Source organism: Paraburkholderia kirstenboschensis (genome assembly GCF_032806925.1).
Classification (GTDB): Bacteria; Pseudomonadota; Gammaproteobacteria; order Burkholderiales; family Burkholderiaceae; genus Paraburkholderia; species Paraburkholderia kirstenboschensis.
On record NZ_CP136513.1, the window covers coordinates 2643114 to 2700784 of the forward strand.

Annotated in this window: 38 protein-coding genes, 1 tRNA gene, 3 pseudogenes and 2 riboswitches (1 of these 44 only partly in view); of the genes and pseudogenes, 25 read left to right on the plus strand and 17 right to left on the minus strand. The window is 62.7% G+C overall.

Annotation, left to right across the window (positions count from 1 at the left end; all coding sequences use genetic code 11):
* Window positions 1-485: 485 nt before the first annotated feature.
* Window positions 486-797 (plus strand): PXPV repeat protein, encoded by a 312-nt coding sequence (locus RW095_RS34600; protein WP_317020296.1) that lies wholly within the window; start codon window positions 486-488, stop codon window positions 795-797.
* Window positions 798-900: 103 nt separating this feature from the next.
* Here RW095_RS34600 and RW095_RS34605 read toward each other — a convergent pair whose 3' ends face one another.
* Together RW095_RS34605 and RW095_RS34610 are read right to left on the minus strand one after the other, a co-directional pair.
* Entirely contained in the window at window positions 901-1722 is an 822-nt protein-coding gene (locus tag RW095_RS34605; protein WP_317020297.1) for a Cof-type HAD-IIB family hydrolase, read from the minus strand.
* Window positions 1723-1848: 126 nt separating this feature from the next.
* Window positions 1849-2739, minus strand: coding sequence for a BadF/BadG/BcrA/BcrD ATPase family protein (locus tag RW095_RS34610; RefSeq protein WP_317020298.1), 891 nt, complete (start codon window positions 2737-2739; stop codon window positions 1849-1851).
* Between the two features lie 136 nt (window positions 2740-2875).
* Here RW095_RS34610 and RW095_RS34615 point away from each other — a divergent pair, with 136 nt between their 5' ends.
* Both RW095_RS34615 and RW095_RS34620 read left to right on the plus strand, forming a co-directional pair.
* Entirely contained in the window at window positions 2876-3472 is a 597-nt protein-coding gene (locus tag RW095_RS34615; protein ID WP_317020299.1) for a DNA-3-methyladenine glycosylase I, read from the plus strand.
* Between the two features lie 344 nt (window positions 3473-3816).
* On the plus strand, window positions 3817-4242 hold the full coding sequence (locus RW095_RS34620; RefSeq protein WP_317020300.1) for a hypothetical protein: 426 nt from the start codon (window positions 3817-3819) through the stop codon (window positions 4240-4242).
* A 150-nt stretch (window positions 4243-4392) separates the two neighbouring features.
* Here the strand turns inward: RW095_RS34620 and rpsU are convergent, their stop codons facing one another.
* On the minus strand, window positions 4393-4605 hold the full coding sequence (gene rpsU / locus RW095_RS34625) for a 30S ribosomal protein S21 (protein ID WP_006050883.1): 213 nt from the start codon (window positions 4603-4605) through the stop codon (window positions 4393-4395).
* A gap of 357 nt (window positions 4606-4962) precedes the next feature.
* Window positions 4963-5904: an aldo/keto reductase gene (locus tag RW095_RS34630; RefSeq protein ID WP_317020301.1), complete on the minus strand. Its 942-nt coding sequence runs from the start codon at window positions 5902-5904 to the stop codon at window positions 4963-4965.
* 267 nt (window positions 5905-6171) lie between these two features.
* Between RW095_RS34630 and RW095_RS34635 the strand changes: the two genes are divergently transcribed.
* The 5 genes from RW095_RS34635 (at window position 6172) to RW095_RS34655 (ending at window position 13501) form a co-directional block, all read left to right on the plus strand.
* Window positions 6172-7590: a flagellin N-terminal helical domain-containing protein gene (locus RW095_RS34635; protein ID WP_317020302.1), complete on the plus strand. Its 1419-nt coding sequence runs from the start codon at window positions 6172-6174 to the stop codon at window positions 7588-7590.
* Window positions 7591-7734: 144 nt separating this feature from the next.
* Window positions 7735-9255: a flagellar filament capping protein FliD gene (gene fliD, locus RW095_RS34640; RefSeq protein WP_317020303.1), complete on the plus strand. Its 1521-nt coding sequence runs from the start codon at window positions 7735-7737 to the stop codon at window positions 9253-9255.
* Window positions 9256-9275: 20 nt separating this feature from the next.
* Complete coding sequence (locus tag RW095_RS34645) at window positions 9276-9575, plus strand: flagellar protein FliT (protein ID WP_317020304.1); 300 nt, start codon at window positions 9276-9278, stop codon at window positions 9573-9575.
* 392 nt (window positions 9576-9967) lie between these two features.
* The gene (locus RW095_RS34650; protein WP_317020305.1) at window positions 9968-12292 is read left to right on the plus strand and encodes an O-linked N-acetylglucosamine transferase family protein; all 2325 of its coding nucleotides are present in this window, start codon (window positions 9968-9970) and stop codon (window positions 12290-12292) included.
* Window positions 12293-12319: 27 nt separating this feature from the next.
* A complete protein-coding gene (locus RW095_RS34655; protein ID WP_317020306.1) occupies window positions 12320-13501 on the plus strand; it encodes a DegT/DnrJ/EryC1/StrS family aminotransferase in 1182 nt (393 codons plus the stop codon).
* Window positions 13502-13506: 5 nt separating this feature from the next.
* Here RW095_RS34655 and RW095_RS34660 read toward each other — a convergent pair whose 3' ends face one another.
* A complete protein-coding gene (locus tag RW095_RS34660) occupies window positions 13507-14169 on the minus strand; it encodes an acetyltransferase (RefSeq protein ID WP_317020307.1) in 663 nt (220 codons plus the stop codon).
* 550 nt (window positions 14170-14719) lie between these two features.
* Between RW095_RS34660 and RW095_RS34665 the strand changes: the two genes are divergently transcribed.
* The 6 genes and pseudogenes from RW095_RS34665 to RW095_RS34685 all read left to right on the plus strand — a co-directional run.
* Window positions 14720-19651, plus strand: coding sequence for a beta strand repeat-containing protein (locus tag RW095_RS34665; RefSeq protein WP_317020308.1), 4932 nt, complete (start codon window positions 14720-14722; stop codon window positions 19649-19651).
* Window positions 19652-20004: 353 nt separating this feature from the next.
* A pseudogene (locus tag RW095_RS41595) lies at window positions 20005-20187 on the plus strand (tetratricopeptide repeat protein); the annotation flags it as partial.
* Between the two features lie 294 nt (window positions 20188-20481).
* A complete protein-coding gene (locus tag RW095_RS34670; RefSeq protein WP_317020309.1) occupies window positions 20482-21900 on the plus strand; it encodes an O-linked N-acetylglucosamine transferase, SPINDLY family protein in 1419 nt (472 codons plus the stop codon).
* Between the two features lie 98 nt (window positions 21901-21998).
* Window positions 21999-23714 carry a glycosyltransferase family 9 protein gene (locus RW095_RS34675; protein WP_317020310.1) on the plus strand — a complete coding sequence of 572 codons (1716 nt, stop codon included), beginning with the start codon at window positions 21999-22001 and terminating at the stop codon, window positions 23712-23714.
* A gap of 181 nt (window positions 23715-23895) precedes the next feature.
* Window positions 23896-24279 (plus strand): annotated as a pseudogene (locus RW095_RS34680) (hypothetical protein); the annotation flags it as partial.
* Window positions 24237-24404: pseudogene (locus RW095_RS34685) on the plus strand (tyrosine-type recombinase/integrase); the annotation flags it as partial. The pseudogenes RW095_RS34680 and RW095_RS34685, both read left to right, overlap by 43 nt.
* Window positions 24405-24479: 75 nt before the next feature.
* Here the strand turns inward: RW095_RS34685 and RW095_RS34690 are convergent.
* Window positions 24480-24555, minus strand: a tRNA-Arg gene (locus RW095_RS34690).
* Window positions 24556-24846: 291 nt separating this feature from the next.
* On the opposite strand from RW095_RS34690, the gene RW095_RS34695 reads away from it, so the two are divergent.
* Complete coding sequence (locus RW095_RS34695) at window positions 24847-25764, plus strand: c-type cytochrome (RefSeq protein ID WP_317020311.1); 918 nt, start codon at window positions 24847-24849, stop codon at window positions 25762-25764.
* Window positions 25765-25888: 124 nt separating this feature from the next.
* On the opposite strand, the gene RW095_RS34700 is transcribed toward RW095_RS34695, so the two are convergent.
* Window positions 25889-26458, minus strand: coding sequence for a hypothetical protein (locus RW095_RS34700; RefSeq protein WP_317020312.1), 570 nt, complete (start codon window positions 26456-26458; stop codon window positions 25889-25891).
* A gap of 153 nt (window positions 26459-26611) precedes the next feature.
* Window positions 26612-28720 carry a UvrD-helicase domain-containing protein gene (locus tag RW095_RS34705; protein WP_317020313.1) on the minus strand — a complete coding sequence of 703 codons (2109 nt, stop codon included), beginning with the start codon at window positions 28718-28720 and terminating at the stop codon, window positions 26612-26614.
* 408 nt (window positions 28721-29128) lie between these two features.
* Between RW095_RS34705 and RW095_RS34710 the strand changes: the two genes are divergently transcribed.
* From RW095_RS34710 to RW095_RS34745, 8 genes are all read left to right on the plus strand, one after another.
* Entirely contained in the window at window positions 29129-30178 is a 1050-nt protein-coding gene (locus RW095_RS34710; RefSeq protein ID WP_317020314.1) for an oxidoreductase, read from the plus strand.
* Window positions 30179-30358: 180 nt separating this feature from the next.
* Complete coding sequence (locus tag RW095_RS34715; protein ID WP_317020315.1) at window positions 30359-30709, plus strand: hypothetical protein; 351 nt, start codon at window positions 30359-30361, stop codon at window positions 30707-30709.
* A gap of 71 nt (window positions 30710-30780) precedes the next feature.
* Window positions 30781-30879: riboswitch (glycine riboswitch) on the plus strand.
* 33 nt (window positions 30880-30912) lie between these two features.
* Window positions 30913-31066, plus strand: a riboswitch (glycine riboswitch).
* An 80-nt stretch (window positions 31067-31146) separates the two neighbouring features.
* Window positions 31147-32265, plus strand: coding sequence for a glycine cleavage system aminomethyltransferase GcvT (gene gcvT, locus RW095_RS34720; RefSeq protein ID WP_317020316.1), 1119 nt, complete (start codon window positions 31147-31149; stop codon window positions 32263-32265).
* Between the two features lie 77 nt (window positions 32266-32342).
* A complete protein-coding gene (gene gcvH / locus RW095_RS34725) occupies window positions 32343-32723 on the plus strand; it encodes a glycine cleavage system protein GcvH (protein WP_317020317.1) in 381 nt (126 codons plus the stop codon).
* A 162-nt stretch (window positions 32724-32885) separates the two neighbouring features.
* Window positions 32886-35822, plus strand: a complete 2937-nt coding sequence (gcvP, locus tag RW095_RS34730) for an aminomethyl-transferring glycine dehydrogenase (protein WP_317020318.1) — start codon at window positions 32886-32888, stop codon at window positions 35820-35822.
* 111 nt (window positions 35823-35933) lie between these two features.
* Window positions 35934-37064 (plus strand): alginate lyase family protein, encoded by a 1131-nt coding sequence (locus tag RW095_RS34735; RefSeq protein WP_317020319.1) that lies wholly within the window; start codon window positions 35934-35936, stop codon window positions 37062-37064.
* 27 nt (window positions 37065-37091) lie between these two features.
* Window positions 37092-38480, plus strand: coding sequence for an L-serine ammonia-lyase (locus RW095_RS34740; RefSeq protein ID WP_317020320.1), 1389 nt, complete (start codon window positions 37092-37094; stop codon window positions 38478-38480).
* A gap of 255 nt (window positions 38481-38735) precedes the next feature.
* On the plus strand, window positions 38736-40454 hold the full coding sequence (locus RW095_RS34745; protein WP_317020321.1) for a thiamine pyrophosphate-binding protein: 1719 nt from the start codon (window positions 38736-38738) through the stop codon (window positions 40452-40454).
* Window positions 40455-40552: 98 nt separating this feature from the next.
* On the opposite strand, the gene RW095_RS34750 is transcribed toward RW095_RS34745, so the two are convergent.
* Together RW095_RS34750 and putA are read right to left on the minus strand one after the other, a co-directional pair.
* Window positions 40553-41701: a branched-chain amino acid ABC transporter substrate-binding protein gene (locus RW095_RS34750; protein WP_027776926.1), complete on the minus strand. Its 1149-nt coding sequence runs from the start codon at window positions 41699-41701 to the stop codon at window positions 40553-40555.
* A gap of 170 nt (window positions 41702-41871) precedes the next feature.
* On the minus strand, window positions 41872-45810 hold the full coding sequence (putA, locus tag RW095_RS34755) for a trifunctional transcriptional regulator/proline dehydrogenase/L-glutamate gamma-semialdehyde dehydrogenase (RefSeq protein ID WP_317020322.1): 3939 nt from the start codon (window positions 45808-45810) through the stop codon (window positions 41872-41874).
* Between the two features lie 302 nt (window positions 45811-46112).
* Between putA and RW095_RS34760 the strand changes: the two genes are divergently transcribed.
* Window positions 46113-46283, plus strand: coding sequence for a hypothetical protein (locus tag RW095_RS34760; RefSeq protein ID WP_317020323.1), 171 nt, complete (start codon window positions 46113-46115; stop codon window positions 46281-46283).
* Window positions 46284-46663: 380 nt separating this feature from the next.
* Here the strand turns inward: RW095_RS34760 and RW095_RS34765 are convergent, their stop codons facing one another.
* Together RW095_RS34765 and hemE are read right to left on the minus strand one after the other, a co-directional pair.
* Window positions 46664-48910 (minus strand): primosomal protein N', encoded by a 2247-nt coding sequence (locus tag RW095_RS34765; RefSeq protein WP_317020324.1) that lies wholly within the window; start codon window positions 48908-48910, stop codon window positions 46664-46666.
* A 475-nt stretch (window positions 48911-49385) separates the two neighbouring features.
* Window positions 49386-50486, minus strand: a complete 1101-nt coding sequence (gene hemE / locus RW095_RS34770) for a uroporphyrinogen decarboxylase (RefSeq protein ID WP_317020325.1) — start codon at window positions 50484-50486, stop codon at window positions 49386-49388.
* A gap of 217 nt (window positions 50487-50703) precedes the next feature.
* On the opposite strand from hemE, the gene RW095_RS34775 reads away from it, so the two are divergent.
* Window positions 50704-51501: a transporter substrate-binding domain-containing protein gene (locus tag RW095_RS34775; RefSeq protein WP_317020326.1), complete on the plus strand. Its 798-nt coding sequence runs from the start codon at window positions 50704-50706 to the stop codon at window positions 51499-51501.
* A gap of 889 nt (window positions 51502-52390) precedes the next feature.
* Here RW095_RS34775 and RW095_RS34780 read toward each other — a convergent pair.
* From RW095_RS34780 to atpA, 5 genes are all read right to left on the minus strand, one after another.
* Window positions 52391-54121, minus strand: a complete 1731-nt coding sequence (locus tag RW095_RS34780) for an AMP-binding protein (RefSeq protein ID WP_317020327.1) — start codon at window positions 54119-54121, stop codon at window positions 52391-52393.
* Between the two features lie 235 nt (window positions 54122-54356).
* Window positions 54357-54782: a F0F1 ATP synthase subunit epsilon gene (locus tag RW095_RS34785; protein WP_027799204.1), complete on the minus strand. Its 426-nt coding sequence runs from the start codon at window positions 54780-54782 to the stop codon at window positions 54357-54359.
* Window positions 54783-54942: 160 nt separating this feature from the next.
* A complete protein-coding gene (gene atpD / locus RW095_RS34790; protein ID WP_128584478.1) occupies window positions 54943-56337 on the minus strand; it encodes a F0F1 ATP synthase subunit beta in 1395 nt (464 codons plus the stop codon).
* 127 nt (window positions 56338-56464) lie between these two features.
* A complete protein-coding gene (gene atpG, locus RW095_RS34795; protein ID WP_317020328.1) occupies window positions 56465-57349 on the minus strand; it encodes a F0F1 ATP synthase subunit gamma in 885 nt (294 codons plus the stop codon).
* A 139-nt stretch (window positions 57350-57488) separates the two neighbouring features.
* Window positions 57489-57671 carry the final stretch of a F0F1 ATP synthase subunit alpha gene (atpA, locus tag RW095_RS34800; protein WP_317020329.1) on the minus strand. It continues 1359 nt past the right edge of the window, so only the last 183 of its 1542 coding nucleotides appear in the window; its start codon lies beyond the right edge, outside the window; its stop codon occupies window positions 57489-57491.

Sequence of the window (57671 nt, forward strand, 5' to 3'; positions counted from 1 at the left end):
TTGGCTGCGGTCAGAGCGGGCGCTACGGCGCCCGTTTTTTATGAGGACCGCGTGCCCGGGAGATCGAGCAGCCGCTTAAGCAGCATCTATATTGCTGGTCCTCGCGGCCGTTTGACACTTAAGTCAGCCAGCGCTGCCGATGCGCCGAGCGCCGCATCAGCGGATTCGTCGAGTGAACCAGATTAATTCCGTTATACAGATGTAAGCCGCGATTACGCGCCACACCTGCTAACGCTCCTATTGGTTGCCGCCAATACGATGCGCGCGCCGCTTGCCCGCCCCAACGCCCCGCTGCGACAGGCTTTCCCCTCAACTAGCTGCACCGATCCGACGCAAGGCAGGCAGGAGTGCGTGCTTTCTAGCCCTTCGACGATGCTTGCAGTCCGTAACATCTGGTCGCAGTACTCGCGAGCTGGAATGCGTAGATTGGACCTGTGCGACAAACATCCGTCGCTTCACAGCAAGCCTCTTGCATGGAGAACAACATGAAACGCATCGTCACTCAATTGCTGGTTGCCGCAGGTCTAGCAGCAGGCGCATGCGGTGTAGCGCAAGCGCACACGGATCTGAACATCGGGCTGTCGCTCGGCACGCCGGTCTACACCCGCCCCGCGCCGGTCTACGCAGCACCGCAACCGGTGTACTACGGCAATAGCGGCTGGGGCCGTCGCTATGATCGCGGCGACTACTATCGCGGCGACCACCGCTACGAGCACGGTTGGAATCGGAACGACCGCCGTTGGGGCCACGACGACCGTAGCGATCGCGGCGACCGCCGTGGCGGATGGCGCGACTAGTCATCACGTCCGCTAAAAGAGCCGGAGAAAGCCCGGCTTGGTGTCAACCGGCCCGCATCTGCAAACGCGCGATGCGGGCCGGTTGCATTCGAGACTTCGGCTGTCAGGCCGTCAGTTCGTCGTCGAGTGAAAAGAGCTTGCGCAAGTGATGCGCGACGCCCGCTTCGAAATTGTTGCCGATGCGCGGCACATTTGGCAGCCTTGTCATCAGATCGGGATTCGCGTTGTTCATCATGAACGGATGGCCGGCCGTTTCGAGCAGGTCGATATCGTTCATGTTGTCGCCGAAAGCCACGCAATGCGCTGCGTCCACGCCCACACGCTCGAGCACGATCTGCAACGCGCGTCCCTTCGACACGTTCGACGTCATTACCTCCAGGCAGTCCGGCAGCGAATACGTCACATAGAGCGCGTGGCCGAACTCGCGTGCGAGATTCGCCGCCACCTTCGCCAGATCCGCCGGATCGCCAATGTAAAGAACCTTGGCGATGTCGACGCCGTCGTGCGTGAGCAGTTCGGCGACTTCATAGGTGAAGCCGGAATCCTGATGAAACTTCAGCAGCTCCGGCGCGTCCCGGTCGATCAGCCACGCCTGGTCGGCGAACAGATTCACGATCACGCGGCCGTGCTCGCCGACAATTCGGGGCTGCACGAGATGTTGCACGATGGCGGGCGGCAGGTCGTCGGCGTGGAGCACGGTGTTGTCGGGCGCATGAATGCGCGCGCCGTTCGACGTGATCAGGTACGGCTTGATGCCGAGAATGTCGCGAATACCCGCGACGTCGCAGAAATGGCGGCCCGTTGCAATCACGAACTGCACGCCGTCACTTTCCAGCTTGCGCACGGTGGCGACCGTGAACGGGTCGACCTGATGGTCGGCGTTGAGCAGCGTTCCGTCCAGATCCGTGGCGATGACTTTATACATAGTGGGAAGGCGAGCAGCGTGGAAGGCGCTATTTTACCGTCGATGACGAGATGGGCCCGAGCGCTTTGCGCCCGGCGTTGAACCCGCGATGCCCGCGCACGCTCCGGACGCCGGTCAGACATTCGCTCACGCGTTGCCCACAAGCCGCGCGGCTTCGCGCTGCGCCAGTTGCAAGCCACCGTGCGCGGAGTCCGACAACGGTTCGCGCAGCCGTGGCTGATAGATCTGCGGCACATACTCGCGCAACGGCGCGCCGAGGCCGCCGCACAATGCAATGGGCAATGCCGCCGATGGATCGAGTGCCGCGATCATCTTGCCGATCTGAAGGCCCGCTTCGCCGAGCAGCCGCGCGGCGAATGGATGCGCACGGTGCGCAATCACGATTCGCGCGAGGCTCGCATACGCGGTCTGATTCGCTTCGCAAAGCCACACGACTAGCCCGTCGCGATCGTGTGCGCCGACGTGCGCGAGAAGCGCCTGCGCGAGGTCGTCGTTCGGGCCCCGTCCGTCGAGCGCGTGCTGTGCGTGAACAATGGCTCGCACTCCGAGCCAGGCGCCACTCGCTTCATCACCCGACGGAAAACCATAGCCGCTGACGGTCCGGTATTCGCCGTCGTCCCGTTCGGCCGCCGCCGCGACGCTGCCCGTGCCGAGCGCGACAATCACGCCATACGCGCCGCCGTGCGCGCCGAGCAATGTCGTGTACGCATCGCTTTCGACGGCGAGCCCGGCCAGAGCTGGCGCCTGCGCGAGAAACGCCGCCAGCCAGTCGCGATTGTTCACGCCCGCGAGACCGCAACCGAGCACACAGCGTGACCAGTCGAGCGCGCCGCCCGCGTGTGCGAACGCATCGGCACAGCCCGCCGCGATCGCTTGCCACGCACGTTCGACGCCCAGCCCAAGACCCGACGGCCCACTTGCCGCCTGCGCCAACTCGCGCCCGTGCGCGTCGGCCAGCACGATGCGCGTGCCGGTGCCGCCGCCGTCGACGCCGATCAGAAATAGGTCTTCGTTCATTGGCAAAGGTGCGTTTCCTGGGAAATGTGCATAGCGTGGCAGGTCTATTTCGATCCGGCAATTAGCCGAACGGCTAGCTTGCGGCGCCGAGGCGTTCCGCTATGCTGGCGAGCGACATGACTACGGGGAGCGCCAAATGACACAGCGATGCAACTGGGTATCGAGCGAAGCGCTCGCACATTACCACGACACCGAATGGGGCGTGCCGTCCCGCGAGGACCAGCATCTCTTCGAAATGCTCGTGCTGGAAGGCGCGCAAGCGGGGCTGTCGTGGTCGACGATTCTTAACAAGCGAGCGGGCTACCGGCGCGCGTTTGCCGACTTCGATATCGACAAGGTCGCGCGCTTCACTCCGCAGCACGTCGAGACGCTCGTGGCGGACGAAGGCATCGTGCGCCATCGCGGCAAGATCGAGGCCGCCATCACCAATGCGCGCGCCGTGCAGCAGATCCAGGCGGAACACGGATCGCTCGCCAACTTCATCTGGTCTTTCGTCGACAACACGCCGATTCAGAACGAATGGGCATCGTACAAGCAGGCGCCGGCATCGACGGAAATTTCCGATGCACTCAGCAAAGCGTTGAAGCGCTATGGCTGTAAGTTCGTCGGCTCCACCATCTGTTATGCGTTCATGCAGGCGGTCGGCATGGTGAACGATCACGAGGTAACCTGCATGTGCCGCGCACGCTGCGCCGCCCTCGGCAAGAAGGGACGAGTTCGCAAAGCGGGTTGACCGCGAGGGTTATCCGGTGACCGGTCTCGGTCGCGCAAGAGGCAGACGTTTCTCAGTCTGCACGGTCCTCGCGCACCGGTCGAAACCGCTATCCGGTAAAGCCCTGCTGCGCTTTTCGCGGATGCCGGTCGTTATACGGTTATGAGCGCCGCTGCGTTTGCCGCTGCGAGCCCCGCTTGGACCCCGCGTGCGCCCGCCCGAGTCACGCAGAAAAGCCGCGGGCAAAGCCTGGAATTGAAGGCTTTTCGCCATGCTAGTCGGCGCTTGGCCAACGAACGCAGGCTGGATACTGGTATCAGGCGCTCAACAACGAGTAACCACCGCGCAGCATTGCGAGACCAACCATGAAAACCCTTACCTTTCTCACGCATCAGGACATTTTTGACCAGGCCGTGAGCCACCTTTTCAGCCAGAGGCGCGCCGCGCTTCTGCCACGGGGGGGCGGCGCCTATCGCGGCTATTGTGGCGGCTGCCCTGTCGGCAACTTCATCAAGCGGCGCGACTATATGACGGCTATGGAAGGCGTGCCCGTGCGCTATATCGGCAAGACGCGCGTCGCGGCGCCTGCTTATATGGACGTGGGTGTGGCCGCGCTGAGGAAAGCGCTGCTGCGCTCGCGCATCAACGTGTACGATCAGGCCACCGTCGATCTGCTCAGTTGCCTGCAAAACGTGCACGACGTGTTCGGCACGTGGGAGTGGGACGAGCGCCTGAACTCGATCGCGCGTCAATTCGGGCTCTCTGTGCACAAGCTGAAGAGCGCGGCGTAACCACGCCGGGAGCGTCGCTTGGCGACGCCCTGTGTGCGGCGCCGCGCTCGCCCGATCAAAGACCGCAAAACATGCGACCACAACGCAAAACGGCGGTGTGGCTTCTTTCGAAGCTCACACCGCCGTTTTGACGTGTGCTGAGAAGCTTGCTTAGTGCAGCTTCTTCGGCAGCATCTGGCTGCGCAGGCGCTTGTGCAGGCGCTTCACAGCAGCAGCCTTCTTGCGCTTACGTGCCGTAGTCGGCTTTTCGTACGATTGGCGCTCACGCAGTTCCGCGATCAGGCCGTTCTTTTCGATTGCGCGACGAAAGCGGCGAATCGCCACTTCGAACGGCTCGTTTTCCTTCAGAAGAATCGTCGTCATGTAATTCCTAACTCAATCACTTGATATGGGTTGATTGCGTGGCGGAGACCGCTCACGCGCCGGCCCTCCGGTCGTTTCGATTCATGGCCAGTAACAGGCAAACGCGGGTAGAACCCGGCCAAACCACGAATGAAACGAGAGGCAATGCGGCCACGGAGGCCGGAAAAGAGAGGTGTGGAGCTCACCGCGGAACGCGGACAGACGACTGCAAAGCCGCGCCTGCTGCCGTTTCGCCAACCTTTCACCAACGGAAAACCGATGACGAAACAGGCAAAGATCTCAATTCACTCCCGATGATATCAGGAAACTCTCCATGCTACCAGGGGTTTAGGGATTACGCCAGGCCATCCCGGCCGTTCATGCGCTCGCATCGTCCAGTTCGCGGATGTCGGTGCTCGTCAGCGTCAGATGAACCGCGGCGACAAGACTTTCCAGCTGCTGCAGAGACGTCGCGCTCGCAATCGGCGCCGTCACGCTCGGGCGCGCAATCAGCCATGCCAGCGCGACGCTGGCCGGCGTGCTGCCGTGCCGCGCCGCGACGCGGTCGAGCGCCGTGAGAATTTGCAAACCGCGTTCGTTCAGATACTTTTCGACGCGGCTGCCCCGCGGCTTGTTGGCCAGATCCTGCCGCGAACGATACTTTCCCGAGAGGAATCCGCTCGCAAGACTCCAATAGACGACCACGCTCAATTGATGGGCTACCGCGACCGGCTCAATGTCGGTCTCATATTCGGCCCGGTCATATAGATTGTATTCCGGCTGCAACAACTGATACTCGGGCAGCCCGTGCTGGCGGGAAACGGCGAGCGCCTCCTCGACGCGCGCACCGCTGTAGTTAGACGCGCCGATGACCCGCACCTTGCCCGCTTCGATCAGCCTCTGGTAAGCACCGAGCGTCTCGGCAAGCGGCGTTTCGGTGTCGTCTTCGTGGGAAAAATAGACGTCGATGTAATCGGTCTGCAAGCGGCGCAGCGAGTCTTCGACCGCCGCCTGAATGTTCGCAGCCGACAGTCCCTTGCGCCGCGGATGCTTCGCCACTTTGGTCGCAAGCACGATCCTGTCGCGCTTGCCGCTCTGCCGGAACCACTTTCCGAGGATGGTTTCGGACTCGCCTCCCTGATTGCCGGGCGCCCAGGCGGAATACACGTCGGCGGTATCGATAAAGTCCAGTCCGGCGTCGACGAAGGCATCCAGAATTGAAAACGACGTCGCTTCATCGGCGGTCCAGCCGAATACATTGCCGCCGAACATAAGCGGTGCCACGTGCAATTCCGAGCGTCCAATGCGGCGTCTTTGCATGATTTCTCCCGGCTTCATTCTCAAGAGAAAAAGAGAATACGCCGCCTTTTCAAATCCTGCAGCGCACCCGTGAATCGCGCCGCAAACCCTTGTCGGGCGGGGCGCGCACGCCTTGCCCCTAGTGGCGATTGGATCGCGACAACAGAAAGTCCCTCAAGTTTTTTTTAGGAGGGCCGTCAACCTTCACTGAGGCGGCCAGCAATGAACGAGTGCTTCCGCCGATGCCAACGTGGCGTATTGGGCTCAGGCTTATTTAGGAGATTTTCCATGCTCGGAATCAATAGCAATATCAACTCGCTGGTTGCACAGCAAAACCTCAGCGGCTCGCAAAGCGCCCTGTCGCAAGCTATCACCCGCCTGTCGTCGGGCAAGCGCATCAACAGCGCGGCTGACGATGCAGCAGGTCTGGCCATCGCGACCGGCATGCAAACGCAGATCAACGGCCTGAACCAGGGCGTGTCGAACGCGAATGACGGCGTGTCGATGGTGCAAACGGCATCGAGCGGTCTCGCGCAGATCACATCGAGCCTGCAACGTATCCGCACACTGGCGGTGCAAGCATCGAGCGGTTCGCTGACGTCGGCCAACCAGGCTTCACTGCAACAGGAAGTCTCGCAGCAAATCGCTGAAGTGAACCGTATCGCGTCACAAACGACGTACAACGGCAAGAGCATCCTCGACGGCTCGGCCGGCGTCGTCAACTTCCAGGTCGGCGCAAACGTCGGCCAGTCGATGAGCCTGAACCTGACGCAAAGTCTGTCGGCAGCGTCGCTGGGCGGCGGCTTCGCGCAATCGGGCAACGTGCTCGGCACGTTCACCGGCCTGAGCCTGACAGCTGCCGGCGCGGCAACCGCGGCCGGCGCAACGCCAGCGATCACGCAGATCAACGTTCTGGCCGACGGCAAAGGTGGCTTCGCGTACACCGACCAGAACAATCAGTCCATTTCGTCGACCGCAACAACCGCGCTCTTTCAGACCGCGGCAGGTGCAGGTGGCGCAATGACGCTGTCCGCAGTCGCGGCCAGCGCGCTCGACCCAGCGACGCAACTCTCGTCGATTTCGACCGCCAACGCGGCAACCCCGCCGACCGCTTCGGGGGTCGTGCTCGGCACGATTCAGGGCATCAACGTCAGCGGCACGACGGGTCTTGACGTTACGCCGGGCACGGCTGGCGCGATCACGTCGGTGACGATCAAATCCGACGGCGCTGGTGGCTTCACGTTCGCGGACCAGAATGGCGCCACGCTGGCGTCGGGTGCAGCGACCGGCCTGTTCAACGTCACCGCCGGCACCTCACCGGCCGGCTCGACGATCGCTTTCGCAACGGCACCGACCAGCCAGTTCGCCAACGTCGACAACAACAACCAGCTCTCCACGGTTGCGAACGTCAATGTCAGCTCGGCCACCAGCGCGAACCAGGCGATCGAATCGATCGACAACGCGCTGAGCACTGTGAACAACATTCAGGCGCAACTGGGTGCTGTGCAGAACCGCTTCACGGCAATCGCCACCGGCCAGCAAGCTCAGTCGACCGACCTGTCGCAAGCACAATCGCAAATCCAGGACGCCAACTTCGCCCAAGAAACCGCCAACCTGAGCAAGGCGCAAGTGCTGCAACAAGCTGGCATTTCGGTTCTGGCGCAGGCAAACTCGCTGCCGCAGCAAGTCCTGAAGCTCCTGCAATAAGGGCTTCGCACTGTAACCGCGTACGCACTGCGCGCCATGCGCGGTGCGTACGCGGTAGTTTCGATTCAACGGGAGGCTTGCCTCCCGCAGTGCACTTGAAAGCGACGCAAGCCCTACAGATTCACCGACGCACGGAGCAACCGCATGTCAACGATCTCGTCCGCCACCTCGTCTACCGCGAGTACGACCGCGAGCACCAACGCTGCGCTTCAGCAGGCCGCACAGTCCATCATCAGCGGCTCGACCGGTAATTCGTCGCTGGATGTGTCGTCGCTCGCGACGGCGCTCGTCAACGCAAAGACAGCCGGCCAGTCCACGGCCCTCACCACGCAGAAAACCTCGGACAACACGCAACTGTCGGCAATCGGCACGCTGAAAGCGGCGCTGACCGCGTTGCAAGCCGGTCTGACGTCGTTGTCGGACGGTACGATGCTCTCCAAGTTCAGTGCGACGGCAAGCGGCACCGGAATCACCGCAACGGCCGGCACAGGCGCGGTGGCGGGCACCTATTCGGTTAACGTGACACAAATCGCGACGGCGCAATCGCTGACGTCCGGCGCGTTTGCCGCAACGCAGACGCTCGGCACCGGCACGCTGACGGTGTCGGTCGGCGGCAAGTCGATGAGCGTCGATGTCAATTCGACCAATAACACGCTCAGCGGCATTGCCGCCGCGATCAATTCCGCGAGCGGTAACCCAGGAGTGACGGCGACAATCGTTACCGGCACCGGCGGCGCACACCTTGTATTGAACTCGGCGACGACGGGCGCCGCGAACACAATCGGCGTGTCGGTCAGCAACCTGAATAACAACAACGGACTCTCAAGCCTCGGCGTGACATCGACCGCCGGCACGGGCAGCGCCGCCTCGACCATCACGTCCTCCGGCAGCATCGCCTGGACGCAAAGCACGGCCGCCCAAGATGCGGAGTTCACTATTGGTAGCGTCGCCGCGAGCAGCTCGAGCAATACGGTCACGGGCGCGATCGCCGGCGTGACGCTCAATCTGACGTCCGCGGCGGTCGGCGCCGCGCAGACCCAGACGCTGACCGTGGCGCAGGACACCACCTCGCAAGCGACCACGATCACGAACTTCGTCAGCCTCTACAACACGCTCGTGACGACGATGGGCACGCTGACTTCGTTTGACAGCACTCAGTCGTCGAGCGCGCAAGGTCCGCTGCTGGGCGACCCTACGTTGAACACGATCAAGAACACCCTCAGCACGATCGTCAGCGGCGGCGTCGGCACCGGAACGTCGAGCACCAACCTCGCCTCGATCGGCATCACGCTGCAAGCGGACGGCACGCTGCAAACGGACACGACAACGCTGAACAGCGCCCTGCAGAACAACGCCACGACGGTTGCATCACTGTTTAATTCCACGAACGGCATCGCGGCGCAGCTGAACAACCGCATCACATCGTTCGTCCAGACGGGTGGCGTCATCGATACGCGCACGACCGCGCTCAACAACGACCTGAAGAGCATTGCCACCCAGCAGACCACGCTGGCCGACTACACCATGCAATTGACGAACCAGTATCAGGCTCAGTTCACCGCTTTGAACACCCTGATGGCGACGATGAACAACAACTCCCAGTATCTGACGCAGTTGTTCGGCGGCACGAACAGCCAGGGTTCGCTGTCCGCCAACAAGGCCTGATCGACGAGGAATGACCAGACGTGAACCAGACCACACTGATTGAACACCTGCTGTCGCTCACGCACGCGATCGAAGACGCGGCGGCGCTGGCCGACTGGCCCGAGGCCGCGCGCCTGACCGAGGAACGCTCGCCGCTGCTCGTATCGCTGAGCGCGGATCAGGATCCGGCCGCGCTCGAAATGATCCGCCTGATTCAGGCGATCGATGCGACCGTTCTCGCCAATGCGCAAACAACCCAGGTCGAATTGCAAGCCGAGTACCGCGCGGCAATGATTCGCGCAAAAGCGACCGGCCAGTATCAGCAGGTCGCGCAATTCTGAATGCAACGCGGTCCGCACGATGCCCCGTCAGAAACGGATAACCAGAACAACGCGCTGAAGTCAGGGCGCGCTCACCTCAGGCCCGCCTCTTGCGGGTCTTTTTTCCGCACCGAACCAGCCGCCCTCACGGCTGATACACCTTCTGTGACCTGCCGCAAAGACGGCCTAGCCTACTCGTACGCGCTGCGCCACAGCGCCCACGTGTTAACCCCGATCTTGCAAACAGGCACGGCTTTACAGCTCATCTCACCGGTTCAGGCACGCTTGACGCCGCCCATAATTCTGCTCAGATCGCCAATCATGATTCGACGCCCATGACTCCTCCGCCAGTAGTGCCCGTAGACGCCGCTTCGTCCGATGAGCTCCAGTTTGAGCAGGACTTGGAGATGGTCATGCAGGCCGCGATCGCGGAGCATCAAAATGGCGCGCTCGATAGCGCGGAAATGCTCTATCGGACCATTCTGGAGGCTCGCCCGCACTATGGCGACGCCAACTACAATCTTGGGTTAGTCGCGGTACAAAGGGGGCAATTCGAGGCCGCTTTACCGCATCTGGAAGCGGCAGTTGGGGGCAATCCGGATCAGGGGCAATACTGGGCAAGCTATATCGACGCGTTGCGGCGAGCCGGGCAAACAAGCGCCGGGTGGCTGATGCTGGAGGTAGCCCAGCAGCGCGGCCTGCGAGGATCGGCGGTGGATGCGCTAGTCCATCTGCTTGCTCAGACCGAGGCGCACGCGCCGGCATCGCCGCCCGTTATCAGTGTCGCTTCCAACGTTGCGCATGCCGAGCCCGACAATGTCGGCGCCGTACCTCAATCCGGATCGACGCCGACTTCCTCGAAGCAACGGACGACGGCGACCCGCGGCGCCAAAAATAGCGCGCCAAGCCCACGACAGATGGAAGAAGTCGTGATGCTGTTCAACAGTGGACGCATTGCCGAGGCGGCCGCCGCAGCGCAATCGCTCACGAAACACTTTCCTACGCACCCGATCGGCTGGCGGGTACTCGGCGTCGCAATGCACGCGTTGGGGCGCCATGACGACGCCGTCGAGCCGCTGAGACAGGCAGTCGAACTCGACGCCAATGACATCCAGGCGGGAGGCGTGCTCGCCGATATTCTGAGAATGAATGGAGCGTTCGACGAAGCCGAAGGTCTTTCAAGGCGGCTTCTCGCACTGAATCCGGTTTACGTTGAAGCGCACCGGGTACTCGGTATGATCCTGCACGCACAAGGCCGGCTCGGTGAAGCCGAAGCCAGTTGCCGCCGCGCGATCGAACTGTGGCCCGACGCCAGCGAGACGCACAACACGCTAGGCACGGTGCATCTCGATCAGGGGCGCACCCTGGATGCGGAAGCCTGCTTTCGACGTGCGTTGGAAATCCAGCCAGACAATGCGTTTGCACACCACAACATATTGTTTTGCCTGAGTCATAATCGCGAGATCGACGCGGCGGCGCTGTTCGCTCAGCATTGCCATTTCGCGCAACAGTTTGAAGCACCGCTGCGCCCGGCCTGGCCTCGGCACACCAACCCGCGCGATCCGGCGCGCCAGTTGCGGATCGGTCTCGTCTCCGCCGACCTGTTCCATCATGCCGTCTCGACATTCGTCGAACCCGTGCTCGCTCACCTTGCGGGCAACGAGCATTTGTCGCTGCACGTCTATTACAACTTCACGCGTGAAGATCAGATCACGCAACGTCTGCACGGATACGTTTCGACATGGCAATCGGTATGGGGGATGAGTGACGCGGCATTGGCGGAAAAAATTCGCGCGGATGGCATCGATATTCTGATTGATCTTTCCGGGCATACTGCGCGCAACCGCCTGCTGACGTTTGCCCGCAAGCCCGCGCCCATTCAGGCAAGCTGGATTGGCTATCCCGGCACCACAGGCCTTGCGGCAGTCGACTACTACCTGGCGGACCGATTCCTGGTGCCCGCCGGATTCGAAGATCAGTTCACCGAGAAGATCGCCCGTTTGCCCGCCGTCGCGCCTTTCCAGCCACCAGCCGTGTCGCCGCCGATCAACCTGCTTCCGGCGCTCCGTAACGGCTATGTGACCTTCGGCAGCTTCAACCGTTTGAACAAGCTTCATCCTGACGTGATTGCCCTGTGGGCAAAACTGCTGCGGGCGCTGCCTGATGCCCGAATGGTGGTCGGCGGCATGCCCGAAGACGGCAGCGACGGGGGACTCGGCGAGTGGTTCGCCGCCGAGGGCATTGCGCGGGAACGGCTCGATTTCCGTCCCCGCGCCGCGCTGGCCGCGTATATGCAGCAGCACCATCACGTGGACATCTGCCTGGATACGTTCCCCTATGCAGGCGGTACGACCACCCTTCACGCGTTGTGGATGGGTTTGCCCACGATTACGCTGCCTGGCTCGACCGCAGCCAGCCGCGGCGGCCCCATGTCGCTAGCCCAAGTCGGACTCGACGCCTTCATCGCGCAGGACAAGGAGGATTTCGTTCAGAAAGGCTTGTACTGGGCGTCCAACCTCTCCGAACTCGCGGAACTCCGGACAGGCTTGCGCGAGCGTTGCGCGCAGTCGGCCATGTTCCAGCCGGCGACTATCGCCGCCGGGCTGGCGGGTGCACTGCGGGTGATGTGGCAACGCTGGTGCGCAGGGGAGCCTCCCGTTTCTTTCGACGCGCCCCTTCCCGGCCACCCGGCCGATACCCGCCAAGCACAGCCGGTCGCTGCAACGGACGACGCCTGAAAGGCATATCAAGACATCGAGGCAAGCATGAGTGCCAGCGCCACTGTCCGCGTGGTCCAGCCACAAGCGGATGAAAGGATTTACGTCACCCAGCCGCATCTCGCGCCGCTGCGCGAATTTATCCCCTATCTGGAAAAAATCTGGGACAGCAAGGTATTGACCAACGGCGGCCCGTTTCACCATCAGCTCGAAAAAGCGTTGTGTGAATATCTGGGTGTGCAGCATCTCGCACTGTTCGCCAACGGCACGCTTGCTCTGGTCACTGCGCTGCAGGCGCTGCGCATCACGGGCGAGGTCATCACCACGCCGTATTCCTTTGTTGCGACCGCCCATTCATTGCTCTGGAACGGCATCAAACCGGTCTTTGTGGACGTCGACCCGGACACGCTCAATCTCGATCCCGCGAAAATCGAAGCAGCGATCACGCCCCAGACCACGGCCATCATGCCGGTTCACTGCTATGGCCATCCGTGCGATGTCGACGCCATTCAGAAGATTGCCGATAACTATAACCTGAGGGTGATCTACGACGCGGCTCACGCATTCGGCGTGCAATCCGAGGCCGGCAGCGTGCTGCAGCATGGCGATCTGTCCGTACTCAGCTTCCACGCGACTAAGGTCTTCAACACCTTTGAAGGAGGCGCGATCATTTGTCCCGACGCGAAAACCAAGCAGCGGATTGATCACCTTAAAAACTTCGGTTTTGTCGATGAAGTCACCGTCGTCGCGTCCGGGATCAACGGCAAGATGAGTGAGATTAACGCGGCGTTCGGAATGCTGCAGCTACAGCACATAGACGCAGCGCTGGCCCGCCGCAAGGAAATCGACGCAATGTACCGCGAACTGCTGCGCGACGTGCCCGGCATCCGCTGCCTGCCGGGTGTCGGCGAGAAGACGTCGAACCATGCCTACTTCCCTATCCTGGTGGAGGCCGACTATCCGATTGGCCGCGACGCGCTCTATCAGAAGTTCCGCGACAACGAGATCCATGCGCGGCGCTATTTTTACCCGCTGATTTCGGATTTCCCGATGTACCGTGGGCTGCCTTCGGCGCACCGTGACAACCTGCCAGTCGCTGCCGACGCCGCACTCAAAGTACTGTGTCTGCCGATTTACCCGGCCTTGTCGAACGAAAACATTGAGCGAATCGCGGATATCGTGGCCGGTGAAGTGCGGATCTCCGCGCCACTCGAAGCCTGCATGCGGTAATCTACTTAGAAATAGCGCTCTCCTGCCATCCTGTCACGCACCTTTTTAGCAGGGCTGCCATAGGCGACCGAGTAAGGATCGACGTCCGTCAGGACTGTAGCTCCTGCGCCAACGACACTGTGCTCGCCCACCGTTATTCCGTGACGAAGAACCGCGCCGATGCTGATGGCGGCATATCGGCCGATCCGGCAATTCCCACCCGTCACGGCCCCCGGCGCCAGACTCGAAAAATCGTCCATCATGGAGTCGTGATCCAGCGACGAATTCGTGTTCAAAATACAGAACCGGCCGACCCGGCAGCAAGGATTCACCACCGCTCCGGCCATTAACACAGTGCCGGCGTCAACGGTCGCGCCTCGGCCTACCGTTGCGCGAGGATGAATGGCGCTCACGAACGGCAGTTGCGGGGAATACTCTGCGACCTTTGCCGCGATATTCGACCGCGCCAGGTTGTCGCCGATCGCAATGAGCGCCCCCTTGATATCGTGCTCGGCGACAAGACGTGGAAGATCTGCTTCCGTGCCGAGAATGCGATAGTCTAACGTCTGTTCACCTATCTGCCGGAACGCGTCGATTAACCCGGCAATGCTGTACTTTCCTTCCCGTTCGACAATGTCAATGACCACTTTTGCATGGCCGGACGACCCCACGAGGACGATGTTGTTCATTACGCCTCCTCCATCGGACGTGCTCGACTGACTGGCTGCCCGTTCCCTCATAGGAGCAGGCGCGAATATCCGTCGCCCCCGAAGTATGCCCGTCCCAATTGCATGGGAAAAGGAGAGCGTGCGCGGATGCAGCACGACTCTGCGGCGGCGTAAAGCCAAACCGAATCATATTGTCGACCTGTGCGAGGCGTGTGATCGATCGTTGCCGTGATGCAACTGACACTCCTTTTCCTTTCTCGCACTCTTCCGTTTTCACGTCACAAAATCGAAGCTTTGGACGGCGATCCCGCTTCGCTGGGTGGAGTTGCAAATCCGCTATTTGCGTGGCGCCCGACAACGGTGTCTTCGCCCTTGAGGCCCGCATCGAGCAGAGCCAAACGGCTTGAGAAATGATATAGGCTTCCGGGAAGTTTTGGTAATCGTCCTAAAGTTTTGGTAATCACTCGCCGATAACATGACAGAACTAGGCGTCGATTCGAGGATCGAGGTTCAAAGACAACGAGGGCGGTAAGAACGCCGCTCAGAAAAGACCATAGCTACGGGATGATTCATGACTTCAATCATATCGGCATTGTCGCCGGCGCAAATTTCCGCACTGACGACCACACAAATCGGGGCGCTTTCGACGTCCGACATCGCGGCGTTGTCTACGAACCAAGCCCCCGCGTTGACGACCGCACAAATCGCGGTGATGTCGACCTCCGACATCGTTAGCCTTAGTACGGCCGCGCTGGCGATCTTGTCCTCGTCGCAGCTCGGTGCTCTTTCGAGCGCAGATATTGCTGCGCTCAAGACCAGTCAAGTGAGCGCGTTGTCAACTGCGCAGATCCAAGGCCTGGCGACCAGCCAGGTCGCCGCGTTGACCTACGTGCAAATGGCAGCACTGACGGCTTCGCAGGTAGGCGCGCTGACATCGGTGCAGGTAGGTGCACTATCGACCGGCCAGATCGCCGCGCTGACGGCGACCGACGTAGCTGCGCTGAGTTCGACGCAGCTGGGCGCCTTGTCGACGGGCGACATCGCGGCGCTGAAGACGAGCCAGGTCGCGGCATTGACGTCGGCGCAGGTGGGTGCGCTGTCGACAGCGCAGGTGGGTGCGCTGACGGCGGCCCAGGTCGCTGTACTGTCGACCACGCAAGTAGGCGCATTGACAACGACGCAGGTAGGCGTGTTGTCGACGGGGCAGGTGTCTGCCTTGACAAATCCAGTAGTAGCGGCGCTGAGCTCGACGCAGCTGGGTGCCTTGTCGACGGGCGACATCGCGGCACTGAAGACGACCCAGGTCGCGGCACTGACGGTGGCGCAGGTGGGTGCGCTGTCGACAGCGCAGGTGGGTGCGCTGACGACCACGCAGGTGGGCGCGCTGACGACCACGCAGGTGGCCTCGCTCAGCACGAGCCAGGTAGGCGCGCTGTCGACGGGCGACATCGCGGCACTGAAGACGACCCAGGTCGCGGCACTGACGACCACACAGGTAGGCGCGCTGACGACGCAGCAGGTGGGCGCGCTGACGACCACGCAGGTAGGTGCACTGACGACCACGCAGGTGGGCGCACTGACAACGGCCCAGGTGGCCGGGTTGTCGACCGGCCAGGTCGCCGCGCTGACTAACGCCGACGTAACGGCGTTGAGTACGAGCGAACTGGGTGCATTGTCGACGGGAGACATCGCCGCGTTGAGGACAAGCCAGATCGCCGCGCTGACGACCACGCAGGTAGGCGCACTGTCGACCGCGCAGGTGGGTGCGCTGACGGCGGCTCAGGTCGGTGCACTGACGACCACGCAGGTAGGCGCGCTGACAACGGCGCAGGTAGGCGCGCTGTCGACCGGCCAGATCTCGGCGCTGACGACGACTGACGTGGCGGCGCTGAGCTCGACGCAACTGGGTGCCTTGTCGACGGGCGACATCGCGGCACTGAAGACGACCCAGGTCGCGGCACTGACGGTGGCGCAGGTGGGTGCGCTGTCGACGGCGCAGGTGGGTGCGCTGACGACCACGCAGGTGGGCGCACTGACGACCACGCAGGTGGCCTCGCTCAGCACGAGTCAGGTGGGCGCGCTGACGACGGGCGACATCGCGGCACTGAAGACGAGCCAGGTCGCGGCACTGACGGTGGCGCAGGTGGGTGCGCTGTCGACGGCACAGGTAGGCGCGCTGACGACCACGCAGGTAGGCGCACTGACGACCACGCAGGTGGGCGCACTGACAACGACGCAGGTAGGCGCACTGTCGACCGGCCAGATCTCGGCGCTGACGACGACTGACGTGGCGGCACTGAGCTCGACGCAGCTGGGTGCCTTGTCGACGGGCGACATCGCGGCACTGAAGACGACCCAGGTCGCGGCACTGACGACCACCCAGGTAGGTGCGCTGTCGACGGCACAGGTAGGCGCGCTGACGACCACGCAGGTGGGCGCACTGTCGACCACGCAGGTGGCCTCGCTCAGCACGAGCCAGGTAGGCGCGCTGTCGACGGGCGACATCGCGGCACTGAAGACGACCCAGGTCGCGGCACTGACGACCACACAGGTAGGCGCGCTGACGACGCAGCAGGTGGGCGCGCTGACGACCACGCAGGTAGGTGCACTGACGACCACGCAGGTGGGCGCACTGACAACGGCGCAGGTAGGCGCACTGTCGACCGGCCAGATCTCGGCGCTGACGACGACCGACGTGGCTGCGCTGAGCTCAACGCAGCTGGGCGCCTTGTCGACGGGCGACATCGCGGCGCTGAAGACGAGCCAGGTCGCGGCATTGACGTCGGCGCAGGTGGGTGCGCTGTCGACAGCGCAGGTGGGTGCGCTGACGGCGGCCCAGGTCGCTGTACTGTCGACCACGCAAGTAGGCGCATTGACAACGACGCAGGTAGGCGTGTTGTCGACGGGGCAGGTGTCTGCCTTGACAAATCCAGTAGTAGCGGCGCTGAGCTCGACGCAGCTGGGTGCCTTGTCGACGGGCGACATCGCGGCACTGAAGACGACCCAGGTCGCGGCACTGACGGTGGCGCAGGTGGGTGCGCTGTCGACAGCACAGGTAGGCGCGCTGACGACCACGCAGGTGGGCGCGCTGACGACCACGCAGGTGGCCTCGCTCAGCACGAGTCAGGTGGGCGCGCTGACGACGGGCGACATCGCGGCACTGAAGACGACCCAGGTGGCGGCACTGACGGTGGCGCAGGTGGGTGCGCTGTCGACAGCACAGGTAGGCGCGCTGACGACCACGCAGGTAGGTGCACTGACGACCACGCAGGTGGGCGCACTGACAACGGCCCAGGTGGCCGGGTTGTCGACCGGCCAGGTCGCCGCGCTGACTAACGCCGACGTAACGGCGTTGAGTACGAGCGAACTGGGTGCATTGTCGACGGGAGACATCGCCGCGTTGAGGACAAGCCAGATCGCCGCGCTGACGACCACGCAGGTAGGCGCACTGTCGACCGCGCAGGTGGGTGCGCTGACGGCGGCTCAGGTCGGTGCACTGACGACCACGCAGGTAGGCGCGCTGACAACGGCGCAGGTAGGCGCGCTGTCGACCGGCCAGATCTCGGCGCTGACGACGACTGACGTGGCGGCGCTGAGCTCGACGCAACTGGGTGCCTTGTCGACGGGCGACATCGCGGCACTGAAGACGACCCAGGTCGCGGCACTGACGGTGGCGCAGGTGGGTGCGCTGTCGACGGCGCAGGTGGGTGCGCTGACGACCACGCAGGTGGGCGCACTGACGACCACGCAGGTGGCCTCGCTCAGCACGAGTCAGGTGGGCGCGCTGACGACGGGCGACATCGCGGCACTGAAGACGAGCCAGGTCGCGGCACTGACGGTGGCGCAGGTGGGTGCGCTGTCGACGGCACAGGTAGGCGCGCTGACGACCACGCAGGTAGGCGCACTGACGACCACGCAGGTGGGCGCACTGACAACGACGCAGGTAGGCGCACTGTCGACCGGCCAGATCTCGGCGCTGACGACGACTGACGTGGCGGCACTGAGCTCGACGCAGCTGGGTGCCTTGTCGACGGGCGACATCGCGGCACTGAAGACGACCCAGGTCGCGGCACTGACGACCACCCAGGTAGGTGCGCTGTCGACGGCACAGGTAGGCGCGCTGACGACCACGCAGGTGGGCGCACTGTCGACCACGCAGGTGGCCTCGCTCAGCACGAGCCAGGTAGGCGCGCTGTCGACGGGCGACATCGCGGCACTGAAGACGACCCAGGTCGCGGCACTGACGACCACACAGGTAGGCGCGCTGACGACGCAGCAGGTGGGCGCGCTGACGACCACGCAGGTAGGTGCACTGACGACCACGCAGGTGGGCGCACTGACAACGGCGCAGGTAGGTGCGCTGTCGACCGGCCAGATCTCGGCGCTGACGACGACCGACGTGGCTGCGCTGAGCTCAACGCAGCTGAGCGCCTTCTCGACGGGCGACATCGCGGCACTGAAGACGAGCCAGGTTGCGGCACTGACGGTGGCGCAGGTGGGTGCGCTGTCGACGGCACAGGTAGGCGCGCTGACGACCACGCAGGTAGGCGCACTGACGACCACGCAGGTGGGCGCACTGACAACGACGCAGGTAGGCGCACTGTCGACCGGCCAGATCTCGGCGCTGACGACGACTGACGTGGCGGCACTGAGCTCGACGCAGCTGGGTGCCTTGTCGACGGGCGACATCGCGGCACTGAAGACGACCCAGGTCGCGGCACTGACGACCACCCAGGTAGGTGCGCTGTCGACGGCACAGGTAGGCGCGCTGACGACCACGCAGGTGGGCGCACTGTCGACCACGCAGGTGGCCTCGCTCAGCACGAGCCAGGTAGGCGCGCTGTCGACGGGCGACATCGCGGCACTGAAGACGACCCAGGTCGCGGCACTGACGACCACACAGGTAGGCGCGCTGACGACGCAGCAGGTGGGCGCGCTGACGACCACGCAGGTAGGTGCACTGACGACCACGCAGGTGGGCGCACTGACAACGGCGCAGGTAGGCGCACTGTCGACCGGCCAGATCTCGGCGCTGACGACGACCGACGTGGCTGCGCTGAGCTCAACGCAGCTGGGCGCCTTCTCGACGGGCGACATCGCGGCGCTGAAGACGAGCCAGGTCGCGGCATTGACGACCACTCAGGTGTCGGTCCTGTCGACCGCGCAGGTGGCCGCGCTGGCGTACGCGCAGGTGGCGGCGTTGACGACCACTCAGGTTCAGGGCGGACTGTCGACGGCCCAGATCGCCGCGCTGGCGACTGGCCAAATCGCGTCGCTGACGACTTCTGACGTCGCGGCCCTGAGCACGACACAGCTTGGTTCGCTGTCGACGGGCGACATCGCGGCGCTGAAGACGGTGCAGGTGGTATCGCTGACGACCACGCAAGTGGCGGCGTTAACGACCACCCAGATCGCTGCGCTTACGACGACCCAGGTGGGCGCGTTGACTAGCGCGCAGGTTAGCGCGATGTCTACGACGCAGGTGGCGTATCTGAACCTTTAAAGCAGGCGGCCGCGAGCACGTGTCGGTCCGATCGGACAAAGGCGGAAGTCGTCGCCGAAGCTGTTCGGGCCGGGACGGGCAAGTGGTGCGGTGAATCGAGAGAAACAGCCGGACGGCGATAGCATGCCGCCCGGCGTTTCTTCACAGTTTCAGCGATTCGCGCCGGGACTTTGTGCTTTGCGCAAGCAGCAAGTAGATATACTCGCCGTGGGCAAGACTTCTGGCAACGATCGGACGATCACCGGCAAGATCTGTCGGTTGAAGTGCCGAGACCACGCGGCAGCCGCGGCTATGTGCCTCGTACCCGCGAGCTAACAATTTCTTCTAGTGACCGGTAACAGGCCGGTCTGGACATGGCCACCGAAAACAACCTGATCGATGTATTGATTCACCAGATTCACAACGGGCAGACCGCGAGCGCGCTGAAGCAGCTAGGCGAGTTGCTTGACCAGGAGCCAAATCACCCTGGCCTTTTGACCCTTAAGGCCGAAGCACTGAGGCTTTCGGGGCAGGCTCGCGAGGCGATCGAGACCTATCGCAGGGCGGGAGCGGTGGGCGGCGGTGCGCGCAACTGGCTGGTGGCTGGTCTGATGTTGAGCGCAGAGCGCCATATCGACGAGGCTCTTTCATGCCTGACCTTCGCTATTGCCGAAGATCCGGGCAACGATGAAATATTGAATGCGCTCGTTACCACACTGTTCAATGCGAATCGCTATCGGGACGGTGTGCCGTTTGCGCGGCGCTTGCTCGCGAGTACCGGGAACAATCATTACCTGTCGAACGCGGCGCTGTTGTTGCAAAGCAATGAATCGTACGAAGAGGCGGCTAACGTGTTCAAGAAGATCGTTGGATCCGGTGCCACGGATCCAGCCATTCTTGGCGCGGCTTTGGTGCCGGCCCGCTTTACATGCGAATGGGACTGGATCGAATCGCTGCAGCAACGCATCAGCGCGCATTATGCCCAGGGGCAGTACGGCGCCACACAGGAATACCCTCTGACGCACCTCACATGGTGTGCCAACGAGCTATATAACCTGGAGGTCACCAGAGCCTACGCCGCGCGGGTGCTCCCTTCGGTGACTCCACTCGTCACCGCGCCGCGCAAGGGCGGCGCGGGAGCGCGCATTCGCGTCGGTTATCTTTCGTCGGACTTCTGCAATCACGCCACGATGCACCTGATGGCGGGCCTGTTCGAGTGTCACGACCGAGAGCGGTTTGAGGTATTTGCTTACGATTCCAGTCCGCCGGATGTTTCGGCCTATCGGCAGCGCTTTCTCCGGGCGGTCGAGCATCATGTCGACATCACCGCGATGACCGATGCCAGTGCCGCTGCGCGCATTGCCGAAGACCAACTGGACGTTCTATTCGATCTGAAGGGGCATACCGGCTGGGGGCGTCTCGCCATCATGGCGTACCGGCCTGCGCCGTTGCAGGTGGCTTATCTCGGCTTTCCGGGAAGCACGGGAGCCGCGTTCATCGACTACCTAGTGTCCGATCGGTTCGTGACCCCCGATAACAGTGCCGCGTTCTACTCGGAAAAATTGTGCCGCCTGCCGCACTCGTATCAATGCAACGACCGCAAGCGCCCGATCGCCGGCGATGCAGGCTCACGTACGGCACACGGACTGCCCGACGAAGCTATCGTGTTTTGTGCGTTCAACCAGTCCTACAAGATCGATCGAGTCAGCTTTAATGCCTGGATGCGGGTGCTCGCCGAGGTGCCGGATAGCGTGTTGTGGCTGCTGAATCAGGGCGAAAGTGCGGAGCGCAACCTGCGGCGCCATGCAGAGCTGGCCGGCGTGGTGTCGGAGCGGCTGATTTTCTCGGGGTTCGCTCCACCGGATCGGCATATCGCTCGTCTGCAGCTCGCGGACGCGGCGCTTGACGCCCTCGTCTGCAACGGTCACACGACTACCTCGGACACGCTGTGGGCCGGCGTTCCAGTCATTACGGCACGGGGCACGCACTTCGCGTCGCGCGTAAGCGAAAGCCTGCTGAACGCAGTGAATTTGGCGGAACTGGTCGGCAAGGACGTCGACGAGATGGTCCAAATCGCTGTACGGGTTGGGCGCGATGCTGATTTCCGCCGTGCGCTACGCGCCAAATTAGCGGCAAATATCACCGTTACTCCGCTATTTGATACCGAACGCTTTACGCGAAACTTCGAGAACGCGATCGGCATGATGGTGCAGGCGAGCCGCTCGGGCGAGCCGCTTGTGCATCTCGATGTCCTGGATTCGAATGACTGACGTATCCCGCGCAATAAGTTCGCATCGTCCCAGATCGCATCGCCAGATTCCACATTACTGCTGCTGCGACGCGTCACGCGGCGGCATAGAAGGTATTTATGAAGATCAATTTGGGTTGCGGCAGCGATTACATGCAGGGCTGGCTAAACGTCGATCAGTGGCCCGACGCAAATCCCGATCTGGTGATGAACCTCGAGGAAACGCCGTGGAAACTCGACGATAACTGCGCCGACGAGATCCTGCTGAAGCACGTCCTCGAACATGTCGGTCAAAGCAGCAGCACCTTCCTCGCGATATTTCAGGAAATCTACCGCATCTGCAAGCCGGATGCGATCGTGAACATCCAGGTTCCTCATCCTCGGCATCAAGATTTCCTCTCGGACCCGACGCATATTCGCCCGATTCTGCCCGAGCTTTTCTCGTGCTTCGATCTCGCGACCGTGGAGCTTTGGCAGGAACATAATCTGCCAGGCACACCTCTCGCGAAATACCTCAAGGTGGACTTCGAGGTGGCTCGCGTTCAGTACCATCTGAGCGCTCACTGGCAAAAGGAGCACGCTGAAGGACGGATTGACGAAGCCGGCCTCATGCACGCGATCGACACCTTTAACAATGTGGTCGAATGGATCGACATCGGACTGCGCGTACGCAAGCCGTTCAGGCCCGGGCATGCGCTTCGCAAGGTCGACGCGATATGTATCGAACGCCATGGCGGCATGGGCGATGTGCTGATGGCGCTGGGTGCCGCAAAAGCGCTGAAGGCCATTTCGGACCGTCCAATCGTCATGGTGACCGCGCCGTCTTTTCGCAGCCTTGCCGAAGCATGCCCGCACGTCGATGAGGTCGTTGACAATGTCTCGGCCCTGAATGGCCGATACGTGAACGTCAAGCACATCGATCTGAATCCCACCGCTTACGGCACCTCGCGTTTGCATCAGATCGATGCCTATCTGCAGGCCTTCGGCGTCTCGGCGGACGCCGCACTAAAGGACATCGAGCTGAGGCTGGAGGCTTCGGGAGAGGCTGATGCGCAGCGGCTCATCGCATCGTGGCCGGCACGCGCGCCGGGGCAAGTCCGTACGCTTCTCCATGTTGGACAAGGCGATCCCAACCGGACATGGCCCGTACAACGTTGGGCCGAACTGGCCACGGCTCTGATCGGTCAGGGACAGCAGGTGATTCTGATAGGCAGCGGGGACAAGCTTCGTGAGCAGAGTGCCATGACGGCAGTGGAAGGTGTGCTCAGTGCGCTGAATGTGCTGGGCGCAGAGGGGACCGTGGCATTGATGCGGCAGTCGGATGTGCTGGTATCCGCCGATAGCGGTCCTGTTCAGTTGGCCGCCGCGAGCGACATTGGCATCGTTGCACTGTTTTCCGCGGTTGCGGGTTCATGTCGCCTGCCGTTTCGCCGAGGCGAGGCGAGATGGCGCGCGGAAGAGGTCAAACCGTCTTGCGGCTTCTATCCGTGCTACCGTCAGATGCAGGACCCGCAGATCATGGCCCCTTTCCACGCGGCTTTGCAGAATCAATCGTTGAGCGTCGGAAAGCTGTTTTCGGACTGGTGCCCAGCCGGCAGCTCTTTTGCGTGCATGACGCAGCAGATTTCGGTTCCAATGGTCCTCGACGCGGTCAAGCGCATTGCGCTGAGCGTCGACTCGTCGAACACTGATGCGACGCCGCCAAAGACAAGGACGCGGCGTGCGCTCGACGCTGTGGCCGCGTCGCCAAAACGCAGGCCGCGCAAGCGTAAGGCAAGTACTGTTGCGACGGAAACAGTCACGGCAAGCGGGAGCGGTAGGGTCGAAGGCGCCTGAAAGCACGCGCACTTCCGCGCGCTGCAGCCCTGTCTGCCTGAAAGGCTGTACGACCTCGCCGGGATTTCACCACAGCCCCCTAATCTTACTGTGTCACAAAATCATTTGCAGTGAAGCGATACCTGGTACTATTGAATAGTACAGACTTCGGGCGATCGCGATGAGAGAAGATGTCGACGAAATCAGCGGCGAAGATAACCACAATGCGAAGGTGTTGCCGGAGACCTACCCGACCGAAGCCGAGGCACGCGCGGCGGCAACGGTCGAGCGGAACCGCACGCAACGAAGCCAGGCGACGATGACCTATAACCTCGCGCTCGGCCGCCCCGACCTTTATCCCGAAGTGCCCGTTTATCTGAACGGTTCCAAGGCTGAGATCGATGCCGAATCATGGCTTGTGAAAAAGGTGCGGCACGAGATCGACGGCAACGGCGGTTACACGTGCGACCTCGAACTTGAGACACGCGACGATCCGACGAGCGACCGGCACCGCTCACACTTCCGCAAGGGCGTCACCCGTAGGCAAGCTGGCATGTGCAGCGCGGCACGCCGTTACAGGTCCTGAAGGAGCCGGGAGGATGGGAAACGCTGGAGATGGTGCAACGCTACGCGCACCTGTCGGCCGATCACCTGGCACGCTGGGTTGGGCCGCACACACAGGTCGTCGACCTGCAGACGGCCGCCCGCTGACTGTACCAACTGTATTTTGACTGTACTGGAGGGAAATGCTGAAGCAGGAAAAACCGCTGAAACCCTTGTCAGGATTGGCGCGCCCGGCTGGGATCGAACCAGCAACCCCTGCCTTCGGAGGGCAGTACTCTATCCATTGAGCTACGGGCGCTTTGACACAAGAAGCGAAAGCGCGGCAATCTGAGCGGATGCGGCGCCAAAGCAAGACCGAAAGGATACCCGGTTTCCGCCATACCGTCCACCGGACGGCCTTCGAGCCCTTCTCCAGCGCTTTCGCCCACCTTTGCACCACTTCGCGCGATGCGGGTAAACGCCTGCTGAACAGCGCGCCGCGGCCCTCGCCGCCGTCGAAAGCTTGCGTCTATAATCGTCCGTGGCCGATCAAGAACAAGAAGTTGCCGTCGCGCTGTACCGCTCACATACCCACGGAGACGAGACAAGCATGAGCGAAGCACCACACGGAGCCCCGATCAAAACCCCAGGACAGCTCATCGCCGCGGTCATCGCCGGATTTGCTGTACCGATCGTCATCATCGTTCTGCTGGCCTACTACGTCGACAATTCGACGCGCACCGGCGCCGGCACCGACAGTCTCTCCGAAGCCGAGGTCACCGCCCGCATCAAGCCTCTCGCTCAAGTCGACATTCGCGACGCCAACGCGCCACGCGTCTACAAGACCGGCGAAGAGGTCTACAAGGCGGTCTGCTCCGCCTGTCACGCGTCAGGGGCGGCAGGCGCACCCAAGTTCACCAATACTGCCGACTGGGCGCCACGCATCTCGCAAGGCTTCGACACGCTGCTGCACGCGGCGCTCGCCGGCAAAGGCGCCATGCCGCCGCGCGGCGGCACGAGCCCGGACGATTACAGCGACTTCGAAATCGCTCGCGCGGTGACCTACATGGCGAACAATTCCGGCGCGAGCTTCGCTGAACCTGCGCAACCGGCATCGGGCGCTGCTGCCGCTTCCGGCGCGGCCGGCGCTTCCGGTGCTTCCGGCGCAACAGCAGCCGGCGGCGCTTCCGACGCGGGCGCGGCACAAGCCGCCGCCGCAGTGGCGGCAATGGCGAGCGTCCCGCAAGCCGCGGCGCCCGCAGCCGGCGCCGCGCAAAGTGCGGATGCATCGCAAGCGGGCAAGGCCTTGTACCAGCAGGTTTGCCAGGCATGTCACGCTGCCGGCGTACTCAACGCACCCAAGTTCGGCGACAAGGAAGCCTGGGCGGCGCGCCTGAAGGAGCCGATGGACACCGTCTACAACTATGCGCTGCACGGCAAGGGCGCCATGCCGCCCAAAGGCGGCTCGAACGCCTCGGATGCCGACGTGAAAGCCGCCGTCGACTACATGGTCAGTGCCGCGAAGTAATGCACACTCATCGCGCGCAAAGACAATTGCGCGCCGCTTGCCGAGAACCGAATCCCTGCACCGCAGCCACGCGGGCAGGGATTTTTTTTCATGCTCGACGTATTCACGCGGGCGAGTGCCGGCTTTATTGCGCGTCGACGGGATGAGCGAACGCGTCGACAAATGAGAGCGCCGGCGTGCTGCGCGCAAGCTCGGTGAAACGCGCATGCAGTTCGGCGGGCGGGAGCCACGGATAACTCAAGTCTTCCTGCAACGCGTCCAGCAATGCGCCGTTCGCATCCGGCACGACGTCCATGCGTGCGATGTGGATATGAAAGCGGCTGACAGCGGGCGTCTCGTCGAAAGTCCAGCGATACACGCCGTGGCCCACGCGCAACGCGCCGGCGGCGGGTTCACGCATCAGCACGAGCCACGGCAGTGCATCGATCGCACCGTCGCGCACCGTCAGCGAGTCGCACACGTAATACGTGCGGCATCGCGTGTACGTCGCGCCAAAATCGGTGACGAGCGTCTTCGTGATCGCGTCCAAGCCGACCGTGCGCGCGGGAAAGGCGATTGTCGACGTCGCAAGAGAAATGGTGAGCTCGGCGTCGGAAGCAAACGCATCCGGCATGCGTTGCGCCCGCGTGTTGTCTTTCGCGTCGATGTAGGCTTCGGGGGCGCGGGTGTAAGGCGCGAGCGTCGGCGAGGTCATGCGGGCGGTCTCCAGTTGGCGTGCTCGAAGGTGCATGAAGCCACGCTAACGTGCGACCAACTAGCCGCGCCACTGTAGCGCGCCTGTTCACGAAAACCGGTGAAGCACCTCAGGTCAGCGTGGTCTTACCCCCGCACGCGCTGACCGCGGTTTTCAAGGCTTCTGCAGCAGCGCCTTGAGACTCGCGAGCCGGTCTTTCGGCGACATCGGCGCCTCTTCGGGCGTCGGCGGCGGCGCGTCGTCCAACAGCATTTCGGGGATGAACCGCGACGGCTCGCACACCACCGTCTCGCGTGCGCGCTTGCGCTTCTTGCACCAGTTCAGATGCAGGCTGCGCTGCGCGCGCGTGATCGCGACATACATCAGACGGCGCTCTTCCTCGATGCGCGCGTCGTCGATCGGCTCGTCGTCCGCGCCGCCTCTATGCGGCATGATTCCTTCTTCGACGCCCACCAGAAACACGTGCGGATATTCGAGCCCCTTCGACGCGTGCACGGTCGAGAGCCGCACCGCGTCCGGATCTTCTTCGCGGCCTTCGAGCATCGACATCAACGCGACCGTCTGGATGAGGCCGAGCAGGTTCTTGCCCGTGTCGCCAAAGCCGTCCGCCGTGTCGTAGCCGGTTGCCTCGTCGTTGGCCGAGCCAGCGGATCCATTCGAGCCTTGCGGCTCAGCCTTCGTGCCCTTGCGCTTCAACCATTCGATGAACTCCAGCACGTTTTGCCACTTGGATTGCGCCTGACGTTCGTCGAATGCGTCGTAGAGATACGCTTCGTAGTGGATCGCGTCCATCAACTCGTCGAGCAACGTGCCCGCCGCATCCTTTTCGGCGCGGTCGGTGAGGCGCTGCATGAAGTCGCAGAAAACGCGCATCGGTTCGATCTGACGCGGCGACAAGCGCGCTTCGATGCCGCCCATATACACCGCCTCGAACAGCGACACCTTCGCCTGACCCGCGAATGAGCCGAGTGCTTCGAGCGTCGTGTTACCGACACCGCGACGCGGCGTGGTGATCGCGCGGATGAACGCGGGGTCGTCGTTTGCGTTGGCGATCAGGCGCAGGTACGCGCAAATGTCCTTGATCTCGGCTTTGTCGAAGAACGACTGGCCGCCGGACAGCACATACGGAATGCGCTCGCGGCGCAGCACCTGCTCGAAGATGCGTGCCTGGAAGTTGCCGCGATAGAGAATTGCATAATCGCGAAAATTCGCGCGACGCTCGAACTTGTGCGCGGACAGACGGAACACTACCGACTCGGCTTCGTGCTCTTCGTCGTTGCATGGCGTGACGGTGATCGAATCGCCCATGCCGTGCTCGGACCAAAGCTTCTTTTCGAAGAGCTTCGGGTTGTTCGCGATCACGTTGTTTGCGGCCGTGAGAATGCGCACGGTCGAACGATAGTTCTGCTCGAGCTTGATCACATGCAGCTTCGGGAAATCCTTGCCGAGCTGCGCGAGGTTCTCGAGCGTCGCGCCGCGCCAGCCGTAAATGGCCTGATCGTCGTCGCCGACCGCCGTGAATGCCGCGCGCGGGCCGGCCAGTTGCTTGAGCAATTCATACTGGCAGGCGTTGGTGTCCTGATACTCGTCGATCAGCAGATAACGCAGCTTGTTTTGCCAGCGGTCGCGCACCTGCTCGTTACTCGCGAAGAGCTCGGCGGGCAGGCGGATCAGATCGTCGAAATCGACCGCCTGGTACGCATGCAGCGTCGCCACATAGTTGCGATAGACGATCGCCGCCTGGTGCTCGTCTTCATTCGCGGCAATCGCGATTGCCTGTTCGGGCATGATGAGCCCGTTCTTCCACAGCGAAATGATCGACTGGATCTTGCGGATAAAGCCCTTGTCCGTGGAGCCGACCTGCTCCTGGATCATGCCGAAGCAGTCGTCGGAGTCCATGATCGAGAATTGCGGCTTGAGGCCCACGTGTTCCGCTTCCTGCCGCAGAATCTGCACGCCGAGCGAGTGAAACGTGCACACCGTCAACTGATTGACGGGCACTTTGCGGCCTTCCTTGCCGGGCGTGGTCAGCGTCTTGCCTTCGAGCAGTTTCCCCACGCGCTCGCGCATTTCCGCCGCGGCTTTGTTCGTGAACGTGACCGCCGCAATGTGGCGCGGCTCGAAGCCCTTTGCCTCGATCAGGTGCGCGATCTTCTGCGTGATCACGCGCGTCTTGCCGCTTCCTGCGCCGGCGAGCACGAGACACGGCCCGTCGAGGTAACGGACCGCTTCATTTTGAGCGGGATTCAGGCCTGCGGACATCGTCTGTGGATGGGGTAGTGCGGGTTGAAAAGCGGCTGTTCAGATGGAGCTCTCAAACTCGCCGTTTGGAAGCGGCGCTCGAGGCGCCGCAGCGCAGTATTGCCGGTCGCGAAGCCGGCGCCACGCCGCGCGGCGTGCGCTCGGGGAATGCATGCCACGCGTTGTGAAGCCCGCCCGGCGAGCCTCGGTTCGCGCGAGAGGAGCGATGTTAACACGGATGAAATCGGCGGATAGATTCAGTCGACGAATCCCGCGGATAGAACCGGCGGCCACCGCGTCGCGAGAAAAGACGGTGCTTCGGCGCTTCGCGTGCCGTCGCAATCCCCGTCCCGGCCATGCCACAATGACGGCGTTGCGCGCCGTCGCCGCGGTGGCAAAGCGGCGCGCCGTTTTTGCAGGAAGACACGCATGTCCGCATCGCTGAAAATTGGGTTGATGGGTTACGGATTCGCAGGCGCAACCTTTCATGCGCCGGTGATCGAGCACTGCGGCCGCGCCAGCGTCGCCGCCATCGCGACCGGCAGACCGGAGGTCGCGCTCGCCGACTATCCGCACGCGAAAGTGGTGGCCGATCTCGACGCGTTGCTCGCGCTCGCGCAGATCGACTGCGTGGTGATCGCCACGCCGAACGACACGCACTTCGATCTCGCGCGCCGTACGCTCGAAGCAGGCAAGCACGTCGTGGTCGACAAGCCGGTCACGCTTAGCGCCGCCGACGCTCGCACGCTCGCCAACATCGCACTCGCGCGGGGCAAGCTGTTCGTGCCGTTTCATAACCGTCGCTGGGACGGCGATTTCATGACCGTTCGCGATCTGCTCGCGAGCGGTGAGTTGGGGCGCATCACGCACTATGAATCGCATTTCGACCGGTTCCGACCCGAAGTACGTCAGCGTTGGCGCGAGGAAGCGTCGCGCGGCGGCGGCCTGCTGTTCGATCTCGGACCGCATCTGATCGACCAGGCACTGGCCTTGTTCGGCGCGCCGCAGACCGTGTCCGCAACCGTGCGCACGCATCGCGATCAGGCGAGCGCGCCCGACTACGTGCATATCCAGTTGGGCTACGGCGAATTCGAAATCGTGTTGCACGCGAGCGCGCTGACGGCGATCGTCGCGCCGAGGTTCGCCATTCACGGCACACGCGGCAGTTACGTGAAATACGGGCTCGACACGCAGGAAGACCAGTTGAAAGCCGGCTTGCGTCCGGGCGACGAGGGCTTCGCGGCCGGCAATGCCGCAGGCACGTTGCGCGTGCTGGAGGGCGACCGCGAAGTAGAGCGCGAAGTGCCGACGGGCAATGGCGATTACGCGAGCTTCTACATCGCGCTCGCCGAGGCGATCCAGCACGGCGTGAAGTTCCCGGTGAGCCCGCAAGATGCCGTCGACGTGATGACGATTATCGAGCTCGCGGCGCGCAGTTCCGACGAAGGCGTGCGCCTGCCGTTCCAGCGGATCCGCTGAACGGCGTTGCCGGTTTGCGGTGTTGCCGGCGCGACGCAGAACGCCGCGCCGGCAAAACTGACAAACCGGAAAGCAATATGACGTTACAAATGAGCCGGCCGTCCGGGTCAGCGCTCGTCTGCCGTGATCCGTTGCTACGCCTGTAGCACAGCAAAACCACAACGACTTCACGGAGTGTTCATGCCACGTCCCATCCGCGCCTTCGCCGCATGCGCATTACTCAGTTCGCTCGCCGCCTGTGTCGTGGCACCGCAGCCCGAACCGGCGCCGCGCCCAAGCCCGCAACACATCGCCGATAAACGCTTGCATCAAGTCGACGGCCGCATCGAAAATCTGAGCCGCCGTATCGACAATCGCGTGAACCAAGGCTATTACCCGCCGCCGCAAGGGGAGGCGTTGCATCATCGGCTCGATGTGATCCGGCGCGAGGCGCACGAGATGGCCGGGCAACATGGCGGCGGCTTATCCGCCGACGAACAGCGCGTGCTGAACCAGGAACTGGACGGCGCGGCGCATGCGATCGGCGAATAAGGGCGGATAAGGGTGAATAACGGCGAATAAACCGTTCATTTGACAAGCCTCCGGCCCTCGCGTACATTCGCCGCACGCGTCGGGAGAGCGCGCTGGCCGCTGATTTCGCAGGCCGCGCCGCCGAAGGGGCACACCCGCAAACTCTCAGGCAAAAGGACCGAACGCGTCGAAAAACCCGTCTCAACGCAACATCAAGGCGCCGTTTTTCGCACTCTGGAGAGCGGCAGTAGCCGTCTGCATCGCAATGTCGTGCAGATCCTGGCAAGCTGCCCACCGAAGGGGCGCGCGTTCCGCCGTGACAAATCAACGTCGCCACGGCAGCGCAATCTCTCAGGTATCGAGGACAGAGGGGCCATGCAGATCCACGCTCGCAGCCAGCAGGCCGCGAGGCGCGGCTCCGCATGGCCTTTTTTGTTTCGCGAGACGCCCGAGGCCCCATGACCGAACTCAAACACACTCCGCTCAACGCCACCCATCGCGCGCTCAATGCCCGCATGGTCGATTTCGGCGGCTGGGACATGCCCGTCAACTACGGCTCGCAGATCGACGAACATCGCGCCGTGCGTACCGACGCCGGCATGTTCGACGTCTCGCACATGTGCGTGATCGACTTCACCGGGGAGCGCGTGCGCGCCTTCTTCGAATATGCGCTGGCCAACAACGTCGCGAAGCTGCAAACGCCTGGGCGCGCGCTGTACTCGTGCCTGCTGAACGCGGACGGCGGCGTGATCGACGACCTGATCGTCTATTACTTCGGGGAAGATCATTTCCGCGTGGTGGTCAACGCGGGCACCGCCGACAAAGACATCGCGTGGTTCAAGCAACTCAACGAAGGCGGCTTCGGCCTGACCATCACGCCGCGCCGCGATCTCGCGATCGTCGCCGTGCAAGGTCCGAACGCGCGTGAGAAGGTCTGGCAAACGGTACCGGCCATCCGCTCTGCAACCGAAACACTCAAGCCCTTCAACGCCGCGCGCGTCGAAGCAACGCCGTTCGGCGAATTGACCGTCGCCCGCACCGGCTATACCGGCGAAGACGGCTTCGAGATCATCGTCCCGGCCGATCACGTCGTCGCGTTGTGGAATGCGTTGCAAGCACAAGGCGTGCGGCCGGCAGGTCTCGGCGCGCGCGACACGCTGCGTCTCGAAGCCGGCATGAACCTGTACGGCCAGGATATGGACGACAACATCTCGCCGCTCGACGCCGGCCTCGCGTGGACCGTCGACCTCACCTCCGCGCGCGATTTCGTCGGCAAGAGCCGGCTGGAAGCGGACGGCTCGCGCGCCGCGTTCGTCGGTCTGATCCTGCTGAAGGAGAACGGCAAGGCGGCAGGAGTGCTGCGCGCGCATCAGAAAGTCGTCACGCCGCACGGCGAAGGCGAAATCACCAGTGGCACCTTCTCCCCGACCATGCAGGAATCCATCGCCTTCGCGCGGGTGCCGAAAGGCGTGCAGCCGGGCGACACCGTTCACGTTCAAATTCGTGACAAATCGGTGCCCGCAAGCGTGGTAAAACTGCCGTTCGTGCGTAACGGCAAAGTACTCGCGGCGAATTGAACCACTGCAAGCAGCCGGCGCGTGCGTCCTTTTCCAGTTTTTAGTCCATATCGAATCACACCGCATAGGAGCATCCGATGAGCATCCCGGCCGATCTGAAATACACCGAATCGCACGAGTGGGTCCGCACCGAAGCGGACGGCACGCTGACGGTCGGCATCACCGACCACGCGCAGGAAGCGCTCGGCGACATCGTCTTCTTCGAAGTACAGGAACTGGGCAAGACCGTCACGGCCGGCGATACGGTCGCCGTGATCGAATCGGTGAAAGCCGCTTCGGATATTTACGCGCCGGTTTCCGGCGAAATCATCGAAGCGAACACCGCCGTGGCCGACACGCCCGATTCGGTCAACAGCGCCCCGTATGAAAGCTGGCTCTTCAAGATCAAGCCGGCCTCGGACGCGACGCAGGACCGTTTGATCGACGCGGACGCGTACTCGAAGTCGATCGGCGCCTGATTCACTTTTATCTATAACCCGACAGGTGCGGCGCGTCCCTCGTGAATCACACGGGACCGCGCTCTGAAGAAAGTCCCTTTGGGGATGACCCTTCAGGAGACCTGGCGCTTGGCGCCAGGTCTTGGACGGTCCAGCACGGACAGCCGCACCGCCAGGAACACCATGAAGCTCGAACACCCGGATCGTCTGATGAACCGCACTCCTCTCTCGCTCGCCGCGCTCGAAGTGCATGACGCCTTCGCTGAACGGCATATCGGCCCGGATGCGGCCGACCAGAAAGCGATGCTCGAAGCCTTGGGCTTCACGTCGCGCGCCGCGCTGATCGACGCCGTCATTCCAAAGACGATCCGCCGCACGGAAGCGCTGCCGCTCGGGCCCTTCGCACAGCCTAAGAGCGAAGCAGAAGCGCTCGCCGCGCTGCGCGAACTCGCGGACAAGAACCAGGTGTTCCGCTCGTACATCGGCCAGGGTTATTACAACGCCCACACGCCGACGGTGATCCTGCGTAACGTGCTCGAGAATCCCGCGTGGTACACGGCCTACACGCCGTATCAGCCGGAAATCTCGCAAGGCCGCCTCGAAGCGCTGCTGAACTTCCAGCAAATGATCGTCGACCTGACGGGTCTCGCGATCTCGAACGCGTCGCTGCTCGACGAAGCCACCGCCGCAGCTGAAGCAATGACGCTGCTGCAACGCGTGGGCAAGCCGAAGTCGAATGTATTCTTCGTCGCCGACGACGTGCTGCCGCAAACCATCGAAGTGGTGAAGACGCGAGCCACGCCAGTCGGCATCGAAGTGAAAGTGGGCCCGGCTGCCGAAGCCGCGAACGCAAATGCATTCGGCGTGCTGCTGCAATATCCGGGCGTGAACGGCGACGTGCGCGACTACCGCGCGCTGACTGAGGCGGTCCACGCAGCGGGCGGCCACGTGGTGGTCGCCGCCGACCTGCTCGCGCTGACCGTGCTTACGCCGCCGGGCGAGTGGGGCGCGGACGTGGCCGTCGGCAACACGCAGCGCTTCGGCGTGCCGGTCGGCTTCGGCGGCCCGCATGCGGCCTACCTCGCCGTGCGCGACGAATTCAAGCGCCAGATGCCGGGCCGTCTCGTCGGCGTGACCGTCGACGCGCAAGGCAATCCCGCGCTGCGCCTCGCGCTGCAAACGCGCGAACAGCACATTCGCCGCGAGAAAGCGACGTCGAATGTATGTACCGCCCAAGCACTGCTCGCGATCATGGCCAGCATGTACGCGGTCTATCACGGTCCGCGCGGTCTGAAGACAATCGCACTGCGCGTGAACCGTATCGCGGCGTTGCTTGCGGAAGGCGCGAAGCAGTTGGGCTACTCGCTCGTCAACGAAACGTTCTTCGATACGCTCACGTTCAATACCGGCGCGCGCACGCAAGCGTTGCACGACGCGGCCAAAGCGAAGCGCATCAATCTGCGCCGCGTGAGCGATACGCAAGTCGGCGTGTCGGTCGACGAAACTACATCGCGCCGCGATCTCAGCGATCTGCTGGCTGTGTTCGCCGAAGCCGCGGGCGCGAAAGACGCGCCGCAAGTCGACACGCTCGACGCCGCGATCACGGCGTCCAACACGGCCTCGGTGCCGGCCGCGCTCGAACGCACGAGCGCGTATCTCACGCACCACGTATTCAACCGTCATCATTCGGAAACGGAAATGCTGCGCTATCTGCGCAGCCTGTCGGATAAGGACCTCGCGCTCGACCGTTCGATGATCCCGCTCGGCTCGTGCACGATGAAGCTGAACGCGACGTCGGAAATGCTGCCGGTCACGTGGCCCGAGTTCGGCCAGATTCATCCGTTTGCGCCCGCTGAGCAAACCGTCGGCTACCGCGAAATGATTGATCAGCTCGAAGCGATGCTGGTCGCCGCAACCGGCTACGCAGCAGTTTCACTGCAACCGAACGCGGGCTCGCAAGGCGAATACGCCGGCCTGTTGATCATCCACGCGTATCACGCGTCGCGCGGCGAAGCGCATCGCAACGTCTGCCTGATTCCCGCTTCGGCGCACGGCACCAACCCGGCGTCGGCGCAAATGGCCGGCATGCAGGTCGTGGTCGTCGCGTGCGACGCGCAAGGCAACGTCGACATCGAAGACCTGAAGAAGAAGGCCGACCAGCACGCCGACAAGCTCGCGGCGATCATGATCACGTATCCGTCCACGCATGGCGTGTTCGAGCAGAACGTCCGCGAAATTTGCGACATCGTTCATGCGCACGGCGGTCAGGTGTATGTGGACGGCGCAAACATGAACGCCATGGTCGGCTTGACCGCGCCGGGCCAGTTCGGCGGCGACGTCTCGCACCTGAATCTGCACAAGACCTTCTGCATTCCGCACGGCGGCGGCGGACCGGGCGTCGGTCCGGTTGCGGTCGGCGCGCATCTCGCGCCGTTCCTGCCGAACCAGATTTCGTCGGGCTACGAGCGCGCGCCCAACGGCATCGGCGCAGTGTCGGGCGCACCGTATGGCTCTGCTTCGATCCTGCCGATCTCGTGGATGTACATCGCGATGATGGGTGCGAAAAATCTCACCGCCGCGACCGAGACCGCGATCCTCAATGCGAACTACGTCGCGAAGAAGCTCGCGTCGCACTATCCGGTGCTCTACTCGGGCCCGGGCGGACTCGTCGCACATGAGTGCATTCTCGATCTGCGTCCGATCAAGGAAACCAGCGGCATTACTGTGGACGACGTTGCAAAGCGCCTCGCCGACTATGGCTTCCATGCGCCGACGATGAGCTTTCCGGTGCCGGGCACGCTGATGGTCGAGCCGACCGAATCGGAATCGAAGGAAGAACTCGACCGGTTTATTGAAGCGATGATCGCGATCCGTGACGAAATTCGCGCTGTGGAAGAGGGCCGCTCGGACCGGGAAGACAATCCGCTGAAGCACGCTCCGCACACCGTAGCAGTCGTCATCGCCGACGAGTGGAAGCATGCATATGCGCGCGAAACGGCCGCCTACCCGCTGCCCACGCTGATCGCGAAGAAGTACTGGCCGCCGGTCGGCCGCGCGGACAACGTATATGGCGATCGCAATCTGTTCTGCTCGTGCGTGCCGGTTGCCGACTACGAGTAACACCTGGCCGCGCGCCGCCCGCAGCTTGTAAGCGCGCGGTGCGCGGTTCTGTCGCTGGAGGCCGCAAACGGCTAACATCACACACCGAATCAGCCCAACGAGGAGTTTCGCATGGTGCGAAAGGTGCGATTGATGCAAAGCCCAGCCGAGGCAACGCGAGTACCAACGTGGCGGCACGCCTGCGCATGCCTGCTTGCCGGCGCGGCCGTGTTGCTGCCGCTTCGCCACGCGCAGGCGGCGATGAATTTTTGCGCTGCGCCCGCCTGGCAAACCAGCGAGCGCACGAACGCCGATCCCGGCGTCAAGGCATTGGTGAGCAATGTGCTCGCGCATCTGGGCGACAAGCCTCACGCGCAAGCCAAACTGCACACGGAAGGCACGCTGCCGCACGAGGGCATCTACGACCAGAGCGTCGAGGCGGAAAAGGATCTCGATCTGCTGCGCGACGCCGCGCTCGCATGGCGCGCCACCAGCGACGACCGGTATCTCAAGCTCGTCGACCGTTTGCTGTACGCATGGGTCACGACCTATCAGCCGAGTTTCAATCCAATCGACGAAACGCACTTCGAAGGGCTGATCCTCGCGTATGACATGACCGCGAGTGCGCTGCCTGTGAAAACGCGCAACGCGTCAATGGCGTTTCTCACGAAGCTCGCGAACGGCTACATCGCGGAGATCGACGACCAGCCGCGTCCTTTGAAAGGCACCTACCGGAACAACTGGCAAAGTCACCGGATCAAACTGATAGCGATGGCCGCCTTCACGCTCGACAACCGCAAGATGATCAATGCGGCGCAGCGTCTCTTTGCCGAGCATATCGGCGACAACATCGAGCCGGACGGTTCCACGATCGATTTCAGCGAACGTGACGCGCTGCACTATGTCACTTACGATCTGCAGCCGCTCGTGACCGCCGCGCTTGCCGCCCGCCGCCACAATCGCAACTGGCTGCCGGAGAAGGGCGCGAACGGCGCGTCGCTGCAAGCCGCGCTCAACTGGCTGGCCCCGTATGCGGCGGGCAGCAAGACGCATGAGGAATTCGTGCATTCGAGCGTCGCGTTCGACGCAAAACGTCGCGAAGCCGGCTTGCCCGGTTACTCGGGTCAGTGGGATCCGAAGAACGCGACGGAACTGTTTCATCTGGCGGCGCGTCTCGACGGACGCTATACGCCGATCGCGCTGCAGCTCGCGCCGACGCCACCCGCGTGGCTCGCCGTGTGTTTGCCGATGCCGGCGCGCTAAACCAACTTTCATCAGCAGGGAGCAGTAATGGCAGTCAGCGTGTTCGATCTCTTTAAAATCGGCATTGGTCCGTCAAGTTCGCATACGGTCGGGCCGATGCGCGCGGCGCTGATGTTCGCCCAAGGGCTCGAACGCGATGGGCTGCTGCCGAACACGGCGTCGGTGAAAGTCGATCTTTACGGGTCGCTCGGCGCAACAGGCAAAGGGCACGGCACGGATCGCGGCGTAATGCTCGGCCTGATGGGCGACGCGCCCGACACGGTCGATCCCGACACGATCGCGCAACGTCTCCAAGCGGTGCGCACCACGCGCAAGCTCGCGTTGCTCGGCACGCATGAAGTGCCGTTCGTGCAAAAGGATCACATCTCGTTCTACCGGCAAGCGCTGCCCGAACATCCGAACGGGCTCAAGCTACGCGCGTTCGACGCGCAAGGCGAGACGCTGCGGGAGTCGACGTATCTGTCGGTGGGCGGCGGCTTCGTGGTGACGGCCGGCGCGCCGAACACCAAGGTCCTTGCCGCCGTCGATCAATTGCCGCACCCCTTTCGCACCGGCAACGAGTTGCTCGCGCTGTGCGGATCGACCGGCAAAAGCATCGCGCAATTGATGTGGGAAAACGAGCGCGTCTGGCACACCGAAGAAGAGACGCGTGCGGGTCTCCTGAAGATCTGGGACGTGATGCAGTCGTGCGTGTCGCGGGGCTGCGGCATCAACAATCCGGATGCGGACGGCAACCTGCCCGGCCCGTTCCAGGTGAAGCGCCGCGCGCCCCAGCTATATCGAGCGCTGTCGGGCAACCCTGAGCTTGCGCTGCGCGATCCGCTGTCGATGATCGACTGGATCAATCTCTACGCAATCGCGGTCAACGAAGAAAACGCCGCTGGCGGCCGCGTCGTCACCGCGCCCACCAACGGCGCGGCCGGCATTATTCCCGCCGTGCTGCATTACTACACGCGCTTCATGCCCGGCTCGAACCAGCAAGGCGTGATCGACTTCCTGATGACGGCGGCCGCGATCGGCATTCTGTACAAGCTGAACGCGTCGATATCCGGCGCGGAAGTGGGCTGTCAGGGCGAGGTAGGCGTCGCGTGCTCGATGGCTGCGGGCGCACTCGCCGCCGTGATGGGTGGCACGCCGAAGCAGGTCGAAAACGCAGCGGAAATCGGCATGGAGCACAACCTCGGACTGACGTGCGATCCGGTTGGCGGCATGGTGCAGATTCCGTGCATCGAGCGCAATGCGATGGCGTCGGTGAAGGCGGTCAACGCGGCGCGCATGGCCCTGCGTGGCGACGGCAGCCATTACGTGTCGCTCGATTCGGTCATCAAGACCATGCGCGAAACCGGCGCGGATATGAAGACGAAGTACAAGGAAACGTCGCGCGGCGGGTTGGCGGTGAATATCGTCGAATGCTGATGGTTGACTGCATGATGCCCGGTGCTGATTGCTGATCGGCAAACGCGGCGTGTGCCAGGTGGACGAAACGCGGGCCCTGTGGTCCGCGTTTTTTGTTTGCGCGTCTGCAGGTTGCGCCCGCTGCACGAGCGCGCATTGCGCTGCGCCGTGACACTGAGCGTGCTCCCAGCGTAAGCTGTCGGGGCGCCGGTCGGCTGACCATGCAGTCGAGGCGGACGCAACCGCACTCATGCACTGCCTGGAGGCCTCATCGCAATGTCGCAGCCGAATGCTCCCGTTTCCGATTTTGCCGCCGCTCGAACCACTGGCGCGCGCCTTGTTGTCGACGCTTTGCTCACGCACGGTGTCGAACGTGTTTTCTGTGTGCCCGGCGAGAGTTTTCTCGCAGTGCTCGATTCATTGCACGACGAAACGGAGCGCATTCAGACCATTGTCTGCCGTCACGAAGCGGCGGCCGCGAACATGGCGGAAGCGATCGGCAAGCTGACCGGACGCCCGGGGGTCGCGCTCGTCACGCGAGGACCGGGTGCGACGCATGCATCGATTGGCGTGCACACCGCGTTTCAGGACTCCACGCCGATGATCCTGCTCATCGGTCAGTGCGCGCGCGAGCATCTCGATCGCGAGGCTTTCCAGGAGATCGACTATCGGCGCATGTTCGGTCAGATGGCGAAATGGGTCGCGCAGATAGACGACCCCCGGCGCATTCCCGAATATCTGAGCCATGCGTTTCACACGGCGACTTCCGGCCGGCCGGGGCCCGTGGTGCTGTCCTTACCCGAAGACGTGCTGAGCGATGCATGCGACGCCGTACCGGGCGCGCCTCGTTATCAGCGTGTGGCCGCGTCGCCTTCAACCGCGCAGATCGGCAAGCTGCGCGAATTGCTGGAGAGCGCGCAACGGCCAATGGTGATTGCAGGCGGAAGCGGGTGGACGACCGCGGCCTGTGCGGACTTGCAACGCTTCGCCGAGAACTGGCAATTGCCGATCGGCCTCGCGTTCCGCTTTCAGGACACGCTCGACAACGAGCATCCGAACTATGCCGGCGATGTGGGGCTCGGCATCAATCCGGCTCTGGCCCAGCGTATTCGCGATGCCGACCTGTTGCTCGCGCTTGGTCCTCGCCTCGGCGAAGCCACGACGAACGGCTATACGTTGCTCGACATTCCCAAGACGAAGCAGACACTGGTTCACGTGCACCAGGGCGCGGAAGAGCTGGGGCGGGTGTACGCCGCCGATCTGCCGATCGTCTCCGGCATGCCGGAACTTGCGGCGGCGCTCGCGGCGTTGGAACCGTCTGCCGGAAAGCTGACTTGGGCGGGCGCAGCGGAAGAAGCGCATCGCGCATATCTCGACTGGCGCAAACCCCGGCCGATTCCCGGCGACGTACAAATGGGCGAAGTGATCCAGCAACTTCGCGCGCATCTTCCGGATGACGCAATACTGACGAACGGCGCCGGCAACTACGCGACGTGGTTGCATCGGCATTTTTCGTATCGTCAATACCGCTCGCAACTTGCGCCTACGAGTGGCGCGATGGGCTACGGCGTGCCGGCGGCGATCGCGGCGAAGTCGCTGTATCCGCAGCGCGCGGTGGTCGCGCTGGCCGGCGACGGCTGCTTCATGATGGCCGCGCAAGAACTCGCAACGGCGATGCAATACGACCTGCATGTGCTGTTCATCGTCGTCAACAACGGTCACTTCGGCACGATCCGCATGCATCAGGAGCGGCACTATCCGAATCGCGTGCACGGCACTGGGCTCACGAATCCGGACTTCGCGGCATTTGCGCGATCGTTCGGCGCGCATGGCGAGACGGTGGAACGCACTGAAGAGTTTCTGCCGGCGTTGCAGCGCTCACTTGAAGCGAAGCGCGCGGCGGTGATCGAGATCCGCATGCCGCAGGAGGCGAGCACGCCGGGTGCGACGCTCGAGCAGATCCGGGAGCAGGGGAGAAAGTTGCGCGGCGAGTAAGGGCAACGGTGCGGCGGAAAAGCGCCCGGTACGAAAGGCCATAAAAAAACCCCGCCGAAGCGGGGTTCTCAACATCGAGCCGATCTGCAAGGAAAAGCTTACTTGCCGCCCACGCTTTGTAGCGTCGTCCACTTGCCGTCGACAACCTTGTAGAGCGTGATGCCGCCGTTCTTCAGATCACCCTTGGCGTCGTACGAGAGGTTCGACGACGTCACAGCCGGCATCGACGTCTTCGCGAGCACCGGCAGGTACTTGGCCGGATCGGTCGAGTTTGCCTTCTTCATTGCCGCGAACATTGCCATTGCGCCGTCGTAAGCGTACGGAGAGTACGTTTGCACGTCTTCGTTGAAGCGCTTCTTGTACTTGGCGACGTAGTCCTTGCCGCCCGGCATTTCTTCCAGCGGAAGGCCGGCGAGCGATGCCACCGTGCCGTTCGCCGCGTCACCCGCGATCTGGATGAACGTCGGCGTGTGAACCATTTCGCCGCCCATCAGCGGCGCCTTGATGCCGAGTGCCTTCATCTGCTTGACCATCGGTGCCGCTTGCGAATCCGCGCCGCCGTAATAGATCAGGTCCGGATTGGCCGCCTTCAGCTTGGTCAGGATCGACTTGAAGTCCACGGCCTTGTCGTTCGTGTATTCACGATCGACGATCGTGCCGCCCGCTGCCTTCGCCGCCTTTTCGAACTGGTCCGCCAGACCCTGGCCGTAAGCCGTGCGGTCGTCGACGATCACGATCTTCTTGACGCCAAGCGTCTTGACCGCGAACGTGCCCGCGACCGAACCTTGCTGCGTGTCGGACGTCATCATGCGGAACGTGGTCTTGAAACCTTGTTGCGTGTATTCAGGCGCCGTTGCCATCGCGATTTCGGGAATGCCAGCATTCGCGTAGATGCGCGAAGCGGGAATCGTGGTGCCCGAGTTGAAGTGGCCGAGCATGCCCTTGATGCCGTCGTCCACCAGCTTCTGCGCGACGGTGGTGCCGGTGCGCGGGTCAGCCTGGTCGTCTGCCGAGTCGAGCACGAAGCGAACCGGCTTGCCGCCGATCACCGGCTTCGTCGCGTTCATGTCTTCCACAGCCAGTGTGATGCCGTTCTGGAAGTCTTTGCCGTAGTGCGCCTGCGCGCCCGTCATCGGACCGGCGAAACCAATCTTCACGTCGTCTGTCGATTGAGCGTTGGCCGTCCCCGCCAGCGACATCGCCGCAACCAGCGCTGCGCCTGCCAGCTGTGTCATCTTGTGTTGCATATCTTCTCCTTGGTACCAGGTGTGGATGGAGCGGCTTTCGGGATCGCCGTTACCGCTTCCGTTCTAATGACCGCCCCCAAATCCTGGCGCATCGCGCCAGGCCCCCCGAGGGGGCGCAAGAAAACTTGGGGCGGCCCGGCGTTTTCTTGCCAGTAATCGATCAAGTTCGCTCAACCGATCGTCATCAAATTCGCATTACCGCCCGCAGCTGCCGTATTCACGCTGACCGAGCGCTCCGTCAACAGACGCTCGAGCGCGTAGTCTTCGTCGCCGCTCTCCAACGCGCGCGACGCGACGCCTTGCACCGACACAATGGGTCCCGGACGCTTCGCGACTTCCTTCACGAGCGTCAGCAATTCGTCGCTGTCGCCTTCGAACAATACGGCGTCGAACGGCGTCTCCGCGTTCTTGCGCACGCTCGCATAAGACTTCAGCGACGCGGGCAACTGCGCCACCAATTGTTCACCAGCGGCGCCTTCGAACAACGCTCGATTTCCCGTAGCCAGCACGGCGGCAAACTGCGCGCGCGCACCGCTCGCGGTCGACGCAATGCACAGCACCGTGCCGCGCGCACCCAGCGTGTAAGTGTTGCGCTCGCCAGTCGGCCCCGACAACACCGCGGTGGCGCCAGCCGGCATATGCGACAGATAACCGTCGCAACGCGCAGCAAGTTGAGGCTCGCGCTCCGCAATCAGCCAGTCGCGCAACGCCGTCAGCGCGGCGGACGGATTGTCGCCTTTTTCTGCTGCTTGCGGTACATCTACGATCAGCGCCTGCGCGAGCGACTTCGGCAAGCCCGCCGGACGCGTCGCGAGCAGACGCTGCAGATACAACGCGCCGCCGGCCTTTGGCCCAGTGCCCGACAAACCTTCGCCGCCGAACGGCTGCACGCCGACCACCGCGCCGATCACGTTGCGATTCACATAAATGTTGCCGACATGCGCGCGGCTGATCACGTGAGCGATGGTTTCGTCGATGCGCGTATGGATGCCGAGCGTCAGGCCATAGCCCGTCGTGCGGATCTGCTCGAGCAGCGTGTCGAGCTGGCTGCGGCGGTAACGCACCACATGCAACACTGGCCCGAACACTTCGCGCTTCAATTCGTCGATGCTGTCGAGTTCGATCAGCGTCGGCGGCACGAACGTGCCTTGTGCACAGCCCTCCGGCATCGGCAGTTGCTCGACCTTGCGGCCCTTCTCACGCATCGCCGCGACATGCGCGTCGATGCCGCGCTTCGCGTCAACGTCGATCACCGGGCCGACGTCGGTCGACAGGCGATCGGGATTGCCGACCGTCAGTTCGCGCATTGCCCCTGTCAGCATTTCCAGCGTGCGGTCCGCAACGTCATCCTGCAAACAGAGAACGCGCAGCGCCGAACAACGTTGACCGGCCGAATCGAACGACGACTGCATCACGTCCGCCACCACCTGTTCAGCGAGCGCCGACGAATCGACGATCATCGCGTTCTGACCACCTGTTTCGGCGATCAGCGGAATCGGTTTGCCTTCCGGATCGAGACGGCCCGAGAGCGTCTTGTTGATGAGACGCGCGACTTCGGTCGAACCGGTGAACATCACCGCACGCGTGCGCGGGTCGGCGACCAGCGCGGCACCGACCGTTTCGCCGTCGCCCGGCAGCAGTTGCACGGCGCCGGCTGGTACACCGGCTTCGCGCAGAATGCGCACGGCTTGAGCGGCGATCAGCGGCGTTTGCTCAGCCGGCTTCGCGAGCACGGTGTTGCCGGCTGCGAGCGCGGCGGCCACCTGGCCCATGAAAATCGCGAGCGGGAAATTCCACGGGCTGATACAGACGACAGGTCCAAGCGGACGATGCGTGTCGTTCGAAAACTCGCTGCGAATCTGGGTCGAGTAGTAGCGCAGGAAGTCGATCGCTTCGCGGATTTCCGACACCGCGTTGGCGAGCGATTTGCCCGCTTCGCGCACCACGAGGCCCATCAGCGTATGCATCTGCGCTTCGAGCAGATCGGCGGCACGCGCGAGGCAATCGGCTCGTGCTTCCACCGGGGTTGCCTGCCAGATCGGCGCGGTGGCAACCGCGTGCGTCAATGCGGCGCTCACATGTTCCGCGCCCGCTTCGACAACCGTGCCGACGAGGTCGCGATGATCCGCCGGGTTGCGCACGTCGCGCGCATTGCCCAAGGCGATCTGATCGTCGGCGAGCATCGGCGCGGCGCGCCACGGATGATTCGCGCTCGCCAGCAACGCCGACGACAGCGACGCCAGACGATGCTCGTTCGACAGATCGAGACCCATCGAATTGAGACGCTCCGCGCCGTACAGATTGCGCGGCAGTGGAATCTTTGCGTGCGGCGCGCCGAGCGGAACGATCTTCGACGCTTCTTCGACCGGATCGGCGATGAGATCCTGGATCGCGACGTTTTCATCGGCGATGCGATTCACGAACGACGTGTTAGCGCCGTTCTCCAGCAGACGTCGCACGAGATACGCGAGCAGCGTTTCGTGCGTGCCGACCGGTGCATACACGCGGCACGGACGGTTCAGCTTTCCGGCGGACAGCGGGCCTGTCACTTCTTCGTAAAGCGGCTCGCCCATGCCGTGCAGACACTGAAACTCGTACTGACCGGGATAGTAGTTGTTGCCCGCGAGGTGATAAATCGCCGACAGCGTGTGCGCGTTGTGCGTGGCGAATTGCGGGTACACCGCGTCGGGCGCGCCGAGCAGCTTCTTTGCGCAGGCGAGATACGACACGTCCGTATAGATCTTGCGCGTGTAGACCGGATAGCCTTCGAGGCCGTCCACTTGCGCACGCTTGATTTCGGTGTCCCAGTACGCACCCTTCACGAGGCGCACCATGATGCGGTGACGGCTGCGGCGCGCGAGGTCGACGATGTATTCGATCACGAACGGGCAGCGCTTCTGATAAGCCTGCACCACAAAGCCGATACCGTTCCAACCGGCGAGCTCCGGATCGAAGCACAGCGCTTCAAGCAGATCCAGCGAGATTTCGAGGCGGTCGGCTTCTTCGGCGTCGATATTCAGGCCGATGTCGTAACGGCGTGCGAGGATCGCAAGCGAGCGAACGCGCGGCAGCAACTCGCTCATCGTGCGCTCCTGTTGCGAGCGCGAGTAACGCGGATGCAGTGCGGAGAGCTTGATCGAGATGCCCGGACCTTCGTAGATCCCGCGGCCGCCAGCAGCCTTGCCGATTGCGTGGATCGCCTGCTCATACGACGCGTAGTAGCGCTGCGCGTCCGCTTCGGTCGTGGCCGCTTCGCCGAGCATGTCATACGAGTAGCGGAAACCGCGCGCTTCGTATTTGCGGCTGTTCGCCAGCGCTTCGGAAATATTCTCGCCAGTGACGAACTGCTCGCCCATCAGGCGCATCGCCATGTCCACGCCCTTGCGGATCAGCGGCTCGCCGCCCTTGCCAATCAGCCGCGTGAGCGCCGACGAGAGGTTCGTCTCGCTGTTGGTCGTAACCAGCTTGCCGGTGATCATCAAGCCCCATGTCGCGGCGTTGACGAACAGCGACGGCGCCTGACCGACGTGCGATTTCCAGTCGCCCTTGCTGATCTTGTCGCGGATCAGCGCGTCGCGCGTCGCGCGATCGGGAATGCGCAGCAAGGCTTCGGCGAGGCACATCAGTGCAACACCTTCCTGGCTCGACAGCGAGAATTCGTGGATCAGCCCTTCGACGCCGCCGCCCTTGCTCTTGCCGCGCAGCGTCTCGACGAGCTTCGCAGCGAGCGCTTGCACGTCGCCCGCGAGGTTGGCCGGCAAGCGCGCCTGACCCAGCAGGAACGGCACGCATTCCGGCTCCGGCCGACGATATGCCGCCGTGATTGCCGCGCGCAGCACCGATTGCGGTTGCACGTTCTGCGCGAAGTCGAGGAACGGGTGCGCCGCACCGTCCTCGTCCTGTTCGACCGACGCGCCGTCGGCCATGTCGGCAGAACCTGCCGCGCCCGACAATTCCGGCGGCAGTTGACCCTGCTCGATCTTCTCGAGGTACGCGAAAATCGCCTGCTTGATCAGCCAGTGCGGAGTGCGTTCGAGGCGAGTGGCGGCATCTCTCAGCCGGGAACGCAGGAGGTCGTCGACCTTGACGCCAAGGGTGGTGCTAGCCATGTTTCCTTCTTCGAATGCCAGACGAAATGCTGGTGAAAGACAAAAGTTGGGCGAATCGTACCCCTCCCAATAAAAAGGTGCAACCGAGAGTGATAAACGGTTGCACCTCGGTCTATCCCTTATCTGTCGGGGCTTTGCGCCGAGTGGCCGCGCGGCTGCCAACGTCGGTAAGGATCGGTATTTTCCCTGGCCTGATTTCTTTTCTTCGAGCCCTTATCAAACCGGCGGGCGCGCCGTTATAGAGGACATAGCGGCGCGGCGTCATGCGCGCATAAGAACGGTACGGGGTGAGGACAGGCGAAATGGAAAAGTGGCTGATCGTATTGGGCATCTGGGCGATGTGCGCAACCTGCGCTGTGCTGTTTATCCGCGGCGCTACGGGCGGCTCCGACAAACGTAAGGCGCCCGAAGATCGGGGACGTACGACCTCGGCTGCGTCAGCCGGCGACGCGCAAGCGGCATTGAACGATTAAGCGCAGCGGCGGGGCGATTGGCTAGGCGGTGTGTGGCTGCCTGTCTTGCCACGCGTGTCGGGCGCGGGTTTGCGGCGCGTTCGTGAGGTTTGCCCGCCGTTGCTGTCGGGAAGTGAAGAAGTGAACACTGTGAGATCCACCATGCTTTGTTCCAGCGACTACAGATCTTCCGCACGCTATCGGCAACTCGCGGCACGCGGCGCGCACGCTTCGTCGCGGGCATCGGCAGTCTTGGGTACACGGACAGCCACGCGCGCCGCGGCTCCCGCCGCAAGCTATTCGAATACGGTGCGAGCGCGTGCCCGGAGCGCGCGCAGCCGCTGTCGATATTGATGGTTTGTTGAGCCGCGCCGACGCAAAGCGGAAGCAGGCATACCGGCTCAAATATCGAGCGGATCGACTTCGAGGTTCCAGCGCAGCACGCCCTTCAAACCGCGCAGCAACGGCTGCCACGCACGCAACGTGGCCTGCAGCGCCGCGCGCGAGGCACTTTCGATCAGCAACTGCGCGCGGTGCACGTGCATCACCTTGACGATGGTGAGCGGCACTGCGTCGTAGACGGTCACTCGTTCGGCGGCTGCAATGCCCGTCAGCTCAGCCGCGGCCTGCTGCAGGAAAGCGAGCGCAGCTTCGAGCGTGCGGCCCTCCGCCCTCAGTAACGCCTGATAAACGAACGGCGGCAAATGCGCGTCGCGCCGCTCGGCCAGCGTCGAATTGGCAAAGCCGACGTAATCGTGACGCCCGAGCGCGTGATAAAGCGCATGGCGCGGGTAACGCGTCTGCACCAGCACCTCACCTGGCAAACCGGCACGGCCGGCGCGGCCGCTCACCTGCATCAGTTGTGCGAAGAGGCGTTCGCTTGCTCGAAAGTCGTGGGAAAACAGCGCGGTGTCGGCATTCAGCACGCCAACTAGCGAAACGCGCTGAAAGTCGTGGCCCTTTGCGATCATCTGCGTGCCGACCAGAATGTCGACTTCGCCCGCATGCACATCTGAAAAGAGCGCCTGCGCGCTGCCTTTGCGGCGCGTGCTGTCGGCGTCGATGCGCAGCACGCGGGCGCCAGGCACCGCGCTCGCTAGCGTTTCTTCGACGCGCTGCGTGCCGCGGCCCATCGGTGCAATGTCGACATTGCCGCACTCGGGACATGAGCGCGGAATGCGCGACTCCCAACCGCAGTGATGACAGCGCAGCGCCCGCTCCGGCTTATGCAGAACCACATACGCGCTGCAGCGCGGACAACCGGCGACCCATCCGCAGGCATCGCAAGCAAGCTGCGGCGCGTAGCCACGGCGGTTCAGAAACACGAGACTCTGTTCACCGCGCTCGAGCCGCGTCTTCAGCGCGGCAATCAATGGGCCGGACAATCCTTCCACCGAAGCACGTCCACGCCGCCGCTCGTCCTCGAGATCGATCAGGCGCACGGTGGGCAGCACCGCATCGGCGACCGCGCGGCGCGACAAGGTGAGCCGCTTATAGCGCCCCTGATCCGCCTGCCACCAGCTTTCGAGCGACGGTGTGGCCGATCCCAGCACGACCGGCAAGCCAAGCTGCTTCGCGCGATAGATGGCCAGATCGCGCGCCGAGTAGCGCAGCCCTTCCTGCTGCTTATAAGCCGGATCGTGCTCTTCATCGACGACGATAATGGCGAGCCGCGGCAGCGACGCGAGCACCGCGAGGCGCGTGCCCAGCACGATCCGCGCGTGGCCCGCATGCGCCGCGAACCAGTTGCGCGCGCGCTCACCCTCAGCAAGACCGCTGTGCAGTGTGACGATGGCCGTGTCCGCGAGCGCCGCGAAGCGCGCGCGGAAAGCCGCTTCGAACTGCGGCGTCAGATTGATTTCTGGCACCAGCACGAGCGCTTGCGCGTCTGCATTGGCGGCAAGAATCTCGGCGAGCGCGCGTAGATAGACTTCCGTCTTGCCGCTGCCGGTCACGCCATGCAACAGGAACGGCGCGAAGCCGTGTGCGTCGCGAATCGCTTCGACGGCGGCGGCTTGTTCATCGGTGAGCGTCGGAAGCGTCTGCGCAGGCACCGCCGTGGCTGCGGCGGCGGGCGGCACGGTGGCGGCATCGACCACATCGAGCGCAACCCAGCCCTCGGCTTGCCATGCGGCGAGCGTTGCGATGGCCTTAGGGTGCAGACCGCGGGCGTCGGCGGCACTCAGGAACTCGCTGGCGGCAAGCGCCTGCGCAAGGCTTCGCAGTGCACTGGCGCGCGCGGGTAGGACCTCGGGCAAGGCCGCGCGGCCTTCCGGCGTTAGCCCGTAGCGCTCTTCCGGCGCGAGCAGCCGTGACCAGCGCGAGGCGTCGCGCAGCGCTTGGGGCAGCGCCGGTAACGCCACTTCGCCAAGTCCACGTTGATAGTAATCGGCAGCAAAAGCAGCAAGTGCGAGCCATTCGGCCGACAGCGGCGGGCACGCGGTGCAAACGCGATTCACCGGCCGAAGGCGATCGGCGGGGACCTCGCTGTGAGCGGTTACTTCGCACACGAGCCCGACCACGTCGCGTTTGCCGAACGGCACACTGACGAGCGTTCCGGGCACGGGAGACTGCGATGAATCGCAGCGGTAATCGAACAGGATCGGCAGCGGGTGATCCAGTGCGACGCGGACGAACGCTTCGCTCATTCGGCTGCGCGGATGCTGGGAAAGGCAAGTCGCGTCATTGCGCCGCAGCTTGCAGTCAAGATCGCACCGCTCTGAAGCACGTCGCCGAAGTTAAAGTAAAACTTCGATTTCGGCGCTAAGTTTTGGATTCCGCTGAACAATTGCTCTCGACCCCGACTGCCTGTGGATAACTTTGTTGAGAACTTCGCTTTGAAAGCCCGGAAACCGCGTCGCAGCGGCGTTCTGTGGGGTTCCGCACACTTCTTTGGGAAGCCGTGAAACCCTTGCCAGATAAGGCTGAGATCAAATGTACGCGCACTCTGCAAGGGTCAGGACAGGACTAAAGCTTCTACCGCGCCGCAGCGTGATAAATGTGTATAAGTCAAGTCTTGACAACTGCGAGACCACCGCCGGACGGCCCGCGCAGTGCGAATTTTTCCTGAGTGGCAGAGCCCACCGCGCTGCGTCGCAGCATAAAACGGTATGTTTTACAGCATTAAGTCGGTGCATGCGCGCCGCTACGAATGGCGCGACTATGACGATGCACTTCGTCGACGAGCTCGGCAACGTTTTCCGGCGGCGTGAATTGCGAGATGCCGTGACCGAGGTTGAAGACGTGACCCGGATAATTTCCGAAGCTGTCCAGCACGGCGCGCGCTTCGATGCGAATAGAAGCTGGCGGCGCGAACAACACGGACGGATCGATATTGCCCTGCAAAGCCACCTTCGCGCCTACCCGCTCGCGCGCCTTACGCAGGTTGACCGTCCAGTCGAGACCGACGGCGTCCACGCCAGTGTCTGCAATCTCGTCCAGCCACAGGCCACCGCCCTTCGTGAACGTGATCACCGGCACTTTTTCGCCGTCGTGCTCGCGATTCAATTGATTTACGACCTGCTGAACATAGTGCAGGGAGAAGCGCTGATAGGCGCCGTCCGCGAGCGCACCGCCCCACGTGTCGAAAATCATGACGGCCTGGGCGCCCGCTTCGATCTGTGCGTTCAGATAAGCGGCAACCGAATTCGCGTTGATTTCGAGGATGCGATGCATCAGATCAGGACGCGCGTACAGCATGGACTTGACCGTGCGGAAGTCCGCCGAGCCGCCGCCCTCGACCATGTAGCACGCCAACGTCCACGGGCTGCCCGAGAACCCGATCAGCGGCACGCGTTGACGCCCTTGAGCGTCGGTGAGCGCAGTGCGAATCTCGCGCACTGCGTCGGTTACATAGCGCAGCGTGGCGTCGATGTCGGGCACCGCGAGTCGCGCTACGTCGTCTTCAGTGCGCACAGGGCGCGCAAACGTCGGCCCCTCGCCCGTGACGAACTCCAGACCGAGGCCCATTGCGTCGGGCACGGTGAGAATGTCGGAGAACAGAATCGCGGCGTCGAGCGGGTAGCGCTCGAGCGGCTGCAACGTGACTTCCGTTGCGAACGCGGGGTTCTTGGCCAGTCCGAGGAAGCTGCCAGCGCGAGCCCGCGTGGCGTTGTATTCCGGCAGGTAACGACCCGCCTGCCGCATCAGCCAGACAGGCGTGTAGTCAGTGGGCTGGCGCAGCAGCGCGCGCAGGAAGGTGTCGTTCAGGAGTTTATGGGCCACGTTGCGTGCGACTAAGAGCAAAGGGGCATTTTACCGGACGGCGCGCGCCGCATCCCGCTTGATGCGGCCAATAACTGTGATTCGCGAACGGTTTGAAACCCATTTTCTCAGCCAGGCGGCAGCGGCGCAACCTGGTCAAACGGCCAATGTTCAAGCGAAAAACTCCCGGCTATTATGCAGCGGCTTAACCATAACAACCTACAAGCACGGAGACTCAATGAATAAGGCAGCACTCGCATTGCTCGGCGTCCTGTCAGGCGTTCTCATGCACACCGGCGCGGCGCAGGCGCAAGCATCGGCCCCAACCGCGACATCTTCCCGGCTCGACGAAATCTCCGCCCGCGGCACGTTGCGCGCATGCACGACCGGCGACTACAAACCGCACTCGTCCTATAAGGGAGACGGTCAGTTCGAAGGGATCGACATCGATATGACCGAATCGCTCGCTAAATCGCTCGGCGTCAAAGCGGAATTCGTCAAGACCTCGTGGTCGAATCTGATGAACGACTTCGTCGCCAAATGCGACATCGGCGTGGGCGGCGTTTCGCCGACGCTGGACCGGCAAAAGCGAGCCTTCTTCACCCAGGCGTTTATGGTCGACGGCAAGACGCCAATTGTCCGATGCGACGACGTCGACAAATACCAGACCGTCGCGCAGATCGACCAGCCGGGAACGCGTGTGATCGTCAACCCGGGCGGTACGAACGAACGTTTCGCAAAGCAGTTCTTATCTCACGCCTCGATGACTGTCTATCCGGACAACGTGACGATCTTCAAGCAGATCGCTGCCGCTAAGGCGGATGTGATGGTGACCGACGCGTCCGAAACCCTGCTGCAGCAAAAGCTCAATCCCGGCCTGTGCGCGGTGCATCCCGACAAGCCGTTCCAGTATGGCGAAAAAGCGTGGCTGTTGCCTCGCGGCGATGTGGCGTTTCAACAGTACGTCGATCAGTGGCTGCATTTCGCGCGGGCGACAGGCGAATATCAGGCTGTACTGGACAAGTGGCTCAAGTGAGCCACGCCGCACGGCCGCGCTCTTTCTCGGCGTAATCAGCGAAAGATCCGCGGCCGCGCCGCTGTAAAGCAAACCGTTTACCGGCCGCATCATGTAACGCGGCTCGAAAAAGCCGGGCGAACGTCAAATAAAGGCGAAAACCCGGCCAACGCGTGAACCGGCCCTTACATTCGTAAAGCTTGTGCGACGTTTATTGCGTCGCACTCAGCTCTGTTACTGACTGCATGCGAATCTCTGCGCGCCGGGAACCGGTTGTAACAATAACGGTTTATTGTCAGAAAGATGAACGCACAACTATTTCATGCGGAATCGACTTAACGCTTTATGCGGCGCTATGCTTCGCGAATATCATTAAACGGTCGTATTAAATTGACGCACAGTCATCGGTATATATTACGGTTTGATCGCTTGAATTCCGCAATTAATCCCGCAACGCCTTATCTGGCGGGCGTTACAACCTGAAACACTTTGTTACGGCGCTCCTTTGTTTATTCGCCCACAATGCCCTCAACGGTTTCAACACGGATGTGGCTGCGTGCATGGTGTGAGCGGATACGATGCACTTGCCGGTCGGCTTAGGCCGAAGCCCTGTGAAGGGGCATCCCTGCTGGGACCGTAGTCGACGCCGGGTCGTCGTCTCAGTCGGTTCCTACATTGGTCTCCTCGCGCTAACCCCGTAGCGTGTGGTTTTTAGCGGGCTCCAGGCCCGCTTTTTTTTTCGTCCAGCCAAACGTTTGCGCACTGCAAGATGGCATGTTTTACATGCTTTTGGGCGCAATTTGCGGTTTCGCGGTATATGCGACAGTTGCCGTGGGCCTCACCGACGTGCGCGAGCCGCTCGCAAGCCAGCAGCCTCGCACTGCCGCCGTCATGCCTCGGGCGAGGCACGTCAGGCCGTCTTCCCTTCCTGCAACTTCAGTTCGCTGATCATGCGCTCACGCATGACGAACTTCTGCACTTTGCCTGTCACCGTCATCGGTAGCTCGTCGACGAAGCGGATGTACTTCGGCACCTTGTAATGCGCTATCTGACCGTTGCAGAACTGCTGGATCTCTTCAGCTGTCGCCTGTTCGCCTGGACGAAGCACTACCCACGCGCACACCTCTTCGCCGTATCTGCTGTCCGGTACGCCGAACACCTGCACGCTCTGGATCTTCGGGTGGCGGAAAAGAAACTCCTCGATCTCGCGCGGATAGATGTTCTCGCCGCCACGAATCAGCATGTCCTTGAGACGACCGACGATGTTGCAATAGCCCTCGGCGTCGAGCGTAGCGAGGTCGCCGGTTCGCATCCAGCCGACCTCGATACTTTCACGCGTTTTCGCCTCGTCGCGCCAATAGCCTTGCATTACCGAATAGCCGCGCGTGCACAGCTCGCCGGTCTCGCCCACCGGCACGATGTTGCCTAGCGGATCGACAATTTTCACCTCGAGATGCGGTTGAATGCGACCCACGGTGGTGGTGCGCTTGTCGAGCGGGTCGGTGGTCGAACTTTGGAACGAGACAGGGCTTGTCTCCGTCATGCCGTACGCGATCGTGATTTCGTTGAGGTGCATTTTCGACACGACTTTCTTCATCGTCTCGATCGGGCACGGCGAGCCCGCCATGATGCCAGTGCGCAGGCGTGAGAGGTCGTAGGAGGCAAAGTCCGGGTGATCCAGTTCGGCTATGAACATGGTGGGCACGCCATGCAGCGCCGTGCACTGCTCTTGCGCGACGGCCGCGAGTGTCGCGGTGGGGTCGAAAGCCTCGCCTGGAAACACCATGTTGGCGCCCACCGAGACGCACGCGAGGACCGCGAGCACCATGCCGAAGCAGTGATAGAGCGGCACGGGAATGCACAGCGCGTCCTGCTCGCTCAGGTTCATGGCCATCGCGATATAGCGCGCGTTGTTGACCACGTTGCTATGCGTGAGCGTCGCCCCCTTCGGATTGCCCGTCGTACCGCTGGTGAACTGAATATTGATCGCCTCGTGGCACGAGAGCGTCGCGCCGATTTCGTCGAGCTTTGCGACGTCGAGGGTTGCGCGTCCCTGCTCAATGACGTCCGAGAACGTGAGCATTCCGGGCGTTTCCGTGTCGCACATGCGAATCACGTAGCGCAGATCAGGCAGTCGTGCCGCGTGCAGATCGCCGGGCGCGTGCGTCGCAAGCTCGGGCGCGAGTTGCTGCAGCATTTCGAGGTACATCGACGTCTTGAAGCGCTCCGCCGCGACAATCGCCTTGCAGCCCACCTTGTTCAACGCGTACTCCAACTCCGCGAGCCGGTAGGCCGGGTTGATGTTGACCAGCACTGCCCCGATGCGCGCGGTCGCGAACTGCGTCAGCAGCCACTCGACCCGGTTCGGCGACCAGATGCCGACGCGGTCGCCCTTCACAATGCCTAGTGCCAGGAAGCCGGCGGCTAATATGTCGACTTCTTCGGCGAACTCTTTCCAGGTCCACCGGATACGCTGCTCACGAAAAACCACCGCAGGCCGGTCGGGAAAGCGCTCGGCGGTGCCGCGCAAAAACTCGCCGATGGTCGCTTCGCTCAACGGAATGTCTGTCGATCCGCGGACGTACGAAAGTCCGTCTTTCGGTTCGATGATTGCGCCTTCGCCTGACACTTGCGTTGCCATGGTGCTGTCTCCGTGAGCAGATCGCCCTACTGAAATGAATTTGAAATCGATTGTGCCACCGGCGCGTGCCCGTACGGCATCAAGTCTTACCCTCAGCGGCCCGGTGTATTGGACGGCTGTCAGTTCTTTGCCTTCGCCGGGACGGCCTCACAATCTCGCTGACCTTTCCGTAAACGTCAAGTGAAGGCCAAAAAAAAGCAGCCACGCGGGCTGCCTTTTCTCTGATACGTGTTGCTTAGCTCTGACCGCGCAGCTTGCGCAGACGCTGGATCGCAGCAAGCTGAGCCGTCGCGTACGCCAGTTCCGCCTGAGCGGTTGCGTATTCGAGGTTCGAGCCGGTGTTCTGCAGCGCTTCTTCCGCACGTTTGCGCGCGTCTTCGGCCTTGGCTTCGTCGAGATCCTTGCCGCGAATTGCCGTGTCGGCGAGAACCGTCACTGCACCCGGCTGGATTTCGAGGATGCCGCCGGCGACGAACACAAACTCCTCGTCACCGTTCTCAGCTTCGATGCGCACTGCACCCGGACGGATCCGCGTGATGAGCGGCGTGTGGCCCGGCAGAATGCCGAGTTCACCTGCTTCGCCCGGCAGCGCGACGAACTTCGCCTGGCCCGAGAAGATCTGCTCTTCCGCGCTGACGACGTCTACTTTAATGGTTGCCATAAGTGTCGACTCCTGTGGCGACCAGGGTTAGCGCTTTAGCGCTCACTCTGGCCCCGTGCAAGGCTGGGTTAAGCGTAGTGAGAGGCACCGGCTTTGCGGACAACTACTGTTTGGCAGTCATCACGCGCGAGGCCGGCGCCCGCTTCGTTACACCCGACCTTTACTGGATCTTCTTGGCCTTTTCAAAGGCTTCGTCGATCGTGCCGACCATGTAGAACGCTTGTTCCGGCAGGTGGTCGCACTCGCCTTCAACGATCATCTTGAAGCCGCGGATCGTTTCCTTCAGCGGAACGTACTTGCCCGGCGAGCCCGTGAACACTTCAGCAACGTGGAACGGCTGCGACAGGAAACGCTGGATCTTACGAGCGCGCGCCACGGCGAGCTTGTCTTCCGGCGCGAGTTCGTCCATGCCGAGAATCGCGATAATGTCGCGCAGTTCCTTGTAGCGCTGCAGCGTTTGCTGAACGCTGCGCGTGATCGAGTAGTGCTCTTCCCCGATCACGTGCGGGTCGATCTGACGCGAGGTCGAATCGAGCGGGTCCACTGCCGGGTAGATACCCAGCGAAGCGATGTCACGCGACAGCACGACGGTTGCGTCCAGGTGGCCGAAAGTCGTAGCCGGCGACGGGTCGGTCAAGTCGTCCGCAGGGACGTACACGGCCTGAACCGACGTGATCGAGCCGGTCTTGGTCGACGTAATACGCTCTTGCAGCTTGCCCATTTCTTCAGCCAGCGTCGGCTGATAGCCCACTGCCGACGGCATACGGCCGAGCAGTGCCGACACTTCAGTACCGGCCAGCGTGAAACGGTAGATGTTGTCGACAAAGAACAGCACGTCGAGGCCTTCGTCACGGAAGTGCTCAGCCATCGTCAGGCCGGTCAGCGCGACGCGCAGACGGTTGCCCGGCGGCTCGTTCATCTGGCCGTACACCAGCGCGACCTTGTCCAGAACGTTCGAGTCCTTCATTTCGTGATAGAAGTCGTTCCCTTCACGGGTACGCTCGCCAACACCGGCGAACACGGAGTAACCACCGTGTTCCTTAGCGATGTTGTTGATCAGTTCCATCATGTTCACGGTCTTGCCGACGCCGGCGCCACCGAACAGACCCACCTTACCGCCCTTGGCAAACGGGCAGATCAGGTCGATAACCTTGATGCCGGTTTCGAGCAGTTCGGTCGACGGCGACAGTTCGTCGAACGCCGGAGCCTTCTGGTGAATGCCGCGAACGACGTCCGAGTTGATCGGGCCGGCTTCGTCGATCGGACGACCGAGCACGTCCATGATGCGGCCGAGCGTCGGCTTGCCGACCGGCACGCTGATCGGGTTACCGGTGTTCTTCACGACCGTGCCGCGACGCAGGCCGTCCGATGCACCCAGACAGATGGTACGGACAACGCCGTCGCCCAGCTGTTGCTGGACTTCGAGGGTCAGTTCCGAACCTTCGAGAATGAGCGCGTCGTAAATCTTCGGCATGTCCGAACGCGGGAATTCCACGTCGATCACCGCGCCGATGCACTGTACGATCTTGCCTTCTACCAAAGCAGTAGTACTCATCGCTTTTCCTTTAGATACTCAATTCTTCACTCGCGCAAAGGCGCTGTTTCGATGGGATCGCCCAGACCGGTTGCCTGGACGGTGCGCCACGCGGGCGCACGCAAGGCGACATGCCTGACCGTCAAGGTCAGACGGCCGCCGCGCCACCGACGATTTCCGACAGTTCTTTCGTGATCGCGGCCTGGCGGCTCTTGTTATAAACAAGCTGCAGTTCGTTGATGACCGTCTTCGCATTGTCCGAAGCGGCCTTCATTGCGACCATACGGGCCGACTGCTCCGACGCCATGTTCTCCGCGACGGCCTGATAGACCAGCGCCTCGACATAACGCACCAGCAGTTCGTCCACCACTGCCTGTGCATCCGGCTCGTAGATGTAGTCCCACTGGGTGGTCGGCGTCGCGCCCTGCTCTTCCTTGCGCTCGAATTGATCTGCCGCCAGCGGCAACAGTTGCTCGATCACCGGCTCCTGCTTCATCGTATTGACGAAGCGCGTGTACGCGAGATACACCGCCGAAACCTTGCCTTCCGAGTACAGGTCGAGCTGAACCTTCACCGCGCCGATCAGCTTTTCCAGATGCGGCGTATCGCCCAGCTGCACGACATTCGACACCACCTTGGCGCGCAAGCGGTTCAGGAAACCCAAGCCCTTGGTGCCGATCGCAGTTGCTTCGATCGTCTTGCCCTGGCCTTCCAGTTCCTTGAACTTCTGCAGCGCTGAACGCAGCACGTTGGTATTCATGCCCCCGCACAGACCCTTATCGGTCGTGACGAGGATGATGCCCGCCGTCTTCGCGCCTTCGTTCGCCACCATGAACGGGTGACGATACTCCGGGTTCGCACGGCTCATGTGCGCAGCGATGTCGCGGACCTTGTCGGCATACGGGCGAGCAGCGCGCATGCGCTCCTGAGCGCGGCGCATCTTCGATGCGGCCACCATCTCCATCGCTTTCGTGATCTTGCGCGTGTTTTGCACGCTCTTGATCTTGCCGCGAATTTCCTTCATTCCAGCCATTGCTTGCTCCTTGTCGGCCCGAGTTAGCGCTTCAGCGCTTACTCAGGTCCCATGCAAAGCGATCGAAGCAGCGCGGGAGCATTCGCATGCGGCCCGCGCAGCTTCAAGGTCCGTTTATGCCTTGCGGATCACTCGCAGATCAATAAGCGCCGGACTTCTTGAAGTCTTTGACGGCCGTGTGCAGCAGGCCTTCGTCGTCCTTCGAGAGTTCCTTGTTGTCTTCGATGCGCTTGACCAGGTCAGCGTGGCTCGACTTCAGATATTCGCGCAGGCCCTTTTCGAACGGCAGGACTTGCGAGATTTCGAGGTCGTCGAGGTAACC

Bases quoted from the DNA above. Each gene is read 5' to 3' on its own strand.
- atpD (WP_128584478.1), bottom strand. From the start codon at position 56,337: ATGAGTACTACTGCTTTGGTAGAAGGCAAGATCGTACAGTGCATCGGC.
- RW095_RS34635 (WP_317020302.1), top strand. From the start codon at position 6,172: ATGCTCGGAATCAATAGCAATATCAACTCGCTGGTTGCACAGCAAAAC.
- RW095_RS34740 (WP_317020320.1), top strand. From the start codon at position 37,092: ATGGCAGTCAGCGTGTTCGATCTCTTTAAAATCGGCATTGGTCCGTCA.
- rpsU (WP_006050883.1), bottom strand. From the start codon at position 4,605: ATGACGACGATTCTTCTGAAGGAAAACGAGCCGTTCGAAGTGGCGATT.
- RW095_RS34610 (WP_317020298.1), bottom strand. From the start codon at position 2,739: ATGAACGAAGACCTATTTCTGATCGGCGTCGACGGCGGCGGCACCGGC.
- RW095_RS34750 (WP_027776926.1), bottom strand. From the start codon at position 41,701: ATGCAACACAAGATGACACAGCTGGCAGGCGCAGCGCTGGTTGCGGCG.
- RW095_RS34695 (WP_317020311.1), top strand. From the start codon at position 24,847: ATGAGCGAAGCACCACACGGAGCCCCGATCAAAACCCCAGGACAGCTC.
- RW095_RS34745 (WP_317020321.1), top strand. From the start codon at position 38,736: ATGTCGCAGCCGAATGCTCCCGTTTCCGATTTTGCCGCCGCTCGAACC.
- atpG (WP_317020328.1), bottom strand. From the start codon at position 57,349: ATGGCTGGAATGAAGGAAATTCGCGGCAAGATCAAGAGCGTGCAAAAC.
- RW095_RS34715 (WP_317020315.1), top strand. From the start codon at position 30,359: ATGCCACGTCCCATCCGCGCCTTCGCCGCATGCGCATTACTCAGTTCG.
- RW095_RS34675 (WP_317020310.1), top strand. From the start codon at position 21,999: ATGAAGATCAATTTGGGTTGCGGCAGCGATTACATGCAGGGCTGGCTA.
- RW095_RS34705 (WP_317020313.1), bottom strand. From the start codon at position 28,720: ATGTCCGCAGGCCTGAATCCCGCTCAAAATGAAGCGGTCCGTTACCTC.
- RW095_RS34785 (WP_027799204.1), bottom strand. From the start codon at position 54,782: ATGGCAACCATTAAAGTAGACGTCGTCAGCGCGGAAGAGCAGATCTTC.
- RW095_RS34780 (WP_317020327.1), bottom strand. From the start codon at position 54,121: ATGGCAACGCAAGTGTCAGGCGAAGGCGCAATCATCGAACCGAAAGAC.
- RW095_RS34660 (WP_317020307.1), bottom strand. From the start codon at position 14,169: ATGAACAACATCGTCCTCGTGGGGTCGTCCGGCCATGCAAAAGTGGTC.
- RW095_RS34765 (WP_317020324.1), bottom strand. From the start codon at position 48,910: ATGAGCGAAGCGTTCGTCCGCGTCGCACTGGATCACCCGCTGCCGATC.
- RW095_RS34665 (WP_317020308.1), top strand. From the start codon at position 14,720: ATGACTTCAATCATATCGGCATTGTCGCCGGCGCAAATTTCCGCACTG.
- RW095_RS34760 (WP_317020323.1), top strand. From the start codon at position 46,113: ATGGAAAAGTGGCTGATCGTATTGGGCATCTGGGCGATGTGCGCAACC.
- fliD (WP_317020303.1), top strand. From the start codon at position 7,735: ATGTCAACGATCTCGTCCGCCACCTCGTCTACCGCGAGTACGACCGCG.
- gcvP (WP_317020318.1), top strand. From the start codon at position 32,886: ATGAAGCTCGAACACCCGGATCGTCTGATGAACCGCACTCCTCTCTCG.
- putA (WP_317020322.1), bottom strand. From the start codon at position 45,810: ATGGCTAGCACCACCCTTGGCGTCAAGGTCGACGACCTCCTGCGTTCC.
- gcvT (WP_317020316.1), top strand. From the start codon at position 31,147: ATGACCGAACTCAAACACACTCCGCTCAACGCCACCCATCGCGCGCTC.
- RW095_RS34735 (WP_317020319.1), top strand. From the start codon at position 35,934: ATGGTGCGAAAGGTGCGATTGATGCAAAGCCCAGCCGAGGCAACGCGA.
- gcvH (WP_317020317.1), top strand. From the start codon at position 32,343: ATGAGCATCCCGGCCGATCTGAAATACACCGAATCGCACGAGTGGGTC.
- RW095_RS34710 (WP_317020314.1), top strand. From the start codon at position 29,129: ATGTCCGCATCGCTGAAAATTGGGTTGATGGGTTACGGATTCGCAGGC.
- RW095_RS34775 (WP_317020326.1), top strand. From the start codon at position 50,704: ATGAATAAGGCAGCACTCGCATTGCTCGGCGTCCTGTCAGGCGTTCTC.
- RW095_RS34620 (WP_317020300.1), top strand. From the start codon at position 3,817: ATGAAAACCCTTACCTTTCTCACGCATCAGGACATTTTTGACCAGGCC.
- RW095_RS34650 (WP_317020305.1), top strand. From the start codon at position 9,968: ATGCAGGCCGCGATCGCGGAGCATCAAAATGGCGCGCTCGATAGCGCG.
- RW095_RS34600 (WP_317020296.1), top strand. From the start codon at position 486: ATGAAACGCATCGTCACTCAATTGCTGGTTGCCGCAGGTCTAGCAGCA.
- RW095_RS34700 (WP_317020312.1), bottom strand. From the start codon at position 26,458: ATGACCTCGCCGACGCTCGCGCCTTACACCCGCGCCCCCGAAGCCTAC.
- RW095_RS34655 (WP_317020306.1), top strand. From the start codon at position 12,320: ATGAGTGCCAGCGCCACTGTCCGCGTGGTCCAGCCACAAGCGGATGAA.
- RW095_RS34630 (WP_317020301.1), bottom strand. From the start codon at position 5,904: ATGCAAAGACGCCGCATTGGACGCTCGGAATTGCACGTGGCACCGCTT.
- RW095_RS34605 (WP_317020297.1), bottom strand. From the start codon at position 1,722: ATGTATAAAGTCATCGCCACGGATCTGGACGGAACGCTGCTCAACGCC.
- RW095_RS34615 (WP_317020299.1), top strand. From the start codon at position 2,876: ATGACACAGCGATGCAACTGGGTATCGAGCGAAGCGCTCGCACATTAC.